At 54.2% G+C, this 41,490-nt stretch carries 36 protein-coding genes and 5 tRNA genes (1 of these 41 only partly in view); 13 read left to right on the top strand and 28 right to left on the bottom strand.

All coding sequences use genetic code 11. From position 1 onward, the window contains the following. From ETG88_RS17270 to ETG88_RS17250, 5 genes are all read right to left on the bottom strand, one after another. The coding region (locus ETG88_RS17270; RefSeq protein WP_042650965.1) for a GTP-binding protein at positions 1–403 on the bottom strand (403 nt) is incomplete at its 3' end. Positions 404–522: 119 nt separating this feature from the next. Further along, positions 523–598, bottom strand: a tRNA-Thr gene (locus ETG88_RS17265). 6 nt (positions 599–604) lie between these two features. After that, a tRNA-Gly gene (locus ETG88_RS17260) sits at positions 605–679 on the bottom strand. A 116-nt stretch (positions 680–795) separates the two neighbouring features. Continuing rightward, a tRNA-Tyr gene (locus tag ETG88_RS17255) sits at positions 796–880 on the bottom strand. A gap of 8 nt (positions 881–888) precedes the next feature. Continuing rightward, positions 889–964, bottom strand: a tRNA-Thr gene (locus ETG88_RS17250). Positions 965–1,298: 334 nt separating this feature from the next. On the opposite strand from ETG88_RS17250, the gene coaA reads away from it, so the two are divergent. Continuing rightward, positions 1,299–2,249, top strand: a complete 951-nt coding sequence (coaA, locus tag ETG88_RS17245; RefSeq protein WP_100778111.1) for a type I pantothenate kinase — start codon at positions 1,299–1,301, stop codon at positions 2,247–2,249. 55 nt (positions 2,250–2,304) lie between these two features. On the opposite strand, the gene dppF is transcribed toward coaA, so the two are convergent. The 9 genes from dppF to ETG88_RS17200 all read right to left on the bottom strand — a co-directional run bounded on the left by dppF (position 2,305) and on the right by ETG88_RS17200 (position 12,928). Beyond that, on the bottom strand, positions 2,305–3,318 hold the full coding sequence (gene dppF, locus ETG88_RS17240) for a dipeptide ABC transporter ATP-binding subunit DppF (protein WP_100778112.1): 1,014 nt from the start codon (positions 3,316–3,318) through the stop codon (positions 2,305–2,307). Continuing rightward, a complete protein-coding gene (gene dppD / locus ETG88_RS17235) occupies positions 3,315–4,298 on the bottom strand; it encodes a dipeptide ABC transporter ATP-binding protein (protein WP_100778113.1) in 984 nt (327 codons plus the stop codon). Before dppD ends, dppF begins: the two co-directional genes overlap by 4 nt. 10 nt (positions 4,299–4,308) lie before the next feature. Continuing rightward, entirely contained in the window at positions 4,309–5,211 is a 903-nt protein-coding gene (gene dppC / locus ETG88_RS17230) for a dipeptide ABC transporter permease DppC (RefSeq protein WP_100778114.1), read from the bottom strand. Positions 5,212–5,220: 9 nt separating this feature from the next. Further along, positions 5,221–6,240, bottom strand: coding sequence for a dipeptide ABC transporter permease DppB (gene dppB, locus ETG88_RS17225; RefSeq protein WP_100778115.1), 1,020 nt, complete (start codon positions 6,238–6,240; stop codon positions 5,221–5,223). A gap of 194 nt (positions 6,241–6,434) precedes the next feature. Next, positions 6,435–8,042, bottom strand: a complete 1,608-nt coding sequence (gene dppA, locus ETG88_RS17220; RefSeq protein ID WP_100778116.1) for a dipeptide ABC transporter periplasmic-binding protein DppA — start codon at positions 8,040–8,042, stop codon at positions 6,435–6,437. 621 nt (positions 8,043–8,663) lie between these two features. Continuing rightward, positions 8,664–8,740, bottom strand: a tRNA-Pro gene (locus ETG88_RS17215). Positions 8,741–8,831: 91 nt separating this feature from the next. After that, positions 8,832–10,523, bottom strand: a complete 1,692-nt coding sequence (gene eptB / locus ETG88_RS17210) for a kdo(2)-lipid A phosphoethanolamine 7''-transferase (protein ID WP_107702486.1) — start codon at positions 10,521–10,523, stop codon at positions 8,832–8,834. Positions 10,524–10,785: 262 nt separating this feature from the next. Further along, positions 10,786–11,988 (bottom strand): L-lactate MFS transporter, encoded by a 1,203-nt coding sequence (locus ETG88_RS17205; protein WP_100778119.1) that lies wholly within the window; start codon positions 11,986–11,988, stop codon positions 10,786–10,788. A 238-nt stretch (positions 11,989–12,226) separates the two neighbouring features. After that, positions 12,227–12,928, bottom strand: a complete 702-nt coding sequence (locus ETG88_RS17200) for an autotransporter domain-containing protein (RefSeq protein WP_129035927.1) — start codon at positions 12,926–12,928, stop codon at positions 12,227–12,229. A 157-nt stretch (positions 12,929–13,085) separates the two neighbouring features. On the opposite strand from ETG88_RS17200, the gene tag reads away from it, so the two are divergent. After that, entirely contained in the window at positions 13,086–13,667 is a 582-nt protein-coding gene (tag, locus tag ETG88_RS17195; protein ID WP_129035925.1) for a DNA-3-methyladenine glycosylase I, read from the top strand. Then, entirely contained in the window at positions 13,645–14,085 is a 441-nt protein-coding gene (locus tag ETG88_RS17190) for an N-acetyltransferase (RefSeq protein WP_129035922.1), read from the top strand. Before tag ends, ETG88_RS17190 begins: the two co-directional genes overlap by 23 nt. On the opposite strand, the gene ETG88_RS17185 is transcribed toward ETG88_RS17190, so the two are convergent. Then, a complete protein-coding gene (locus ETG88_RS17185) occupies positions 14,054–16,333 on the bottom strand; it encodes a molybdopterin guanine dinucleotide-containing S/N-oxide reductase (protein ID WP_233446130.1) in 2,280 nt (759 codons plus the stop codon). The two genes, ETG88_RS17190 and ETG88_RS17185, sit on opposite strands and share 32 nt — an antisense overlap. A gap of 216 nt (positions 16,334–16,549) precedes the next feature. On the opposite strand from ETG88_RS17185, the gene ETG88_RS17180 reads away from it, so the two are divergent. The 6 genes from ETG88_RS17180 (at position 16,550) to ghrB (ending at position 22,466) form a co-directional block, all read left to right on the top strand. Then, the gene (locus ETG88_RS17180) at positions 16,550–17,212 is read left to right on the top strand and encodes an OmpA family lipoprotein (protein ID WP_100778124.1); all 663 of its coding nucleotides are present in this window, start codon (positions 16,550–16,552) and stop codon (positions 17,210–17,212) included. 98 nt (positions 17,213–17,310) lie between these two features. Further along, a complete protein-coding gene (locus ETG88_RS17175) occupies positions 17,311–18,327 on the top strand; it encodes a LacI family DNA-binding transcriptional regulator (protein ID WP_107702490.1) in 1,017 nt (338 codons plus the stop codon). Between the two features lie 101 nt (positions 18,328–18,428). After that, the gene (locus ETG88_RS17170; protein WP_129035918.1) at positions 18,429–19,190 is read left to right on the top strand and encodes a sugar phosphate isomerase/epimerase family protein; all 762 of its coding nucleotides are present in this window, start codon (positions 18,429–18,431) and stop codon (positions 19,188–19,190) included. After that, positions 19,183–20,121 carry a sugar kinase gene (locus tag ETG88_RS17165; RefSeq protein ID WP_129035916.1) on the top strand — a complete coding sequence of 313 codons (939 nt, stop codon included), beginning with the start codon at positions 19,183–19,185 and terminating at the stop codon, positions 20,119–20,121. Before ETG88_RS17170 ends, ETG88_RS17165 begins: the two co-directional genes overlap by 8 nt. A gap of 66 nt (positions 20,122–20,187) precedes the next feature. Then, complete coding sequence (locus ETG88_RS17160) at positions 20,188–21,468, top strand: MFS transporter (RefSeq protein WP_123429660.1); 1,281 nt, start codon at positions 20,188–20,190, stop codon at positions 21,466–21,468. Positions 21,469–21,494: 26 nt separating this feature from the next. Next, complete coding sequence (gene ghrB, locus ETG88_RS17155) at positions 21,495–22,466, top strand: glyoxylate/hydroxypyruvate reductase GhrB (RefSeq protein WP_129035914.1); 972 nt, start codon at positions 21,495–21,497, stop codon at positions 22,464–22,466. A 71-nt stretch (positions 22,467–22,537) separates the two neighbouring features. Here ghrB and cspE read toward each other — a convergent pair whose 3' ends face one another. Both cspE and ETG88_RS17145 read right to left on the bottom strand, forming a co-directional pair. Beyond that, positions 22,538–22,750 (bottom strand): transcription antiterminator/RNA stability regulator CspE, encoded by a 213-nt coding sequence (gene cspE / locus ETG88_RS17150; protein WP_006177792.1) that lies wholly within the window; start codon positions 22,748–22,750, stop codon positions 22,538–22,540. Between the two features lie 245 nt (positions 22,751–22,995). Then, complete coding sequence (locus ETG88_RS17145) at positions 22,996–23,706, bottom strand: DUF3053 domain-containing protein (protein WP_100778130.1); 711 nt, start codon at positions 23,704–23,706, stop codon at positions 22,996–22,998. Positions 23,707–24,035: 329 nt separating this feature from the next. Between ETG88_RS17145 and ETG88_RS17140 the strand changes: the two genes are divergently transcribed. Beyond that, a complete protein-coding gene (locus tag ETG88_RS17140; RefSeq protein ID WP_100778131.1) occupies positions 24,036–24,317 on the top strand; it encodes an HTH-type transcriptional regulator in 282 nt (93 codons plus the stop codon). A gap of 47 nt (positions 24,318–24,364) precedes the next feature. Here ETG88_RS17140 and ETG88_RS17135 read toward each other — a convergent pair whose 3' ends face one another. From ETG88_RS17135 to ETG88_RS17105, 7 genes are all read right to left on the bottom strand, one after another. Beyond that, on the bottom strand, positions 24,365–25,987 hold the full coding sequence (locus tag ETG88_RS17135) for an ABC-F family ATP-binding cassette domain-containing protein (RefSeq protein WP_129035912.1): 1,623 nt from the start codon (positions 25,985–25,987) through the stop codon (positions 24,365–24,367). 312 nt (positions 25,988–26,299) lie between these two features. Then, entirely contained in the window at positions 26,300–26,959 is a 660-nt protein-coding gene (locus tag ETG88_RS17130; RefSeq protein WP_129035911.1) for a DUF2931 family protein, read from the bottom strand. Positions 26,960–26,997: 38 nt separating this feature from the next. Beyond that, positions 26,998–27,666 (bottom strand): DUF2931 family protein, encoded by a 669-nt coding sequence (locus tag ETG88_RS17125; RefSeq protein ID WP_233446127.1) that lies wholly within the window; start codon positions 27,664–27,666, stop codon positions 26,998–27,000. Continuing rightward, entirely contained in the window at positions 27,663–29,654 is a 1,992-nt protein-coding gene (gene tssD, locus ETG88_RS17120; RefSeq protein ID WP_129035909.1) for a type VI secretion system tube protein TssD, read from the bottom strand. Before tssD ends, ETG88_RS17125 begins: the two co-directional genes overlap by 4 nt. A gap of 170 nt (positions 29,655–29,824) precedes the next feature. Continuing rightward, a complete protein-coding gene (glyS, locus tag ETG88_RS17115; RefSeq protein WP_100778136.1) occupies positions 29,825–31,894 on the bottom strand; it encodes a glycine--tRNA ligase subunit beta in 2,070 nt (689 codons plus the stop codon). A gap of 9 nt (positions 31,895–31,903) precedes the next feature. Beyond that, a complete protein-coding gene (glyQ, locus tag ETG88_RS17110; protein WP_011915428.1) occupies positions 31,904–32,815 on the bottom strand; it encodes a glycine--tRNA ligase subunit alpha in 912 nt (303 codons plus the stop codon). A 115-nt stretch (positions 32,816–32,930) separates the two neighbouring features. Beyond that, positions 32,931–33,236, bottom strand: coding sequence for a YsaB family lipoprotein (locus ETG88_RS17105; RefSeq protein WP_100778137.1), 306 nt, complete (start codon positions 33,234–33,236; stop codon positions 32,931–32,933). A gap of 183 nt (positions 33,237–33,419) precedes the next feature. Between ETG88_RS17105 and ETG88_RS17100 the strand changes: the two genes are divergently transcribed. Then, on the top strand, positions 33,420–34,415 hold the full coding sequence (locus tag ETG88_RS17100; protein WP_129035907.1) for an acyltransferase: 996 nt from the start codon (positions 33,420–33,422) through the stop codon (positions 34,413–34,415). On the opposite strand, the gene ETG88_RS17095 is transcribed toward ETG88_RS17100, so the two are convergent. The 4 genes from ETG88_RS17095 to xylA all read right to left on the bottom strand — a co-directional run bounded on the left by ETG88_RS17095 (position 34,408) and on the right by xylA (position 38,857). Then, entirely contained in the window at positions 34,408–35,328 is a 921-nt protein-coding gene (locus tag ETG88_RS17095; RefSeq protein WP_107702500.1) for a GlxA family transcriptional regulator, read from the bottom strand. The genes ETG88_RS17100 and ETG88_RS17095 overlap by 8 nt on opposite strands. Further along, positions 35,328–35,867, bottom strand: a complete 540-nt coding sequence (locus ETG88_RS17090; protein ID WP_129035905.1) for an isochorismatase family protein — start codon at positions 35,865–35,867, stop codon at positions 35,328–35,330. Before ETG88_RS17090 ends, ETG88_RS17095 begins: the two co-directional genes overlap by 1 nt. 104 nt (positions 35,868–35,971) lie before the next feature. Continuing rightward, positions 35,972–37,426: a xylulokinase gene (gene xylB / locus ETG88_RS17085; RefSeq protein WP_129035903.1), complete on the bottom strand. Its 1,455-nt coding sequence runs from the start codon at positions 37,424–37,426 to the stop codon at positions 35,972–35,974. 108 nt (positions 37,427–37,534) lie between these two features. Next, complete coding sequence (gene xylA / locus ETG88_RS17080; RefSeq protein WP_102105140.1) at positions 37,535–38,857, bottom strand: xylose isomerase; 1,323 nt, start codon at positions 38,855–38,857, stop codon at positions 37,535–37,537. A gap of 373 nt (positions 38,858–39,230) precedes the next feature. Here xylA and xylF point away from each other — a divergent pair, with 373 nt between their 5' ends. Together xylF and ETG88_RS17065 are read left to right on the top strand one after the other, a co-directional pair. Continuing rightward, complete coding sequence (gene xylF / locus ETG88_RS17070) at positions 39,231–40,223, top strand: D-xylose ABC transporter substrate-binding protein (RefSeq protein WP_129035901.1); 993 nt, start codon at positions 39,231–39,233, stop codon at positions 40,221–40,223. 70 nt (positions 40,224–40,293) lie between these two features. Then, a protein-coding gene (locus tag ETG88_RS17065) for a xylose ABC transporter ATP-binding protein (protein ID WP_129035899.1) crosses the window boundary here: on the top strand, positions 40,294–41,490 show its 5' portion. 345 nt of this gene lie beyond the right edge of the window; 1,197 of the gene's 1,542 nt are visible here — the first part of the coding sequence; it begins with the start codon at positions 40,294–40,296; the stop codon falls past the right edge of the window.

Genomic DNA, 41,490 nt, shown 5'->3' with positions numbered 1-41,490 from the left:
GGAACACGATGATGTAAGGAACGCCAACCTGACGACCCAGCAGGATGTGCTCACGAGTCTGAGGCATAGGGCCGTCAGTCGCAGCAACAACCAGGATTGCGCCATCCATCTGAGCAGCACCGGTGATCATGTTTTTAACATAGTCGGCGTGGCCCGGGCAGTCTACGTGTGCGTAGTGGCGAGTCGGGGTGTCATATTCAACGTGGGAAGTGTTGATGGTGATACCACGAGCTTTTTCTTCTGGTGCGTTATCGATCTGATCGAATGCACGAGCAGAACCACCGTAGGTTTTAGCCAGAACGGTAGTGATTGCAGCGGTCAGCGTTGTTTTACCATGGTCAACGTGGCCGATAGTACCGACGTTAACGTGCGGTTTTGTACGTTCAAACTTTTCTTTAGACATCGATTGTCCCTCTAAGACACGGATAAATCGGTGATATCACCACATCAACCAGGCAATATGCCTGAACTGTTGAATGCTTTTTAAAGGTTAACAGAGAGAAACAGGGAGGAGAAGTGAAGTGGTGCTGATACCCAGAGTCGAACTGGGGACCTCACCCTTACCAAGGGTGCGCTCTACCAACTGAGCCATATCAGCACGTCTTGGAGCGGGCAGCGGGAATCGAACCCGCATCATCAGCTTGGAAGGCTGAGGTAATAGCCATTATACGATGCCCGCATCCTGAAACTCGGCTACCCAGTTCTTTCTGTAACAAAAAAGAGATTTCTCTCTTTTTATGTTTTGAGCTGATTAATGTTTTAGCCAGCTCAGGCGGCGATAACGCTGCCAGAAAGTGGTGGTGGGGGAAGGATTCGAACCTTCGAAGTCTGTGACGGCAGATTTACAGTCTGCTCCCTTTGGCCGCTCGGGAACCCCACCGGACTTGATGGTGCCGACTACCGGAATCGAACTGGTGACCTACTGATTACAAGTCAGTTGCTCTACCTACTGAGCTAAGTCGGCATCAAGTAGCGCGCATTCTATGGGGGCATGAGCAGTCATGCAACTAAAAAATTGCATAAAATGTTCTTTCGCTCAGATTTTGTGCGCCAGAAGGGAAAAACGCTGATATTTCGTTCATTGCCGTTCAAATATTCAGCATAAGCACCGCAAATAATCCACCTATAGCGTATCGTGATGCCCTCCGCGTAAAGCATCACTTGTCTATATTTTTTCTTATTATTCCCGCCATCTGGTGTTAACCTCCTGCCCATTGTCCAAATTTAACTACTAAGTGATGAACCGCTGCCGCCACGAACGCGTTGTCGCGCAGACAAAGGGTTCACTGAACACGCTTATGAGCAAAAAAGAGCAATCGTTAATGACACCCTATCTTCAGTTTAACCGCAGCCAGTGGGCCGCTCTGCGTGACTCCGTCCCCATGACCTTAACGGAAGGGGAAATTGCGCGGTTAAAGGGGATCAACGAAGACCTGTCGCTGGAGGAGGTTGCAGAGATCTATCTGCCACTGTCCCGCTTGCTTAACTTCTATATAAGCTCCAACCTGCGTCGTCAGGCGGTACTGGAGCAGTTCCTCGGCACCAATGGCCAGCGTATTCCTTATATCATCAGCATCGCGGGCAGCGTGGCGGTCGGTAAAAGTACCACTGCACGTGTTCTGCAAGCGCTGTTGAGCCGCTGGCCTGAACATCGCAGCGTCGAGCTGATCACCACAGACGGCTTCCTGCATCCGAACGAGGTGCTGAAAGAGCGCGGCCTGATGAAGAAGAAAGGCTTTCCTCTTTCATACGATATGCACCGCCTGGTGAAATTCGTTTCAGATCTGAAATCTGGCGCACCAAACGTCACGGCGCCGGTCTATTCCCATCTGATTTACGACCGCATCCCGGACGGCGATAAAACGGTGGCGCAACCGGATATTCTGATCCTCGAAGGGCTAAACGTGCTGCAAAGCGGCATGGATTACCCGCACGACCCACATCATGTGTTTGTCTCCGACTTCGTCGACTTCTCTATATATGTCGATGCGCCGGAAGATCTGCTGCAAAATTGGTATATCAACCGTTTCCTGAAGTTCCGTGAAGGGGCGTTTACCGACCCTGACTCTTACTTCCATAACTACGCCCAGCTTTCTGAAGAGGAAGCGGTCAATGTGGCGACATCGCTCTGGAATGAGATTAACTACGTGAACCTGAAAGAGAACATCCTGCCGACGCGCGAGCGCGCGAGCCTGATTCTAACGAAAAGTGAAAACCACGCCGTAGACCAGATTCGCCTGCGAAAATAGTGGATTCGCAGACATAAAAAAACCGGCGATAATCGCCGGTTTTTTTGTTTACGCATTATGCGTGCGGTTTCTCACCGTTTTCATCCTGATCGACCGCAAAGCAGGCCACCAGTTGACCGCCGTAGTCCTTCAACTGCGGCTGTAACTGAGTACAAGGACCAAAGCGGCGACGGCAGCGGGCGTTGAACGCACAACCCGGCGGTGGATTCAGCGGGCTTGGCAGCTCGCCCGTCAGCTTAATACGCTCACGGCGATCGTCCGGATTCAGACGCGGCGTGGCCGACAGCAGCGCTTGCGTATACGGATGACGAGGATTATTAAAGATCTGGTCTTTGGTCCCCTTCTCCACGCAGCGCCCGAGATACATCACCATCACTTCATCAGCAATGTGCTCTACTACGGACAGGTCGTGCGAGATAAACACATACGACAGCCCCAGATCCTGCTGCAAATCCATCATCAGGTTCAGCACCTGCGCGCGCACGGACACGTCGAGCGCAGAGACCGGTTCGTCGGCAATCACCACGTCCGGGTCCAGCATCAGACCACGCGCGATAGCGATACGCTGACGCTGACCGCCAGAGAACATGTGCGGATAGCGATCGTAGTGCTCGGTTTTAAGACCCACTTTCGCCATCATCGCCAGCGCTTTTTCACGGCGCTGCTCTTTGTTGAGATCGCTGTTAATTTGCAGCGGCTCTTCCAGAATCTGTCCCACTTTTTTACGCGGGTTCAGAGAACCGTACGGGTTCTGGAACACAATCTGAATTTTCTGACGGCGCAGCTTCTGTGCCTGGGGATCGTGCTTGAGCAGATCCTGGCCCTGATAGTACAGCTCGCCGCCGGTCGGGGTTTCAATCATCGTCAGCAAACGACCTAGCGTGGATTTACCACAGCCCGATTCACCGACCACAGCCAGCGTTTTGCCGCGTTCCAGGGTGAACGACACCCCATCCAGCGCTTTCACCAGGCGTTCTGGGGCGAAAATCCCCTTCTTCACCGGATAGTGTTTTTTCAGATCGATGGCCTGCAACAGCGGCTGTTGTTTGGCGGCCTCTTGCGTACTCATAGTGTTGGCCTCCCGGCATCATCAAGTGGGTAGTGACATTTAGACTGACGACCACCTGGGAGGGTGTTCAGTTCTGGCTCTTCAGCACGACACTTATCTGTTGCATACGGGCAGCGCGGATTCAACAGACAGCCCGTCGGGCGGTCATATTTACCCGGGACGACGCCCGGCAACGACGCCAGACGCGCTTTATCTTGGGCAAACTCCGGCAGCGCACGTAGCAGCGCCTGGGTATACGGGTGACGCGGCGCGCGGAAAATATCGTGCGAGCTTCCGGCCTCCACGACTTGACCGGCATACATCACGATAATTTTGTGGGCGGCTTCGGCCACCAGCGCCAGATCGTGGGTAATCAGCACCAGCGCCATGTTCTCTTTCTGCTGCAGTTCCAGCAGCAGCTCGATGATCTGCGCCTGAATGGTCACGTCCAGCGCCGTGGTCGGTTCATCCGCAATCAGCAGCTTCGGTCGACAGGCAATCGCCATAGCGATCATCACGCGCTGGCTCATCCCACCAGACAGCTGGTGCGGATAAACATCCAGACGTGATGCCGGATCGGGAATCCCCACCTGCGTAAGCAGGTCGATCGCGCGCTGGCGACGGGTTTTCTTATTCCCACCCTGATGCACTTTGATCGCTTCCATAATCTGGAAACCGACGGTATAGCACGGGTTCAGACTGGTCATTGGGTCCTGGAAGATCATCGCCACTTCAGCGCCCACCAGCTGGCGGCGCTGCTTCTCGGAGATGCGCTTCAGATCCTGGCCGTTGAACTCCAGGCTTTCCGCCATCACGCGGCCGGGGTAATCAATAAGACCCATGATCGCCAGTGAGCTGACAGATTTACCCGAGCCAGACTCACCCACAATGCCAACCACTTCACCCTGATTCACGCTGTAGCTGATACGGTCTACGGCACGAAACTCGGAGCCCACGTCACCGAAGTGCACCGATAATTTATCTACATTTAATAACGCCATCTCGTGCCTCTTACTGCTTCAGTTTGGGATCAAGTGCATCACGCAGACCATCACCCATCAGGTTAAATGCCAGCACCGTCAGCAGAATCGCCAGACCCGGGAAGGTCACGACCCACCATGCGCTTTGCGCGAACTGCAACACATCGGCGAGCATTGTGCCCCACTCCGGTGTTGGCGGTTGCGCACCCATGCCAAGGAAGCCAAGAGCAGCCATATCGAGAATGGCGTTAGAGAAACCGAGCGACGCCTGAACGATCAGCGGCGCAAGGCAGTTTGGGAGAATATTGACAAACATCTGGCGCAGCGCGCCCGCGCCTGCCACACGTGAAGCGGTGACATAATCGCGGTTCACTTCCACCAGCACCGCCGCACGTGTTAATCGCACGTAGTGAGGGAGTGCCACGAACGTCAGGGCCAGCGCCGCGTTACCTATCGACGGCCCAAACACCGCCACAAGGACCAGCGCCAACAGCAGGCTTGGCAGGGCCAGCATGATGTCGACCACACGCATAATGATGTTGTCGATCAGACCGCCGAAGTAGCCGGCAACCAGTCCGAGGATAACCCCGAGGATCAGCGACAGTACCACCACCAGGCACCCTACCAGCAGCGACAGACGCGCACCGTACATCAGACGCGATAACACATCGCGGCCCACGTCATCCGTGCCGAGCAGATGGGCGAAGGTCCCGCCATCCTGCCAGGCTGGCGGAGCCAGCAGCACGTCGCGGAACTGATCCGCCGGGTTATAGGGCGCCAGCACGTTCGCAAACACGGCGATAATGATCATGATGGTGACATACACTAGCCCGACCACGGCGCCTTTGTTGCGTTTGAAGTAATGCCAGAACTCCTGCATCGGCGTCATTGGCACCGGGGCAGCAACAGCTTTATTTTGAGTAACTTGTGACATGATGGCCCCTTACTTCTTATGACGAATACGCGGGTTCACCACGCCGTACAGCAAATCGACCAGCAGGTTAACGAGGATAATCATCGTCGCCACCAGCAGTACACCGCCCTGCACAACCGGATAGTCACGGCGTTGCAGCGCATCGATCAGCCAACGTCCCAGGCCCGGCCAGGAGAAGATGGTTTCGGTCAGGATCGCCCCGGCCAGCAATGTCCCCACCTGCAAGCCGATCACCGTCACGACAGGCAGCATCGCGTTACGCAACGCATGGACGATGATGACGCGCATACGGGTCAGACCTTTGGCGCGGGCGGTACGGATGTAATCCTCCCCCAGCACTTCCAGCATCGACGAGCGCGTCATACGTACAATTACCGCCAGAGGAATGGTCCCGAGCACCATCGCAGGCAGGATCATATGCGCCAGCGCATCGATGAAGTTGCCCTCTTCGCCCCAGATGGCCGTATCGATCAGCATAAAGCCGGTGAGCGGGTTGGAATCATCAAGGAACACCATGTCGCTCACCCTTCCGGAGACCGGCGTCAGGTTGAGTTGCACGGAGACCAGCATGATCAGCATCATGCCCCACCAGAAGATAGGCATGGAGTAACCGGTCAGCGCCAGGCCAACAGCGGTGTGATCGAAGATTGAACCGCGCTTAACGGCAGCCAGGACACCGACGGGGATACCGACAGCAACGGCAAAAATCATGGCGCAGATACCGAGCTCCAGCGTCGCTTTAAAACGCGGCACAAACTCGTCCCACACCGGAAGACGGCTTTTCAGCGAAATCCCTAAATCACCGTGCAGGACGCCCCAAATATAATGGAGATACTGCTGCCACATCGGCTTATCGAGGCCAAGTTCGGCCAGCAGCTGCGCATGGCGTTCAGGGGAGATACCACGCTCACCCGCCATAATCATTACCGGGTCGCCGGGGATCATATGGACGAAGGCAAAAGTGAGAAGGGTGATACCGATAAACGTGGGGATGACAAGTCCCAGACGTCGGAGGATGAACTGCAACATATCCCGGATTCTCTCTAATGACGTACTGCCCGCAGGCGGTGACGTCTGTATTGCTCACAAATCTTATTCCCTCCGCGAAGAGGGAATAAAGCACTGCTGCCGGACGGCGCTGCGCTGACCCGGCCTACCGCTGTAGGTCCGCGCTCGCACAGCGCCGCCGGCACGGGGTGCTCATGCACCCCTGACGCTTTTAATTATTCAACAGAGACGTTTTCGAAGTGATGTTTGCCCAGCGGATCAACCACATAGCCTTTGACTTCTTTACGCACTGGCTCGTAAACGGTGGAGTGAGCCACGATCAGCGCCGGAGCCTGGTCATGCATCACTACCTGAGCCTGTTTGTAGAGTTCAATACGCTTGTTGTGGTCGTCCGTTGCGCGCGCCGGCTGAATCAGATCTTCAAACGGCTTGTAGCACCAGCGAGAGTAGTTAGAACCATCTTTCGCAGCCGCGCAGCTGAACAGGGTGGCGAAGAAGTTGTCCGGATCCCCATTGTCCCCGGTCCAGCCCATCATCACAGCCTGGTGTTCGCCAGCTTTAGCACGCTTCAGGTACTCGCCCCACTCGTAAGTGACGATCTTGGCCTGAACGCCTACCTTAGCCCAGTCAGCCTGAACCATCTCAGCCATACGGCGAGCGTTCGGGTTGTACGGACGCTGAACAGGCATTGCCCACAACTCAACGGTAAAGCCTTTATCCTGGCCCGCTTCTTTCAGCAGCGCTTTCGCTTTCTCAGGATCGTAGGTGTAGTCTTTAACGTCGTCGTTGTAGCCCCACATGGTTGGTGGGATCAGGTTCTTGGCAGCAATACCTGCACCCTGGTAAACCGCTTTAATGATCGCTTCTTTGTTCACCGCGTAAGTCAGCGCCTGACGCACTTTCACGTCATCAAACGGTTTCTTCTCGGTGTTGAAGGAGAGGTAACCCACGTTCAGGCCCGCCTGCTCCAGCAGGTTGATATTTTTGTCCTGCTTCATGCGAGCGATATCAGCCGGGTTCGGGTACGGCATCACCTGGCACTCGTTTTTCTGCAGTTTCGCGTAACGCACGGACGCGTCAGGCGTGATGGAGAAGACCAGACGGTCGATCTGCGGCTTGGTACCCCAGTAACCTTCGAATGCTTTGTACAGAATACGGGAGTCTTTCTGGTACTGCTGCAGTTGGAATGGACCGGTACCGATTGGGTTCAGATCCACTTTTTCCGGGGTGCCTGCTTTCAGCATGTTGTCCGCATACTCTTTTGACAGAATAGAGGCGAAGTCCATAGCCAGGTCAGCCAGGAATGGCGCTTCAGGACGGCTCAGAACGAACTGAACGGTTTTGTCGTCCACTTTTTTCACTTCGGTGATCAGGTCCGGCAGACCCATCCCTTCGAAGTATTCGTAGCTGCCGCCAGAAACTTTATGGTACGGGTTCTGTGCGTTTTTCTGACGATCGAAGGAGAACACAACGTCATCCGCAGTCAGTTCACGCGTTGGTTTGAAATCTTTATTGTCCTGCCACTTCACGCCCTGGCGTAAGTGGAAGGTATAGGTTTTGCCGTCTTCGCTGATTTCCCACTTCTCAGCCAGACCCGGAATAACTTCCGTGGTACCGATTTTGAATTCAACCAGACGGTTATAGATTGGTACAGAGCTAGCGTCGTAGGTTGTACCAGAGGTGAACAGCTGTGGGTTAAAGCCTTCCGGCGAGCCTTCAGAACAGTAAACCAGGGTTTTTGCCTGCACGCTTGCCGCGACGGTGAGAGCGACCAGGCTCAGACCAAGCTTCAGCATCCCTGACTTCTTCAAGGAAATACTCATTATTCTGCTCCAATGTGATGTTTTGCTTTGTTGTGTTACGCCGCCTGACCTTTATTTATTTTTTACCCGGTCCGGTCGGTGATGCCCGAAGGCGTGATAAGGGATGGAGATTCCTTTCAGAAGAGCGTCGGAGTTGCAGCGCAGATCCTCCCTGAAATGCCCCTCGTGCCCTACAATCTGTCAACAGAATGTGAAAACGTCAATACAGGTGACGGGGATTTACGTTGAGGGTGAGAAACGGCAAACAAAGATTAAAAAAACTTTAGTCACCTATTTTCAGCAGGGAAATTTATGCTACTCGCCATCTTGCAGCACAAATCTCTTCATATTTCGCAACAATCAGTGATTAACATTTATTCAGATCGCGTAAATTTTCTTACAGAATGGTGATTATCTGAGCAGTAAATGCCGCGAACGTTAAAACGCACAGCGGAAAATGCTGAGGTTATCCATAAGCAACGCGAAAAAAGATCAATCCATATATAAAAAAATACAATGGATTATGTCACAAAATCGTTAACAGGCAGGGTAATGCGGGGATAAGGAGCGTTTTGGAGAGTCGGCGTGGATAAGTCCATAATGCAAAAAGGGCCAACCTTGCGGTTAGCCCTTTTTTAAATGTGGTCGGCGAGAGAGGATTCGAACCTCCGACCCACTGGTCCCAAACCAGTTGCGCTACCAAGCTGCGCTACTCGCCGAATGCGGAGCGCATCTTACTGCTGGGGTGCGCCCTCGTCAATCCCTTATCTTCAAAAAGCCATTCGACTGGCGAGAAACTCGCCAGCTCGGTTACTTAGTGGCTTTCGCCGGGCCATCAGGGACATGGCACCAGTTGTTGTTCTCATTAATCCCGCCGTCTGGCGAGGTATAGCCGAGACAACCCATGATGGTGTCATACAGCTCAACGTGACGGCGAGGCACCTTCATCTCAGCCTGCTGTTTCAGGTGCTGGAACATCTTCTCTTTATCCGGGTTTTCCAGATATTTATCCGACATCCACACCATCATCGGCACGCGGAACTGCTCCGGTGGCGCCATCTTGCGCGGCGTGCCGTGCAAGTGCTCATACTCGTTGATCGACTCACCGTGGTCGGCGGCATAGAAAACAATCGCTTTCTTGTCGCGCACCTGGTCAATCACGCTCTCGATAAAGTGATCCACGTACATCACCGAGTTATCGTAAGAGTTAATCAGCTGCTCTTTGGTGCAGTCTTTGTCTACGCCCACACACTCCGGCGTCCATTTGGCAAAACTGCGCGGGTAACGCTGGGTGTAGTTAAAGTGCGAGCCTTTGGTATGCAGGATGATCATATGCTTCCCATCCTGATTGTTGCTCAGCGAGCCTTTCATCTCATCGATCAGCAGCATATCGTCAACGCTCTTGCCGCGGTTACGCGGCTCAGCGCCGATCTGCTCACGATAGGCAATGTTCTGCGCCATCGTGTTGCTGTAGAACCACATCTCGCTCTGCATCGCGTAGAGATCAGAACTGAATCCAAGCTGATGCAGCACCGAGAAGACGTTCTGCTCTTTCAGGGTACGCTGCGGGTTGTCATCCGCCCCGCCCTCGCGAACAAACATGCAGCGCAGCGACAGCTTGGTCGCCGTATCACATGAGTAGCCCCGATAAGCGATCAGGTTCTTCTCCTGCGCCAGTTTCGGCGTCGTATCGCGGTCGTAGCCTAAAATCCCCATATGATCCCAGCGCGTCGTTTCACCGATGATAAAGACCACATAGGTATCGTCGATATCTTTAGGCGCTTCGTAGGTGAACTGCTTCGCCGGATTGAGCAGAGATTTATTATCGGAAGACTCATCCACCTGCGCCCAGGCGTACAGGCCCAGCGCGGAAATCCAGTTAGAGGGCAGATAGGAGTTCGCCACCACGCCGCCGTAGCTCGGCAAATCCACGCCAGAAGTACGTTCGTCACTCTTCTGCTTCACTTCAAGCAGACGAATCGGGCCCCAGACCATCAGCCCCGCCAGCAGTACCACCGCGACGCTTCGGACGCGTTGCCCTGGCGTGCGCATCTGACGCAGCAGGGTATAGCGGCAGCGGTTACTCCAGATGAGCAGCAGCGGCAGCGCACTGACGCCCACCAGCCACAGGATAAAGTGCAGGCCGACCACCTCTTTCGAGAGATCGATATCCGTCGTCATGACTGAGGCAATAATGCCGTAGCCAATAACCACGTTCATAAAAGTCATGTAATAGCTGGCACCTGCCGAGCAGAGCACCACCAGAGATGCCAGAACGCGCCAGATGCGGCGTCCAAACAGTGAGAGGAGACGTAATAAGAAAAAGGTAACCAGAACGGTACCAACCAACTCAACAACCGCTGCGATTCCTTTCCAGGCGGTAAAGTCTTGCGCGAACCCGTCAAACCGACGGAAAAAAACAGCGCCATTCATAAACAGGCCGATGTACAACGCCAGCAAAAAGCTCAGCTTTTGTTGCGTCATCGATTTAATGTATTTCATGCAGGCTACCCGAAAAAAGGGACAGTCACGCCATCCACTTTTAGCTGTAAAAGTGAACAGAGTAGATATTCGCTCAGGGGATCGTTATCAGAAACGTCTAAAGCGTGGTAAGTAGACCACAGTGACAGGAAAAAGTGGCAGCAGAGAGTGTGATTGCAGTAGATATTTACAAAAAATCAAGTTCGAAAGCAGATTGGGTCAAGGAACGCTCAGCTAAGTGATAAAAGAAAAGGCCGGAAAATCCAGCCTTTTCAGTCAGTCATCACGCATGCGCTTCGTTAAATACCTGCCGTTGCGGCTGGCGAATCGTAGTGGAGAGCGCCAATGAGATAATCAGCAGGGCGAAGATGACACAGAAGGTGACATAGAAGCCGCCGAACAGCGAGGCGATGAGGGACCCGCAGATGCTGCCGATACCGAAGCCTAAGTAAATCACCCCGTAATTCTTCGCCAGATTATTCAGACCAAAGAACTCGCTCACCAGTGACGGGAACACGGTAATGGTGCCACCAAAATTGAAGGCCACGCAGGCAATCGCCGCGAAGAAGGTCATCTCATTCAGTGGCGCAAACAGCAGGGCCGCCATACCCACCAGGGAGATCACCTGCCCCAGCGTAATCACACGGATACGGGCGATTTTGTCGGAGAGAATACCCAGCACCAGACGACCAGACAGGTTGGCAATGGAAATCACGGTTACCGCATTCGCCGCAGTCATCGCATCCAGTTTCACCATCCCCTGGGCAATATCTTTCGCCACGCCAATCACATACAGACCGCTCATGCAGGCTGTCAGGAACATAACCGCCAGCATCCAGTACTGAGGTTTGCGCATGGACTGCGCCAGCGTGAAGTCATTTTCCACAACGCCGTTAACGGTTTTCACTTCCTGCATCGGGGCATCTTTCATCAGCGTCGCGCCGAACAGAATCATCACCAGCACAATAGCGCCCCAGATCATAAAGGTCTTTTCCAGGCCCACAGAGGCAAGCAGGTGCGAATCGATAAATTTAAACCCGAGACTACCCAGACCATAAGAGCCAATGGAGAAGGCTGAGATTAAGCCTTTACGCTCCGGGAACCACTTCACGCAGTTCGACAGGGTCAGCAGGTAGCCCGCGCCATCTGCCAGCCCCACCAGCACCCCGGCGCTCAGCCAGAGCATCATCAGGTTACTGGAGTGCGCCGTCAGGAAAAAGCCGACACCCAGCAGGATGCCCGAGGCCATGGTCACGCGTTTCACGCCAAAACGTTCCTGCAATTTCCCGGCGATGGACGAGGATAACGCCAGCCCCAGGCTCAGCAAGCCGAACGAGAACGCCACCTGGCTCACCGGCGCGCCGAGTTTGTCAGAGAGCGCGCTGTTAAACAGGCTCCAGGTATAAACCGATCCCAACGCAAATTGCGTCACGATGGTGCCAAATAGGGTCAGCCAACGAGTGCGGTTGTATGTTGATGTGTTCATGGCAGTTGTCCTGCAAGAGAAATTAAAGGAATTCGCTGCAGACAACGATAAACAAAACCTCAAAAGGCCTGGGGGAAAACGGCATGAAATGCAGTGGAGACGGAATGAAATGCCTGGAATCAGGAATGAATGACCTTGCCGGGCGAAAGATAAGGAGTTTGTTAGTGCCCGCTATCGCCACAAGCACGGCCATTCTTGTATTTAAGATGTTACAGCAAGGTTGAATTAAATAACAATATTAAAATCTGGCGCTCACACCCAGGGTATATAAATAATCCGCGCCGGTCATGGTGTTATCCGCCTGAGACAAAGAGGCGTACGCGGCCATATGTGGGTAAAGCAGCACGTCGGCACCCACGGTCACATCCATCCAGTTATCGTACTGCATGGAGGCCGGCAGGCGGCTCATCCCCGACTGCGGCTTCCACTGATTATCCCCAAACTGCTGGTTGTAGCTAATCTGCGCCCACGGCCGAAGACCGCCCATACGCGTGTCGACGCGCCAGCCGAGCGTGCTCACGCTGGCATGCCACAGCGGGTCGGTAAGCGACTGGCTGCCATTGTCACCGTATTCGTTGTAGGCCATGGGCGACGAACCGTCGTAATGCCAGGCAGCAACCGGCCCCGTGGTCACCTTCTGCGTCACCGGAATCGTCAGGCTCAGCGACAGGGTACTGTCAGATTCCGCAGGATAATTTTCCGGCATGTTCAACGCCAGCCCCGGAATGTTCTGGGAAGAACGAATACGCTCCGCGAGAATATCGTCATAACGCGGTTGGTGATCGGCGTCCCATGTATAGCGTTCGGTCGTATTATTTTGCGCATCCGAAACGATATATTCCTGTTGCCAGGCGTAAGCTGTGCTACAAAAAAACAAACAGACAGAGACTCCCGCCAGGCCAGTAACAGCATGGCGACCACTGATTATTTTTATCATCATCAAAGCGACTCCAGAAAGAGCCGAATTCGGCGATATTTGTCATTGTTAGAAAGAGGTATGAGGGCAAAGCCCTTAATTAAATATTGTCTTTTTGAGGCACACGTCAAGCCAGGTGGGTTGATTTTTTTACGGGTTAAATCATTAAGGATGAAAACCAATGCAACGTTGCGGATGGGTAAGCCAGGATCAGCTCTATATCGACTATCACGATAAAGAATGGGGCGTGCCGGAGACCGACGGTAAAAAGCTCTTTGAGATGATCTGCCTGGAAGGCCAGCAGGCGGGTTTATCGTGGATTACGGTGCTAAAAAAACGGGAAAATTATCGCAACGCCTTCCATCAGTTCGATCCCGTTGCGGTGGCCGCCATGACTGAGGAAGACGTCGAACGGCTGGTGCTGGATGCCAGTATTATCCGGCATCGGGGGAAAATTCAGGCCATTATTGGCAACGCAAAAGCGTACCTGGCGATGGCCGAAAACGGCGAGCCTTTCTCCGATTTTGTCTGGTCGTTTGTCGACAACACGCCGCAGGTGACACAGGCCGCGACGATGGGTGAAATCCCGACCTCCACATCCGCCTCCGATGCCCTGTCTAAGGCACTGAAAAAGCGTGGTTTCAAATTTGTTGGCACCACGATTTGCTACTCATTTATGCAGGCCTGCGGTCTGGTGAACGATCATATCACGGGCTGTTTTTGCCACCCAGGAGGCCAACATGATTCGCAAATGGCAAAGTGAAAACACTGCGCCGCTGCTCAGTTTATGGCTTGAAAGCACCACCGAGGCGCACCCGTTTATCGACGCGCAATACTGGATAGAGAGTGAACCGCTGGTACGCGACACCTATCTCCCCGGTGCAGAAACCTGGGTATGGGAAGAGAAAGGCGAGGTGCGTGGTTTTATCAGCGTGATGGAGTCGCAGTTTATCGGCGCACTCTTTGTCGCCACCGCTCATGCGGGGAGAGGGATCGGCCACGCGCTGATCCACCACGTGCAGCAGCAGTTCCCCTATCTCAGTCTTGAGGTTTACCAGAAAAACAGTCGGGCGGTGAATTTCTACCATGCTCAGGGTTTTCGCATTGAAGACAGCGCCTGGCAGGAAGAGACTCAACACCCGACGTGGATTATGAGCTGGCAGGCGGATCAAACGCCGTAAGCGTCAGCTCAGGGCCCTGATATTTCTCCACCCACGCCAGCGCCGTGTTCCCCGCGCACCCGTTCCCCAGCTTCGAGCTGGGGAGATCCTTGGTGAGCACGTTTACTGCGCCGTTTTTGCAAATCCCGCCTGCCGTGAGTTCCAGATCCGGCCACGCCCCCTGGTGGATACAGATCACGCCCTGTTTAATGCCCTCACTCACCACCGCCCCGGCCAGCACCTGCCCGCGAGCATTCCAGACGCGCACCACATCGCCATTGGCAATTCCGCGCGCTTTCGCATCAAGGGTATGTAGCGTGATCGGCTCGCGTCCGGCCACGGCGTACTGTTCGCGCAGGGACGAATAGTTCAGCTGGCTGTGCAGACGGTGCGCCGGGTGCGCAGAGAGCACCTGCAACTGTGTTGGCTGCGCATTGCCGTGCCACTCGTCCGGCTCCAGCCACATCGGATGCGGTGGGCAGTCGGCATAGTTAAAGCTGGCGATACGTTGCGAGTAGATCTCAATTTTGCCGCTTTCGGTTTTCAGCGGATGCGATTGTGGGTCGCGGCGGAAGTCCGCGAAGCGAACAAACTGCGCGTTCTGCTCACTCTCCGGCATTTCGACGATCTCATTCGCTTCCCAGAACTGGGCAAACGGCGGCAATGTTACCCCCTGAGCGGCACCGCGCTGCGCGGCAATCTGGTAAAACGTCTCCAGCCACTCGAGATCGGATTTCCCTTCGGTGAAACGCTCACGACCGCCCTCTTCCCAGCGTTCGCTCAGCTCCGCAAACACCTCAAAGTCATCCCGGGCTTCATCGCGCGGCGCAACGACGCGCTTCATCGGCACCATGTGCTGATTGCTGTAGTCGCCGGTCATGGTGAGATCGTTACGCTCAAAGGAGGTGGTCGCTGGCAGAACGATATCGGCGTGTTTGGCTGCCGCCGTCCAGAAGCATTCGGAAATCACCACCAGCTCCGGCTTTTGCCAGGCGCGGATCAGTCGGTTGGTATCCTGATGATGGGTGAAGTTTGCGCCGCCCGCCCACCAGACAAAACGGATATCCGGGAAGTGGCGATCCAGGCCGTTATGCTGGTAGAAGCCACCGGGATTTTCCAGCGCTTCGACGATGCGCGCCACCGGGATTTTATCTACCGCATCAATTCCGTCCTGCACGGAACCCTGCATCGAGGCCAGAACCGCAGCGCGACGGGTCGGGTTTCCGCCGTTAGCAAAGTGATACGACAAACCAAAGCCACCGCCTGGCGTACCAATCTGACCCAGCATCGCCGCAAGAGTCACCAGCATCCAGTGTTTTTGCTCGCCAAACTGCTGGCGCTGCATTCCCCAGCCGGACATCAGCATAGTGGTATTTTCGTGGAACAGTGCCGCCAGTTCGCGGATTTTCGCTGCATCAATGCCGCAAATGTCCGCCGCCCACTCGGCGGTTTTGGCGATTCCGTCGGTTTTGCCCGTCAGGTAGTCAGCGAATTTGTCATACCCGGTTGTGCAGCGGGCGAGAAACGCCTGGTCGTGCCAGCCGTTTTCCACCAGCGTATGGGCGATACCCAGCATCATCGCGACGTCGGTCCCCATGTGCGGGGCCAGCCACTCGACGCTATCGCCGAAGAAATCGACGGTTTCGGAGCGCATCGGGTCAATACAGATCAGGCGTTTACCGCTTTTACGCAGCGCATCGAAATAGGGAATCCCCTGCTCATCGCTCGCGTTCCACGCGATTTTGAGCGTGTTGAGCGGATTGGCGCTCCACAGCACCACCACATTCGTGTGCTCCAGCACCAGCGGCCAACTGGTCTGCTGCTGATAAACTTCATTTCCGCCGACAACGTACGGCATGATCGCCTGCGCCGCACCGGTTGAGTAGTCACCGAGATGCCCGGTGTATCCCCCCGCCAGGCTCATATAGCGCTGCAGGAGCGTCGCCGCTTTGTGCAGCACACCGTTCGAACGCCAGCCATAAGAACCCGCAAATATAGACGCCGGGCCATGGGTTTCACGAATACGTTTGTGCTGCGTGTGGATCAACGCCAGCGCATCGTCCCAGCTCACCCGAACGAACTCATCCTGTCCGCGCGTACCCTGCGGATTATCCGGCGAGGCCAGAAAACCCTTACGCACCATCGGCCAGCGCACGCGGGTTTTACTGTGCACCTGATCGCGCACCACAGTTTGTAACGAATTAGGGTGCTGCGTTGGCAGCGCCCCACGCGAGGACAGGACATTCTCGCCATCGGTTTCAACCAGCATCGGGCCCCAGTGGGCGGCGGTCAGAATCGTTTTTATTAAAGTGGTCAAGCGTGCGCTCCTGGGTTTGTCTGTTGCAGGTATGACGGCCTTCTTTGAGGCTATTTAAGATTTGGACACAAATTTCAGAGTTAGCCCTGGAATTTTCTTCCTCTTAGGGCGTCATAATCAACCGCCACACGCTTCGTGGCAAAGAATAAAAAGGATTAAGGAAATAAGATGAATAAACGCGTACTTGTCATTGCGGCTCTGGTCAGTGGAGCACTGGCGGTTTCTGGCTGCACAACCAACCCTTACACCGGCGAACGTGAAGCGGGCAAATCCGGCATTGGCGCGGGTATTGGCTCATTGGTCGGCGCAGGCGTTGGCGCACTCTCTTCCTCGAAGAAAGATCGCGGCAAAGGCGCGCTGATCGGTGCTGCAGCGGGTGCCGCATTGGGCGGCGGCGTAGGATATTACATGGATGTGCAAGAAGCTAAACTGCGCGACAAAATGCAGGGAACAGGCGTGAGCGTGACGCGAAGTGGCGACAACATCATTCTGAACATGCCGAACAACGTGACCTTCGACAGCAGCAGCGCAACGCTGAAACCGGCGGGTGCCAACACGCTGACCGGCGTGGCAACGGTGCTCAAAGAGTACAGCAAAACAGCCGTTAACGTCATTGGTTACACCGACAGCACCGGGAGCCAGGATCTGAATATGCGTCTGTCTCAGCAGCGCGCGGATTCCGTCGCCAGCTCGCTGATCACTCAGGGCGTTGCCGCAAACCGCATCCGCACCAGCGGCATGGGCCCGGCGAATCCAATCGCCAGCAACAGCACGGCAGAAGGCAAAGCGCAGAACCGCCGCGTTGAGATCACATTAAGCCCCATTCAGTAATTGAAATGCCGGGTGGCGGCTGCGCCATCCGGCATGAAGCGCTTGCCATCGTTGATTTTCCCGCTAAGGTGTTCTCACTAATCTTAAGGGAATCAGCGATGAGCAAATCAGCACGGCCCACCATCAGCGACGTGGCGAAAGCCGCCAAAACCGGAAAAACCAGTATTTCGCGCTATCTTAATGGCGAGAAACATCTGCTTTCCGACGCGCTGCTGGCCCGTATTGAACAAGCCATCGCCGAACTGGATTACCGCCCAAGCCTGATGGCTCGCGGCCTGAAGCATGGTCGCACTCGCCTCATCGGTCTGATCATCGCCGACATTACCAACCCCTACTCCGTCAACGTGCTCAGTGGCATCGAAGCCGCGTGCCGCGAAAAGGGCTTCACCCCGCTGGTGTGTAACACCAACAACGAAGTGGACCAGGAGCTGCACTACCTTGACCTGCTGCGCAGCTACCAGGTCGAAGGCATCGTGGTCAATGCCGTGGGGATGCGCGAAGAGGGGCTTAACCGCCTGCAACAGTCGTCCCTGCCGATGGTGCTGATTGATCGCAAAATCCCGGAATTCGCCTGCGACGTGGTAGGGCTGGACAACACCCAGGCCGCCACAACGGCAACAGAGCACCTGATCGAGCAAGGTTTTGAAGCGATTTTGTTCATGAGCGAGCCGCTGGGCATGGTGAATACCCGCCGCGACCGTCTCAGCGCATTTCGCGCCACCCTGGCGCGTTATCCTGGCGTGATCGCCGAGAATGCCGAAATTCCGCTGCACGAAGCCGATCAAATGGATAATACCCTGCGCCAGTTCCATACCCGTCATCGCGGGATGCGCAAAGCGGTCATTTCCGCCAACGGCGCGCTCACGCTGCAGGTGGCCCGCTCCCTCAAACGTATTGGCCTGAACTGGGGTAGCGATATTGGTCTGCTCGGATTCGACGAACTCGAATGGGCCGAGCTGGCAGGCGTTGGCATTACCACTCTCAAACAGCCGACCTGGCAGATTGGCTACGCCGCCGTCGAGCAGGTGGTGCGCCGCATCGAAGGCATTACCGACACCGTGCGCGAGCAGGTCTTCTCCGGTGAGCTGATCGTACGCGGCTCGACGTCGCGTTAACCCCCTTCGTGATGACGATCATAAATTCAACATCCTGACCTTTTCTTTGGAACCGGTTCCATCTAGCGTAATACCTATCAGCTATGAATGGGAGTCAGCCAATGGGCAGGAAAATCATCGTCGTCACCGCCGCGTATGGCGCAGATCACGTCCGTCAGGTGGGCGGCCAGCGGGCCATATTACCGGTCATTGCCGCCGGGGGAGCCGACGGCGTCGAGATCCGCCGGGAGCTGTTTAATGATGAGGAGCTACAGGCGTTGCCAACATTGGCTCAGTCTATCGAACTGCTCGGTTTGTTCGCCTGTTACTCCGCCCCCGCCGCGTTACTGATGCCAGACGGCACACTGAACCCGGATCTGCCGCGCTATCTCGCAGAAGCCAGCACCCTCAATGCCCTTTGGCTGAAAGTCTCGCTGGGTCATTTCCGCGATAAGCAGCCCCTTGAAGCCTTGCGCGAACTGCTGCTCGAAAGCGGGATGACGCTGGTAGTAGAAAATGATCAGACCGACTGCGGGCAGCTTGCGCCAATGCAGCGTTTCAAGGCGGCCTGCCGGGTGATAGAACTGCCTGTCACCCTCACCTTCGATACCGGAAACTGGCTGTGGGTTGGTGAATCGCCGGAAGAGGCCGCGCACCATCTGGCCCCGGCGGTGAGCTATATCCATGTCAAAGCGGCTGTCCCGCATCACCAACACTTCCGCGCTATCCCACCGGATAACGCCGATGCCCGCTGGATGGATCTGCTGAACCAGCTTCCGGCCGACGCCCCTCGCGGCATTGAATTCCCGCTGGAAGGGCCAGATTTAGCGGCGGTCACCCGCCATTACGTCAATCTGCTGCGTGAGGAGACACGCCATGTCTGATTCTCTGGACGTCATCACCATCGGTGAAGCCATGGCCATGTTTGTGGCCACGGAAACGGGCGAGCTGCGCTCGGTTGAACACTTTATCAAACGCGTTGCCGGCGCAGAGCTGAACGTAGCAACCGGCCTGGCGCGCCTGGGACTCAACGTTGGCTGGGTCAGCCGCGTGGGCGACGACAGTTTTGGCCACTTTGTGTTGGATTCGCTGAAAAAAGAGGGGATCGACGCGGCGGGCGTCACTCTCGACAACCGTTTCGCGACCGGCTTTCAACTAAAATCTAAAGTCGAAAATGGAACCGATCCCATTGTGGAGTATTTCCGCAAAGGCTCTGCCGCCAGCCATCTTTCCACGCAAGATTTTCATCCTGCTTACTTCTCTTCAGCGCGGCATCTGCATTTAAGTGGCGTCGCAGCGGCGCTATCGGCCAGCTCATACGATCTGCTCGATCACGCGGCCAGTACCCTGAAAGCCCAGGGTAAGACGATCTCTTTCGATCCGAACCTGCGCCCGGTGCTGTGGAAAAGCGAAGCCGATATGGTTGAAAAGCTCAATCACCTGGCCTTCCAGGCAAACTGGGTTCTGCCCGGTCTGAAAGAGGGCATGATCCTCACCGGGCAGAAAACCCCGGAAGGGATTGCCGATTTTTATCTGGAGCACGGCGTGCAAGCCGTGGTGCTGAAAACTGGCGCTGACGGCGCCTGGTTCAAAACTGCCAGCGGCGACAAAGGTGCTGTCGCTGCGGTGAAAGTCGATAACGTTGTCGACACCGTCGGCGCAGGAGATGGATTCGCAGTCGGGGTGATTAGCGCCCTGCTTGAAGGCAAAACGCTACAACAGGCCGTCGCACGCGGGAATAAGATCGGATCGCTGGCCATTCAGGTGCAAGGCGACAGCGAAGGATTGCCGACCCGCGCACAACTGTCCGAGTAACAATAATCAGCCACCGTGTACCCTACAGACAACGGCGGTATAAACCTCAACAACAGAGGCAAGCCCATGAACACATCGACCAATGCAGTTAAACGCTGGTGGTACATCATGCCTATCGTGTTTATCACGTACAGCCTGGCGTACCTTGATCGCGCGAACTTCAGCTTCGCGTCTGCCGCAGGGATCACCGAAGATTTGGGGATCACCAAAGGCGTCTCGTCCCTGTTAGGTGCCCTGTTCTTCCTTGGCTATTTCTTCTTCCAGATCCCTGGAGCGATTTACGCCGAGCGCCGTAGCGTGCGCAAACTGATCTTTGTCTGCCTGATTTTGTGGGGCGCCTGCGCATCCCTCACCGGGATGGTCAATAATATCCCCGCACTGGCCGCCATTCGCTTTATTCTCGGGGTCGTTGAAGCCGCCGTGATGCCTGCGATGCTGATTTACATCAGCAACTGGTTTACCAAATCCGAACGCTCACGCGCCAACACGTTCCTGATCCTCGGTAACCCGGTGACGGTCCTGTGGATGTCCGTGGTTTCGGGTTATCTGATTCAGTCATTCGGCTGGCGTCACATGTTCATCATCGAAGGATTCCCGGCGATCATCTGGGCCTTCTGCTGGTGGGTGCTGGTGAAAGATAAACCGTCGCAGGCGACCTGGCTTTCCACCAGTGAAAAAGCCGCGCTGCAGGCCGAGCTGGATAAAGAACAGCAGGGGCTGAAAGCGGTGCGTAACTACGGTGAAGCTTTCCGTTCGCGCAACGTTATCCTGCTGTGTATGCAATATTTCGCGTGGAGCATCGGGGTGTACGGTTTTGTGCTGTGGCTGCCGTCGATTATTCGCAGCGGCGGCGAAAACCTCGGCATGGTGGAAGTGGGCTGGCTGTCGTCGGTACCGTATCTGGCGGCAACGATCGCGATGATCGTGGTGTCATGGGCCTCGGATAAGCTGCAAAACCGTAAATTATTCGTTTGGCCGCTGCTGTTGATTGCCGCGTTCGCCTTTATCGGTTCATGGGCGGTAGGCGCAAACCACTTCTGGGTCTCTTACACGCTGCTGGTGATCGCTGGCGCGGCCATGTACGCGCCGTACGGTCCGTTCTTTGCCATCATCCCGGAAATGCTGCCGCGTAACGTAGCCGGTGGCGCGATGGCGCTGATCAACAGCATGGGAGCGTTAGGTTCGTTCTTCGGCTCGTGGTTTGTTGGCTATCTCAACGGTGCCACCGGCAGCCCGTCGGCCTCGTACATATTTATGGGGGTGGCACTTTTCGCTTCTGTGTGGCTTACTTTGATTGTTAAGCCTGCTAATAATCAACAAATTCCTGCTGGCGCACGTCACGCCTGAACCTTTTAAAATCAACGGAGATTAGCATGAAGCCGTCCGTCATTTTGTATAAAGCACTGCCCGACGATCTACACAAACGTCTTGAGGAACATTTCACCGTCACGCAGGTGAAAAACCTGAGCCAGGAGACCGTGGCGCAGCACGCGGAAGCCTTTGCCAGCGCGGAGGGGCTGCTGGGATCAAGCGAAAAAGTGGATAGCGCATTGCTGGAGAAAATGCCGAAGCTTCGTGCGACTTCGACGATCTCTGTCGGCTACGACAACTTTGACGTCGAGGCGCTTAACGCACGCAATGTTCTGCTGATGCACACGCCAACCGCACTCACCGAGACGGTTGCGGATACGCTGATGGCGCTGGTGCTGAGCACTGCGCGTCGCGTTGTGGAAGTGGCTGAGCGCGTGAAAGCAGGCGAATGGACTAAAAGCATCGGTCCCGACTGGTTTGGTGTGGACGTTCACGGCAAAACGCTGGGGATTGTCGGCATGGGCCGGATCGGGCTGGCGCTGGCTCAGCGCGCGCATTTCGGCTTTAACATGCCGATTCTCTACAATGCACGCCGTCAGCATAAAGAAGCTGAAGAGCGTTTCAATGGCCGTTACTGTGAGTTAGATACACTGCTGCAGGAAGCGGATTATGTCTGCCTGATCCTGCCGCTGACGGATGAGACGCATCATCTTATCGGTAAAGCTGAGTTTGAGAAAATGAAAAAAACGGCCATTTTCATCAACGCAGGCCGTGGGCCAGTGGTGGATGAGAAAGCGTTGATTGAAGCCTTGCAAAAGGGTGAGATCCACGCGGCGGGTCTGGATGTGTTCGAGCAGGAGCCGCTGCCGATCGATTCGCCGCTGCTGACATTGCCAAACGTGGTTGCGCTGCCGCATATCGGTTCGGCCACTCATGAGACGAGATACAATATGGCGTCCACGGCGGTGGATAACCTGATCGATGCGCTTAACGGGAAAGTTGAGAAGAACTGCGTGAACCCGCAGGTAAAATAATCACAAAGCCTGAAACGAAAAAAGCCCGCCAGAGGCGGGTTTTTAAATTCTTGTGCTGCTGAGTTGGAAGCTTACAGGCTTACAACGTTACCAGCTGCTGGGCCTTTAGCGCCGCTTTCGATGGTGAAGGAAACTTTCTGACCTTCGTCCAAAGATTTGTAGCCTTCGTTCTGGATAGCAGAGAAGTGTACGAATACATCTTTAGAGCCATCGTCAGGAGTGATGAAGCCGAAGCCTTTATCAGCGTTGAACCATTTTACCAGACCAGTCATTTTACCAGACATAGAAATTACCTTTTTAAAATACGTTTTGCCTTCCGGCGCGATGATGGAATGTGTTACAGATTTTTAAGCGATGAAGGAAGGGTCACTACGAAGATATCTTTGGATAACTCATCTGGACTACTTAACTAAACTGCTTTAGGTCTGTGTAACAAACCGACAGGAATAGTTATACCGATGTGGTAGATGAATGACAAGCATTATTTTTATCAGCTTGTAAAAAACCCCGCACCAGGCGGGGTTTTCTTTTATTCCGTCGCGGTGACTGCCGCGCTCCACGCCTGGCTAAAGGCCTGGTGCTGAGAGGCAAGCGGCCCAATCAGCGTGTTGTACTGGCTGGCTTGCTGAGACGTTGGGAACTGAATGCCGTTAGAGACAAAGCTCACCTGCGTCCCCTGCTGGGAGATAAAATCGCCCACCTGCACCAGTTGCTGGCTAAAGATCTGCGCGGCTGGGATCAGCGGCTGCATTGCATCTGAAGGTTTGGTGACAACTTTCTCGTACACCTGATCAAACACAGGTTTCAGATCTTCACCCTGTTTCAGCGCAGAACGCGCCGCATCAGCCTGCATTTTCGCATTCTGTAGCTGCTGGCTCAGCACCCCGAGCGCACCATTAGACTGGCGCAGCGGTTCACGCTGAGTCATATAGTCCTGTGGAACGCGGATTGCGTTAACGCTGTCCACAACCGGACGCAAACCGGAATCCATCGCCTGATTCACCTGCTGTGAATAACCATAAAGGATGGCGTAATCGGAAACGAAGGGACCAAACTGTTTTTTCTGATCCGCAGTCAGCGTCGGCAGATGCTCGCCACTGCGCATCACGGTATTTTGTAGAAAATCGATAAACGCTTTACGCTGATCGCCTTCTTTATCGAAACACCCACTCAGGCTAACTACCATCAACAACGCCGCAATAGGCGCAAACCAGCGAGAGCAGGACTTTCCTGTCGCCATTTTAATACTCCTTTCACCCAAAAAACGCACACCGGCACACGCGTGCCCGACGCTGATTAGGATAGTCCAGGTCAGGCCGTCAGGATACTCTTTTCATGCAAAACGGCTATTGCCGGTTTATTTCTTACGATTTACAAAAAAATACTGCGCAAAGCCTGTTTCGATTAATCAGGCAATTAGCGTCACGCTCTCTTTTGCTGAAACGAATAAGGCGATCGTTACCGCACGATTAATCACAGACGTGACAATCTTTTGCACTCTTTTGAGGCTATCCTTAATTGGCTCTCTGATGTTCACGATCCCGCTGTGTGATTTAAGAGGAGTTCTTAATGGAATCTAAAGATCCTATGCTTGAGCTGTTAAGCAGCCTGGAACAAATTGTTTTTAAAGATTTATCGCAGACCGTTACCCCGTCCCAAAAGACGAATCCCTTTACTGAATTTGAGCGATTACGCAAAGGGACAGGGTTAAAAATTGATGATTTCGCCCGAGAGATGGGCGTCAGTGTGGCCTTGGTCCATGAGTGGGAATCAAAACGTGTAAAACCCTCCACGACCGAGCTGAAACTGATGCGCATGATTCAGGTCGCTCGAACAGTCAGTACGCAGTAAGTTAATACGTTCATCTTATCGCCCCCGCAATTGCGGGGGTTTGTATTCTAGAGCCGTTCACAACGCCATCCTTTCTCATCCCACACCATCTCATGGGTCAGCTGGAGTCCATTAAGGAAAGCCTGATCGTGGGACACCACCAGCAGCGCACCGGGAAAACCGGCCAGCGCCGCTTCAATAGCCTGTACAGACGCCAAATCCAGATGGTTCGTCGGTTCATCCAGCAGCAGCAGTTGAGTAGCCTCTTCTCGCCACAGGACGCACGCCAACGCCGCTTTCAGACGCTCGCCGCCGCTCAGCTCCCTCAGCGGCAGGGAGACTTTATCCGCACCCAGTTGAAGCTGCGCCAGACGACTTCGCAGCACGCCCTCTTCCAGCGGCGTGTCATGCAGATTGAGATGCGTCATGACGGACTGTGTAAGATCCAGCTGCGACAGGTGCTGATCGAGATACGCACTTTGCACCGACACGCGACAGGTTCCTGAAACAGCTTCCAGCTCACCGAGAATAATCTTCAATAATGTCGATTTCCCGCAGCCGTTCGGCCCGCGTAGCGCCACGCGCATCGGCCCGTCCATGCGCCAGTTAACAGGGGGCATGTTCACGTACGGGAGAACCAGCTCCTGCAGGACGATCGCCTGTTTGCCCTCGGCAATGCGGCTGCCCGGCAGGGTAAACATCACCGGATTCTCTTCCTCCACCCGCTCACGCGCCTGTTTTACCGCGGTATTCAGGGCGTCAGTTTGTTCATGATGCTGCTTGCGCCACGTACCGGGCCGCTCTTTCGCCGCCATTTTGTATTTAATCCGTTCAAAGGAGGCGATGTTCATGGAATCGACCGTGCGCAGCGTTTGCGCCGACCGCCGCTGACTGGCGTCATGCTCTTTGTGCATACGAGCGCGGGTGCGTTTGCGCTCCGTGGCAGCATGGTCCAGCGCCGCACGCGCCGCCTGCTGTTCGGCATCCCGCTGGCGTTGATAGTCGTCGTAATTGCCGCCATAAACGCGCAGCCCGGTACCGCTAAGTTCCAGTATGCGCGGCACCTGCGCCAGTAATTCCCGATCGTGAGTCGCGACCATCACGCCGCAGCTACAACGCGCGAGCTGGGCGTAAAACCATTCACGCCCCTGTCTGTCGAGGTGGTTCGTCGGCTCATCAAGCAGCAGATAATCGGCATTAGCGGTAAAAGCCCCGCACAGCAAAGCCCGCACGCGTTCGCCGCCGCTAAGGGAAGACGCGAGGTTTTCGGGATCGAAAGGAGGAAGATTGGCCGTGAGAAACGCCGCGGTTAACCGTTCAGCTAAGTCCCAGTAACCGTCGAGACGTTCCAGATCGTCCGGCTGATAGTCACCGCTGTCGATGCGTCGGCGGGCCGCGAAAATGTCGTCGTAGCCAAGCAGTTCGGCCAGGGTGGTCTGCGCAGAAATATCATGCTGCTGCGCGACGTAAACATGCGACCCGCGACGCTCGATATGACCACTTGTCGGTGAGTCCAGCCCGGCCAGCAGGCGTAAAAGGCGTGTTTTGCCGCTGCCGTTACGCCCGACCAGCGCACAAAGCGACGGTTCCAGCGCTAAATTCAGCGGACCCAAAAGGGTATCGCCCGTCGCAAACTGACAGGTGACCTGATGCAAAATAAAAGAGGGGGATTGCGCACAAAAATGAGCCATAAGCACTCCTGAATGAAATCAAAACATCCCCTGCCGACGCACAAGCGTTTAGCAAGGATCGAAATTCATCAGTCGTGATTGTTCATTTTTCGTTATGTGCTCCAGAAATGACGAGGGGTTCGTCGCGACAAAGGATAGCCGCATTCGGGCCAAGGTTTCAAGGTTAAAATTTAGGCAGTGATTAGCCGGTTTCTTCCGGAGTTAGAGATCCGGCCGAGTGGCAGCCTGCAACTGCAAGTAAGAGTGAAAGAGAGAACCGTTTGCCAGATTTCATTTATCGCCATCCATGGTGTTAAACGTGAGTTCACAGCCTCACCAATTGCCGTAAGGGTAGGTTTTGCCTTTGATAAATTCCTGCGTCGTCTTCGAATACCGATACCCTTTTGAATGTTTGGTAATGCCTTTGCAACCATCCAGTTTTTCGCCTGTCAGCGTTGTGATTTTTTTAGGCTCTACTGGGATCGTCCCATTGCCCCCAACAGTATTTTGCAACCAGACCTTTACCTTCCCCCCAGGCGCAAGCCCAAACAACAGAGTGTCATACCATGCTTTTTCGCCATAGCGATCAACTCCTGTCGAAACACTCATTCTGCTCCTAAGTGATTCAGGAAATATAATGCGCGTTTCATACGTTTTTTTATCGATTGTTGAGTCCCAGCAAAACAGCATAGCGACAGGGGGATAGCGGGCTTTGTTGAATTGTGCATGCCGTCTTACCTTATTACTCCATGTGCCAACTGTGACCCAGCTATCCTGAGTACTGTCCAGCGTTCTGAATGAGTAGATAATATTTTTATCATCGATAATGCCGACATAAGTCACATCAGCAGGTAATGCTTTGGGTGTAAAAAACGCAAATTCCCACATCCCATAAGGCATTTCACCGATTTCTTCTGGGGTTATAGATCCGGCCGAGTGGCAGCCTGCAATTGCAAGTAAGAGTAAAAGAAAAACCCGTTTGCCAGATTTCATTTATTGCCATCCATGGAGTTAAACGTGAGTTCACAGCCTCACCAGTTGCCATAAGGGTAGGTTTTGCCCTTGATAAAGTCTTTTGTATCCGGATCATATCCCTCCGGAATTTTGTAAGACATATCAAGCCGACTTATCCCTTTACATCCCTCCAGTTTATCGCCTGACAGCGTTGTGATTTTTTTAGGCTCTATCGGCAGGTTGTTTCCCCCGCCGCTGTTTTGCAACCAGACTCTAACCTTCCCCTCGGGAGCCAGACCAAACAGAATTGTACTGTACCAGGCCTCCTTACCAAGCCAGTCCAGGCCGGTTGAGGTGTTCATTTGTTCCCTCATGGACGCCGGGAAAATAATACGCGTTTCATAGGTTTTTTTATCGATAATAGAATCCCAGCAAAAAAGCATAGCCACCGGTGGATGGCGAGCTTTGTTAAATTGCGCGAAATTCATGTAGCGGTTATTCCATAACCCGATGCTTGAAGCATCATCCTCAACCCGATCAAGCGTTCTAAATGAGTAGAGAACATTTTTATCATCGATGATGCCAACATAATTGACAAAAGCCGGAAGCGCTTTCGGCGTAAAAAACACAAATCCCCATAACCCATAAGGCATTTCACCGGTTTCTTCCGGGGTGATAGATCCGGCCGAGTGGCAGCCTGCAACAGCAAGCAAGAGTAAAAAAAAGAACTGTTTGCCCATTTTCATTTTTTATTCCCATCCATGTCATAAGTTGTCCGTTTCCAGTTATCATCCGGGCGATTTACAAAACCAATTATCTGCGAGGGGGACATACCACCATAAATCTTCCTGTGAGAGTCGAGTATTATGCTGTTCCAGTTTGCCGAGCAGTGGACAAACTCTTTTGCCAGAAGATCTATTTCCGATGAGGAGAAAAGTATTCCCTTACCTCCTTTACGAATGGCCTTTCCTGATTCAATCGCTTTTGAAAAAAGCGGGATAAGGGCAGTAGCAATACTCAAATCCTTATCTGATGTTTTAATTGGATTAAACACGACTCCCGCCTCCTGCGCCGCATCGAGCATGACCCTTAGTACCACTTTGGACCAGTCGTTCTTCACCAGTCTTTGCTTCATGGTCAGCGCCGCAAATGCCCTTTTTTGCATCCCCTCGATGTGATGGACTGGCATTCGCTCGTCTTCCCACACATCCGCGCTAATGTCGTTGGTGCGGATAAGCGGGGCCACTACTGCGGAAGCCTCAAGTACGGACAATTGTGCTACGGCATGACGGTACGCCCGCGACTTTTGAGGAGGTGTGTTGAGTGGCACCGTTTCACCCTCGGGGCGTGTAAGGAAGATATTTTCGCGCACCACTGGCAAATAACCTCCGCCGATATCGGAGTGAGCGCCGGGCAGCGCCAGTTCAGGCCACGCGGGCTGGACACTGTTCAGCGCAAAGTTAAAGCGGCATTCGTTCTGTGCCGTGATATGAAAGACTTTTTCCGCCACGCCAGGACGCAGCATGATATTGACCTCGCCGGTATTCGCCGTATGCGGGTTCAGGCCGTTCTGTGGCGTGCCGATGGCGGCGACAGTATCGAAAATGCCGATGAAACGCGTTTTCCCGGCTGGCGCACCGACATAATTCACCTCCCCCATTCCGTAGCGAATGGCATTGGCGATCACTCTGTCTTTATCCTGAATACGGTTGGCAAAATGGCGTGCGGCGGCGGCTCCACGGCTAAAACCAAAGATATCAAACTGGCAGGACGTGACCGTCATCCCACCCCCAGAAATTGTCTGTCGAAGTTTGCGTAAAGTCTCTTCGATCGCCACCGCAATCTGCTTCACCGCAAGGTCCGTCTTCGCAATCACCCCGGTATCCGCCACGCCTAAGGTCAGGCCAAGCATACTGTCCGGTTTACCCGCTTCGGTACCAATCCCTTCCACATAAATTGCTGCCTGCACTTGCCCTGTATCAATGGGGATATCCGTTTTGTACAACGTATTTAACCAGTGAATATTTGTATAGCCCCCGATATAGCTGGTAGCGCTGGTACCTGAAATGCCCATCTTTTCCTCGGCAGTACGGGCCAGAATAATTTCAGCATCCGGATCGGAGAGTTCGAAATGGGCAGCGGTACAGGCAGCTAACATATTCTGCGTGTTCACGGCATTATTACCGGTTCCATCAAAAAAGACGCCCAGTGTCAAAATAATATGACGTATTTCTGGCTGCGGCTTTTCATTCGGCGGAAACAGCTGTTTATAGTTATCCGGTAGGATCAGATCACTGTATTCCGTGTTAGCGCCAAGATGTTTACTGCGAATATATTCATAACTCACAGTGATATTTTCGCTATCGAGAACATCCGGATTTATAGAATGCATAATCCCCTGAATAGATGCCCCACGGAGTTCTATCTGATAGTATTTCTCCTGTCGCCCGTAGCGATTAGTGCGATAAAAATCGAAGATCAGCTGCAGCTTTTCATTCTCATTAATCGCTGTCGTCAGTAATGGCGTACTTTTATCTATCGGTTTAGTAAAGCGCAGGCCCGGGTGGTTCATGCCATTTGCGGTGCTCGTCATACTGGAGGCAAGCTGGTAAACAAGAATTTCATCCCGATGCTGATACTGGTAGCGATTACCAATGGATTTTTCTGTTCCGCAGCCTGAAGATATTTCACCCTGACGTTCGCCTTTCATCCTTAAATAAACGGTATTACTCATATGTTGATGTCCTTATCTGGCAACATTCCCTGAGCCAATTAAATGAGCATCATTATATTACTCTTTCTCACACTGAATAGTGTCTGACAGATCATATATTCTTTAAAAGAGAACACGTTCAGAAAATAAAAAACCCGCCTTTCAGCGGGTTTTTTTATATCGATAACCGATTACTGCAGCAGCGAAATATCCGCCACGCGCAGGAACAGTTCACGCAGTTTTTCGAGCATCGAGAGGCGGTTAATACGCAGCTCTTTATCCTCTACGTTTACCATCACTTTTTCGAAGAAGGCATCGATCACTTCACGCAGTTCCGCCAGTTCCACCAGCGCTTCCTGATAGCGGCCTTCCGCGAAGAACGGCTCCAGCTTGTCGCGCAATACCACAACCTGCATCGCCAGCGCGATCTCTTCTGGCTCTTTCAGGGTGGCAGCGTTGACACGTTCGGTAAGCTGTTCATCGGACTTCGCCAGAATATTGGAAACACGCTTGTTCGCCGCAGCCAGCGCAGACGCGGCTTCCAGCGTACGGAAGTGCGAAACCGCCTTCATGCGTGCATCAAAATCTGCCGGACGCGTTGGACGGCGTGCCAGAACGGCCTGAATGGTATCGACGGTGTAGCCTTCGTCCTGATACCAGGCGCGGAAACGGCCCAGCATAAAGTCGATAACGTCATCCACTACTTTGGCGTTGGTCAGCTTATCGCCGTACAGACGTACCGCTTCTTCAGTCAGCGTCTGCAGATCCAGATTCAGGTTCTTCTCAACGATGATACGCAGCACGCCGAGCGCCGCACGACGCAGTGCAAACGGGTCTTTGTCGCCTTTTGGATGCTGACCGATACCAAAGATCCCCGCAAGGGTATCCATTTTATCGGCAATCGCGACGGCACAGGCCACCGGATTAGACGGCAGTTCATCGCCCGCAAAGCGTGGCTGATACTGCTCATTCAGCGCAACCGCGACATCTTCCGCTTCGCCGTCGTGACGTGCGTAGTGCATGCCCATAACGCCCTGGGTGTCGGTAAATTCGAACACCATGTTGGTCATCAGGTCGCACTTGGAGAGCAGGCCCGCGCGAGTCGCGTGGTTAACATCAGCACCAATTTCACGGGCGATCCAGCCAGACAGCTCCGCGATACGATCGGTTTTGTCGCGCAGCGTGCCGAGCTGTTGCTGGAACAGAACGGTTTGCAGGCGCGGCAGGTGATCTTCCAGACGTTTTTTACGGTCGCTATTGAAGAAGAACTCAGCATCCGCAAGACGTGGACGAACCACTTTCTCGTTACCGGAGATAATCTGGCTCGGATCTTTCGACTCAATGTTCGCCACAAAGATAAAGTTTGGCAGCAGTTTGCCGTCCGCCGCGTATACCGGGAAGTACTTCTGGTCACCCTTCATGGTGTAAACCAGCGCTTCAGCCGGAACGGCAAGGAATTTCTCTTCGAACTTCGCCGTCAGGACCACTGGCCATTCCACCAGCGAGGTCACTTCTTCCAGCAGGCTTTCGCTCAGATCGGCATTGCCACCGATTTTGCGTGCCGCTTCTTCCGCATCTGCTTTGATTTTGGCTTTACGCTGCTCGTAATCAGCAATGACTTTGCCGCGTTCCAGCAGGATCTGCGGATACTGATCGGCGTGCTCGATGGTGAACTCAGGCTCGCCCATAAAGCGATGGCCACGGATCACGCGATCGGACTGAATACCCAGGATTGTCGCAGGGATCAGCTTATCGCCCAGCAGCAAGGTCACGGTGTGAACCGGACGTACAAAGTGCACGTCGCTCGCGCCCCAGCGCATCAGTTTCGGAATCGGCAGTTTAGCCAGCGACGTGGCAATCATGTTTGGCAGCAGCGCTTCTGCGCTTTCGCCTTTCACATGGGCGCGATACAGCAGCCATTCACCCTTGTCGGTCGCCAGACGCTCAGCCTGGTCAACGGTGATACCGCAACCACGTGCCCAGCCTTCGGCGGCTTTGCTCGGTTTGCCTTCCGCGTCAAACGCCTGGGCAATGGCCGGGCCGCGTTTTTCGACTTCACGGTCTGGCTGGGAGGCTGCGAGATTTGCAACTTTCAGCGCCAGACGGCGTGGAGCCGCAAACCATTCGATTTTACCGTGCGCCAGGCCAGCGTTATCCAGCTCAGCCGTGACATTTGCAGCGAAGGATTCCGCCAGGCTGCGCAGGGCTTTTGGTGGCAGCTCTTCAGTGCCGATTTCCACCAGGAAAGTATTCTCAGACATGGCCGCCTCTTATTTATTTCGATTGCACATCGGGAAGCCAAGGGCTTCACGGGACGCGTAGTAAGCTTCTGCAACGGCTTTGGTCAGCGTGCGAATGCGCAAAATATAGCGCTGACGTTCAGTCACGGAGATGGCTTTACGGGCGTCGAGCAGGTTAAAGCTATGGGCGGCCTTCAGAATACGCTCGTAGGCTGGCAGCGGCAGCGGAGTTTCCAGCGCCAGCAGCTGCTGCGCTTCTTTCTCGTACTGCTCGAAGCAGGTGAACAGGAAGTCCACATCCGCGTATTCGAAGTTATAGGTGGATTGCTCCACTTCGTTCTGATGGAACACGTCGCCGTAGGTGGTTTTACCCAGCGGGCCGTCGCTCCAGACCAGGTCGTAAACGCTGTCTACGCCCTGAATGTACATGGCCAGACGTTCCAGACCGTAGGTGATCTCACCGGTGATTGGCTTACACTCAAGACCGCCCACCTGCTGGAAGTAAGTGAACTGCGTCACTTCCATGCCGTTCAGCCATACTTCCCAGCCCAGACCCCAGGCACCCAGCGTTGGGTTTTCCCAGTTATCTTCCACGAAGCGAATGTCATGAATGGTTGGATCCACGCCCAGCTCTTTCAGGGAACCGAGGTACAGCTCCTGGATATTATCCGGAGAAGGCTTAATCACCACCTGGAACTGGTAATAGTGCTGTAAGCGGTTCGGGTTTTCGCCATAGCGGCCGTCGGTCGGACGACGGGATGGTTGCACATACGCGGTTGCCATAGGTTCAGGCCCCAGCGCACGCAGGCTAGTCATCGGGTGTGAAGTGCCGGCGCCAACTTCCATGTCCAAAGGTTGAACAATGGTGCAGCCCTGACGAGCCCAGTAATCCTGTAACGTCAGGATCAGGCCCTGGAAGGTCTTGGTATCAAACTTTTGCATAGTATTTCGTGCTGGATACGTGTGGTTTTAAATGGAAGGGATCAGTATACCCGCTGACTGCAAGATATACAGTACGAAACGGGTTTGTTTAGGGAAAATTGGGGAAATAAGGCGCTTAGCGCATTGAGAGATGCAAAAACTGCCCGTCTGCGTCAAAAGAGCAGACAAAGCCCTCTTTACGTGCCGTAGACCCGCGCATCTCATAGCTGCCCTGAAATTGCTCAAAGCCTGTCACATCAATTTTTTGAGTGCCGGTATTATAGCGATGGGCGGCCTGATCCTTACACAGCTGCTCCATATTTAACGAACGTTCCGGGCTGACTTTGCTTTTCTGCGCCCGCTGTACCGGAGCGTCTTCCTGTGAGCTGCACCCTGCAAGTAAAACCAGCAGAATCAGTGACGCAGCGCGCGTGATCATCATTTTTATTACCGCCCTATTTTCTGGCTGTTATTTTTAGTATTAAAACTTTATAGATTATGGCCCGGCATTCTGCGAATCTCGCGACTTTCGTTCAAGCGCGCCCAGGCAAACTCAGAATTATCCAGAGAGAGGCTAGCACACAATGACAGTCAGACCGTATTTACCACCAACACAGAGGAACTGATGCAGTCAAAAATTAGCTGGATTGATAATTTGCGAGGGATAGCCTGTTTGATGGTCGTGATGATTCATACCACGACCTGGTACATCACCAATGCCCACAGCATCAGCCCAATGAACTGGGATATCGCCAATATCCTCAACTCGGCATCGCGCGTCAGCGTCCCGCTGTTTTTCATGATTTCCGGTTATCTGTTTTTCGGTGAGCGCAGCGCACAACCGCGCCATTTCCTGCGCATTGGCCTGTGCCTGCTGTTTTACAGCGCCGTGGCGTTGCTTTATATCAGCCTGTTTACGTCGATAAACGCCGAACTGTCGCTGAAGAATTTGCTGCAAAAACCCGTTTTCTACCATCTGTGGTTTTTCTTCGCCATCATCGTAATTTATCTCGTCTCCCCGCTGATTCAGGTCAAAAACGTCGGTGGGCGGATGTTGCTGGCGCTGATGGTGGTGATTGGCCTGCTCGCCAATCCTAATACCGTCTCGCAGAAAATAGGCGGCTTCGAATGGCTGCCGATCAATCTCTATATTAACGGCGACACGTTTTACTACGTGATTTACGGAATGCTCGGGCGAGCAATCGGTATGCTGGATACGCGCAAGCCCTGGCTGACGTGGCTTTGCGCCGCGCTGTTCATCGGGGCGGTGTTTGTGATCTCACGCGGAACCCTCTATGAGCTGCGCTGGCGCGGGAACTTTGCCGACACCTGGTATGTGTACTGCGGCCCGATGGTCTTTATCTGCGCCGTTTCGCTGTTGACGCTGGTCAAAAACACTCTAAACACGCGCCCACTTCCGGTACTGGGGCTGATTTCACGCCACTCCCTCGGGATTTATGGCTTTCACGCACTGGTGATCCACGCCCTGCGCACGCGGGGACTTGAGCTGAAAAGCTGGCCGTTGCTGGATATCGTCTGGATTTTCACCGCGACGTTGCTCATCAGCCTGCTGCTGTCGATGCTGCTGCAGCGCGTGGACACGCGCCGGTTTGTCAGCTGATTGCGCGCTGCTTTGCCCGGTGAAACTGGCGTGGAGACGAAAACCCTGCGGCGATGGACGCCTGCTCCACGCCGCGCCCCTGCAACAGCCACTGCTGTGCAATCGCCAGCCGCAGCTGCTCCAGATAATCGCGCACGCTGATCCCCAGATGTTCCTGAAAAAGACGTGTTAAATGCCGGGGGCTGACATGCGCCAGAGCCGCAATATCGGCCAGTTGCCAGCCTTTTTGCGGTTCAGCGGTTAGCGCATCCTGCGCGCGGTGGATGGCCGGGTGCAGATGATTGCGATAACGCAGCCACGGCGAGAGCTGCGGATCGTCGCCCGAACGTCGGAACCACACCACCATTTCACGGGCGACGGCCAGCGCCTTTTCCGGCCCACACAGGCGGCTCATCAGGTGCAAAGCGAGATCAATCCCTGAGGTGATCCCGGCACTGGTCCAGATGTTACCGTCCTGCACAAAAATACGATTCTCTTTGATTAGCGCACCCGGTGCCGCGTCGCGAAGACGCCCGATAACATCGTGATGCGTTGTGCACTGCTTGCCATTGAGTAAACCCGACTTCGCTGCCAGCAGTGCTCCGGAGCAAACGCACATAACGGTGATGGCCTGACGGTGAATCTCGGGTTGCAGGCGCATCAGCCAGTGCTGAACGCTCTGTGCCTGAGGCGTCGAAAACTGATGGCGCGAATCACTCACGCCCGGTAAAACCAGCAAACTGCCCTCGGGCAGCGTCTCGGGAAGAGGCGCAATTCCGCCCATCGTCAGGCCAATCGAGGTGGGGACCTCCGGCTGCGGGCCGATGTAGTGCAGGCGAAACGCATCGCCTGCCAGCACAAAGGTTTCTGCCGGGCCGGACATATCCAGCGCCAGCACTCCCGGCAACATCACAAACCAGACGTCGATACTCATCAGAGCGACTCCAGCGTCTCCGCCACAGTTTTAATTTCTGCAAAACGCCCGGCCAGTACCGTTTCGGTACGATGGCGTAGCTCGTGGGTATCGAGCGTAGTGCCCTTCCAGGTCATCGGGAAAGTCAGCGTCGCTTCACTGACGAAGGTCACCGCATAGCCCAAATCCGAGGCCACTCGCGCGGTGGTTTCGCAGCACTGTTCCGTACGCAGACCACAGATGATCAGACGATTAATATCCCGTTCGCGCAACCAGTGGTCAAGGCCCGTATCGGTGAAGGCATTATGCACATGCTTCTGGAAAACGACCGCAGGCTGATGACGTAAAAAGGACATCGGGGTGACATAACCGCTTTGCAGTGAGAACGGCCCGGTATCGTCGACATGAAAGATATCCACAACGGGGATATCACGCGATTCACAGCCTTCAATCAGCCCCAGCATGGCCTGTTGAAATGCCTCAAAACCCTCTTCCTGCCAGTATTCACGGTGATGGAACGACTGCTGAGTATCGATATTGATTAATGCGGTGCGCGACATGGTGATTCTCCTCGCCAGTGGGTATAACCCTATACTGACGAGGAGACGGCTCCACGAGAAGACCAAAAAAGGACATCATCATGTCCCATTGGGACAACGTCGCCTTACGACATTAACGGCAAGAGCTGCTGATAGATTTTGCGGAACACTTCGCGCCGTTCGGTGTAGCGGCTATGACGCGCCGCATCCGGCTTATGTTCCTGCTCAAGCGTGAGCTGCGGAAGTAGCTGCGAAAGCGGTTGGTCGGGGTTCAGCGCAATCTGCGCCAGACGGGCTGCGCCCAGTGCAGGCCCAACGTCGCCACCGGTGCGGTAATCAAGCTGCAAGCCGCTGATATCCGCCAGCATCTGCCGCCAGTAGCTGCTTCTCGCGCCTCCGCCGATGAGGGTAATGCTGGTCGGTTTAAGGCCGCAGTCGTGAACCACATCCATCCCGTCTGCCAGCGCATAGCCAACGCCCTCCAGCACCGCACGCGCCAGTTCGGCTTGGCCATGCTGATGCGTTAGACCAAAGAACACGCCTTTCGCCTCTGGGTTGTTGTGCGGTGTGCGCTCACCGGAAAGATAGGGTAAAAACCACACGGCACCGGCATCCTCATTGGCTTGCTGGGCCGCCGCGATCAGCGCCGGAACGTCCTTAAGCCCCGTTAAATTTGCCGCCCAGTCAAGGCATGACGCGGCGCTGAGCATCACCGACATCAGATGCCATTTCCCCGGCAACGCATGGCAGAAACTGTGTACAGCGCTTTCCGGATTGCTGCGATACCCGTCGCTTACGGCAAAATAGACGCCCGAGGTGCCTAACGACAGCATTGCCTGCCCGGCATCCACCATTCCCACGCCCACCGCCCCCGCCGCATTATCGCCACCGCCCGCCACTACCGGCACGGCAGGCATATTCCAGCTTTCCGCAATCGAAGGATTCAGCACGCCGGTGATTTCACTGCCTTCGAAGAGCGCAGGCATGTGATCGCGTGTCAGCTGGCAGGCATCCAGCATTGTCTCGCTCCAGTCGCGTTTGGCGACATCAAGCCACATCGTTCCCGCCGCGTCCGACATGTCGCTGGCGAAATCACCCGTCATGCGAAAACGCAGATAATCTTTTGGCAGCAAGACCTTCGCCACCTGCTTAAAAACGTCCGGCTCATGGCGCTGCACCCACAGCAGCTTCGGTGCCGTAAAGCCCGGCATCATCAGGTTACCGGTGATTTGCCGTGACGTCGGCACCCGTTCTTCGAGGATGGCGCACTCTTCGGCGCAGCGGCCGTCATTCCACAAAATCGCCGGGCGCAGCACACGGTGCGCGCTATCCAGCAGCGTGGCGCCGTGCATCTGCCCGGCAATCCCCAGCGCTTTTACCTCACGCAGGCTGTGCTGTTCACCCAGCGCTTTGATCACGCGATCCGTCGCCTGCCACCACTGTTCGGGGTCTTGTTCTGACCATAAGGGATGTGGGCGCGAAACGTGCAGCTTCTCAGTGTGTGAGGCCAGCACGTCGCCCTGCTCGTTTAACAGGATGGCTTTCACACCCGATGTGCCAAGATCAATCCCGATATACATTGCGGTGACTCCTTTAACAGAAACACCCGGTGGCGCGAAGCGTACCGGGCCTACAATAGCAATATTTTCCGTAGGCCGGGCAGGCTCAGCGCCGCCCGGCAACACTGACTATTTATCGAACAAATAGTGATTGACCAGGTTTTCCAGCAGTTCCTGGTGGCCGCTCTGATGGCTCGGCGCCAGGCTATGTTGTTCAGCGTACTTCGCGATCTCGGCAAGGGATAACTGCCCTTTCAAGATTTGCTGGCCGAGTTCACTGTTCCAGCCGGAATAACGCTTCGCAACGCGTTTATCCAGTTCACCGTCTTCAATCATGCGGGCCGCCACTTTCAGCGCCAGCGCCATGGTGTCCATCGCGCCAATATGGCCGTAGAACAGATCGTACTTATCGGTACTCTGACGGCGCACTTTGGCGTCAAAGTTCAGGCCGCCGGTGGTAAAGCCGCCTGCTTTGATGATTTCGTACATCACCAGCGCATTCTCTTCCACGCTAATTGGGAACTGGTCGGTGTCCCAGCCGAGCTGCGGATCGCCACGGTTAGCATCGACAGAGCCAAAGATACCCAGCGCGATAGCAGAAGCAATTTCATGATGGAAAGAGTGCCCCGCCAGCGTGGCATGGTTGGCTTCGATATTCACTTTGATCTCTTTTTCCAGACCAAATTGTTTGAGGAAGCCGTAGACCGTCGCCACGTCGTAATCGTACTGGTGCTTGGTTGGCTCCTGCGGCTTCGGCTCAATCAGCAAGGTGCCACGGAACCCGATTTTGTGTTTGTGATCGACCACCATCTGCATGAAACGGCCAATCTGCTCGCGCTCCTGACGCAGGTCGGTGTTGAGCAGGGTTTCATAGCCTTCGCGACCGCCCCACAGCACGTAGTTTTCACCGCCCAGCTGATGGGTGGCGTTCATAGCCGTCACCACCTGAGTGGCAGCCCAGCTGAACACTTCAGGATCAGGGTTAGTCGCCGCACCGGCACCATAGCGCGGGTTCGTAAAGCAGTTCGCCGTCCCCCACAGCAGCTTCACGCCACTTTTCTGCTGCTTCTCGCCCAGATATTCCACCATCTGCGCAAAGTTGTTCAGATATTCTTTCAGCGAGGCCCCTTCAGGAGAGACGTCCACATCGTGGAAGCAGTAGTACGGGACGTTCAGCTTGTGGAAAAACTCGAATGCCACATCGGCTTTGCGCTTCGCCAGTTCCAGCGCTTCGCCAGGCTGCTGCCATGGGCGGTCAAACGAGCCGACACCAAACATATCCGCGCCATTCCAGCAGAAGGTGTGCCAGTAGCAGGCAGCGAAACGCAGGTGATCTTCCATGCGCTTACCGAGTACCAGCTCATCCGGGTTGTAATGACGAAATGCTAAAGGATTGGTGGATTTTGGGCCTTCGTAGCGAACGCGATCGAGTTGGTCGAAATAAGCTTGCATATTGAACTCCATAATCAAGAGGTGCGGCGAGTAATCGATAATGGAGTAATAGTGAATACTCATTGCAGCTTGCTCAATTACGTTATTTCACACTGCTATTGAGAGAATGCACAAACGTGCGCTGGCTCGCAAAAATAATACGCAAGCAAACGATTTTTCGGCGCTTATTCCAGAATCATGTGTAATTAATAAGTTGCACATTTTAAAATCAGATCACGGTCATAAATTCGCAAATAAACCAAATATCGTAATGAGAAGATAAAAATCTGTAATTGCCAGTTTGCCTTTCCCCGTTAAGAATTTGCTGCGTATCTGGCAGTGAATGATTCTTTTGTCTCAGCCTTACCACCCTACAGAAAAAGGTAAAATAATTATGACGATAAGAAACCTGTGCCTTACTCTCTGTGCTTCGCTACTGCTAACCAGCTTTGCGGGGCATGCAAAAGAAGTCAAAATCGGAATGGCCATTGACGACCTGCGCCTGGAGCGCTGGCAAAAAGACCGCGATATTTTTGTGAAAAAAGCGGAATCTCTCGGTGCAAAAGTGTTTGTTCAATCTGCCAATGGCAATGAAGAAACGCAAATGTCGCAAATCGAAAATATGATTAACCGCGGCGTAGATGTGCTGGTGATAATTCCTTACAACGGCCAGGTGTTAAGTAATGTGGTAAAAGAGGCCAAACAAGAAGGAATTAAAGTCTTAGCCTATGACCGCATGATTAATAACGCTGACATTGATTTTTATATTTCCTTCGACAACGAAAAAGTCGGTGAAATTCAGGCGCAAAGTCTGGTCGACAAAGTGCCGCAGGGGAATTATTTCCTGATGGGCGGCTCCCCTGTTGATAACAACGCCAAATTATTCCGTGAAGGGCAAATGAAAGTTCTTAAGCCGTATATCGACGACGGTAAAATTAAAGTGGTAGGCGATCAATGGGCCGACGGCTGGCTGCCGGAAAATGCGCTGAAAATTATGGAAAACGCGTTAACCGCGAACAATAACAAAATTGACGCTGTGGTCGCTTCCAACGATGCCACTGCGGGCGGTGCAATTCAGGCGCTGAGTGCGCAAGGTCTGGCCGGTAAAGTCGCGATTTCCGGTCAGGATGCGGATCTCGCGGGCGTAAAACGTATTATTGCCGGCACCCAGACCATGACGGTCTACAAACCTATCACCGAACTGGCCACTACTGCTGCGGAAATCGCCGTTGAGCTGGGCAACGATCAGCAGCCTAAGGCCGATTCCAAACTGAATAACGGCCTCAAAGATGTCCCTGCCCGTCTGCTGACGCCAATCGAAGTCAACAAAGAGAACATTGATTCCACCGTCGTGAAAGACGGTTTCCACAAGAAAAGCGAACTGTAATCCCGCATCGCCCCTGCTTTGCGGGGGCATGTCGACTTGTACGATTTGACTCGGGTCATGTGGAGCAGTTATGCCGTATTTACTTGAAATGAAAAGCATTACCAAAGCCTTTGGCGCGGTGAAAGCCATCGACAACGTGAGCCTTCGCCTGAACCCCGGCGAGATTGTCTCGCTGTGTGGTGAAAACGGATCTGGCAAATCCACGCTGATGAAAGTGCTGTGCGGCATCTACCCGCACGGCAGCTATGACGGTGAAATCGTCTTTGCCGGTGAAACGCTGCAAGCCACGCACATTCGCGACACGGAGCGCAAAGGGATCGCCATCATTCACCAGGAGCTGGCGCTGGTGAAGCATCTCACGGTGCTGGAGAATATTTTCTTGGGTGCCGAGATCTCACGCTTCGGCGTGCTGGACTATGACACCATGACCCTGCGCTGTGAAAAGCTGCTGGCTCAGGTCAGCCTTCAAATTTCTCCCAATACCCGCGTCGGCGATCTAGGGTTAGGGCAGCAGCAGTTGGTCGAAATTGCCAAAGCCCTGAACAAACAGGTGCGCTTGCTGATCCTCGATGAACCTACCGCATCGCTGACTGAGCAAGAAACTGCGGTCCTGCTGGATATCATCCGCGACCTGCAGCATCACGGCATCGCCTGCATTTATATTTCTCACAAACTCAATGAAGTGAAAGCCATCTCGGACACCATCTGCGTTATCCGCGATGGGCAACACATCGGCACACGAGAAGCTGCCGGGATGAGTGAAGACGATATCATTACCATGATGGTGGGCCGCGAACTCACCGCGCTCTACCCAAACGAACCGCACACCACCGGGGACGAAATATTAAGAGTCGAAAACCTGACCGCCTGGCATCCGGTTAACCGCCATATCAAACGCGTCAACAATGTCTCCTTCTCGCTGCGGCGCGGGGAGATCCTTGGCATTGCCGGTTTAGTCGGTGCAGGGCGAACCGAAGCGGTCCAGTGCCTGTTTGGCGTCTGGCCAGGCCGCTGGGAAGGCAGCATTTATCTCGACGACCAGCTCGTACATATCAACAGCTGTCAGCAGGCCATCGCCCATGGCATCGCGATGGTTCCGGAAGACCGTAAAAAAGACGGCATTGTGCCGGTCATGGCAGTGGGGAAAAACATCACCCTCGCGGCCCTCAACCAGTTTTCGGGTGCGCTAAGCAGCCTGGACGATGCGGCGGAACAGCAGTGCATTCTCCAGTCTTTAGCGCGCCTGAAAGTCAAAACCTCATCACCT

Origin of the sequence: Lelliottia nimipressuralis, assembly GCF_004115925.1 — a bacterium.
In the GTDB taxonomy this organism is placed as follows: Bacteria; Pseudomonadota; Gammaproteobacteria; order Enterobacterales; family Enterobacteriaceae; genus Enterobacter; species Enterobacter nimipressuralis.
Note: the sequence above shows the minus strand (reverse complement) of the source record. Positions and strands in the feature narration are given on the sequence as shown.

What these genes read in the sequence shown, in the direction of transcription:
- dppB (WP_100778115.1), bottom strand. Translation starts at nt 6,240, where the DNA reads ATGTTGCAGTTCATCCTCCGACGTCTGGGACTTGTCATCCCCACGTTT.
- ETG88_RS17160 (WP_123429660.1), top strand. Translation starts at nt 20,188, where the DNA reads ATGAACACATCGACCAATGCAGTTAAACGCTGGTGGTACATCATGCCT.
- eptB (WP_107702486.1), bottom strand. Translation starts at nt 10,523, where the DNA reads ATGAAATACATTAAATCGATGACGCAACAAAAGCTGAGCTTTTTGCTG.
- ETG88_RS17175 (WP_107702490.1), top strand. Translation starts at nt 17,311, where the DNA reads ATGAGCAAATCAGCACGGCCCACCATCAGCGACGTGGCGAAAGCCGCC.
- cspE (WP_006177792.1), bottom strand. Translation starts at nt 22,750, where the DNA reads ATGTCTGGTAAAATGACTGGTCTGGTAAAATGGTTCAACGCTGATAAA.
- ETG88_RS17090 (WP_129035905.1), bottom strand. Translation starts at nt 35,867, where the DNA reads ATGTCGCGCACCGCATTAATCAATATCGATACTCAGCAGTCGTTCCAT.
- ETG88_RS17100 (WP_129035907.1), top strand. Translation starts at nt 33,420, where the DNA reads ATGCAGTCAAAAATTAGCTGGATTGATAATTTGCGAGGGATAGCCTGT.
- ETG88_RS17185 (WP_233446130.1), bottom strand. Translation starts at nt 16,333, where the DNA reads ATGCTGGTTGAAACCGATGGCGAGAATGTCCTGTCCTCGCGTGGGGCG.
- ETG88_RS17095 (WP_107702500.1), bottom strand. Translation starts at nt 35,328, where the DNA reads ATGAGTATCGACGTCTGGTTTGTGATGTTGCCGGGAGTGCTGGCGCTG.
- dppF (WP_100778112.1), bottom strand. Translation starts at nt 3,318, where the DNA reads ATGAGTACGCAAGAGGCCGCCAAACAACAGCCGCTGTTGCAGGCCATC.
- ETG88_RS17165 (WP_129035916.1), top strand. Translation starts at nt 19,183, where the DNA reads ATGTCTGATTCTCTGGACGTCATCACCATCGGTGAAGCCATGGCCATG.
- xylB (WP_129035903.1), bottom strand. Translation starts at nt 37,426, where the DNA reads ATGTATATCGGGATTGATCTTGGCACATCGGGTGTGAAAGCCATCCTG.
- ETG88_RS17190 (WP_129035922.1), top strand. Translation starts at nt 13,645, where the DNA reads ATGATTCGCAAATGGCAAAGTGAAAACACTGCGCCGCTGCTCAGTTTA.
- ETG88_RS17145 (WP_100778130.1), bottom strand. Translation starts at nt 23,706, where the DNA reads ATGGCGACAGGAAAGTCCTGCTCTCGCTGGTTTGCGCCTATTGCGGCG.
- ETG88_RS17130 (WP_129035911.1), bottom strand. Translation starts at nt 26,959, where the DNA reads ATGAAATCTGGCAAACGGGTTTTTCTTTTACTCTTACTTGCAATTGCA.
- ETG88_RS17140 (WP_100778131.1), top strand. Translation starts at nt 24,036, where the DNA reads ATGGAATCTAAAGATCCTATGCTTGAGCTGTTAAGCAGCCTGGAACAA.
- tag (WP_129035925.1), top strand. Translation starts at nt 13,086, where the DNA reads ATGCAACGTTGCGGATGGGTAAGCCAGGATCAGCTCTATATCGACTAT.
- ETG88_RS17125 (WP_233446127.1), bottom strand. Translation starts at nt 27,666, where the DNA reads ATGAAAATGGGCAAACAGTTCTTTTTTTTACTCTTGCTTGCTGTTGCA.
- coaA (WP_100778111.1), top strand. Translation starts at nt 1,299, where the DNA reads ATGAGCAAAAAAGAGCAATCGTTAATGACACCCTATCTTCAGTTTAAC.
- glyQ (WP_011915428.1), bottom strand. Translation starts at nt 32,815, where the DNA reads ATGCAAAAGTTTGATACCAAGACCTTCCAGGGCCTGATCCTGACGTTA.
- ETG88_RS17135 (WP_129035912.1), bottom strand. Translation starts at nt 25,987, where the DNA reads ATGGCTCATTTTTGTGCGCAATCCCCCTCTTTTATTTTGCATCAGGTC.
- ETG88_RS17180 (WP_100778124.1), top strand. Translation starts at nt 16,550, where the DNA reads ATGAATAAACGCGTACTTGTCATTGCGGCTCTGGTCAGTGGAGCACTG.
- xylA (WP_102105140.1), bottom strand. Translation starts at nt 38,857, where the DNA reads ATGCAAGCTTATTTCGACCAACTCGATCGCGTTCGCTACGAAGGCCCA.
- glyS (WP_100778136.1), bottom strand. Translation starts at nt 31,894, where the DNA reads ATGTCTGAGAATACTTTCCTGGTGGAAATCGGCACTGAAGAGCTGCCA.
- ETG88_RS17105 (WP_100778137.1), bottom strand. Translation starts at nt 33,236, where the DNA reads ATGATGATCACGCGCGCTGCGTCACTGATTCTGCTGGTTTTACTTGCA.
- dppD (WP_100778113.1), bottom strand. Translation starts at nt 4,298, where the DNA reads ATGGCGTTATTAAATGTAGATAAATTATCGGTGCACTTCGGTGACGTG.
- ghrB (WP_129035914.1), top strand. Translation starts at nt 21,495, where the DNA reads ATGAAGCCGTCCGTCATTTTGTATAAAGCACTGCCCGACGATCTACAC.
- ETG88_RS17200 (WP_129035927.1), bottom strand. Translation starts at nt 12,928, where the DNA reads ATGATGATAAAAATAATCAGTGGTCGCCATGCTGTTACTGGCCTGGCG.
- tssD (WP_129035909.1), bottom strand. Translation starts at nt 29,654, where the DNA reads ATGAGTAATACCGTTTATTTAAGGATGAAAGGCGAACGTCAGGGTGAA.
- ETG88_RS17170 (WP_129035918.1), top strand. Translation starts at nt 18,429, where the DNA reads ATGGGCAGGAAAATCATCGTCGTCACCGCCGCGTATGGCGCAGATCAC.
- dppA (WP_100778116.1), bottom strand. Translation starts at nt 8,042, where the DNA reads ATGAGTATTTCCTTGAAGAAGTCAGGGATGCTGAAGCTTGGTCTGAGC.
- xylF (WP_129035901.1), top strand. Translation starts at nt 39,231, where the DNA reads ATGACGATAAGAAACCTGTGCCTTACTCTCTGTGCTTCGCTACTGCTA.
- dppC (WP_100778114.1), bottom strand. Translation starts at nt 5,211, where the DNA reads ATGTCACAAGTTACTCAAAATAAAGCTGTTGCTGCCCCGGTGCCAATG.
- ETG88_RS17205 (WP_100778119.1), bottom strand. Translation starts at nt 11,988, where the DNA reads ATGAACACATCAACATACAACCGCACTCGTTGGCTGACCCTATTTGGC.